At 48.0% G+C, this 46854-nt stretch carries 45 protein-coding genes, 1 tRNA gene and 2 other annotated features; of the genes, 29 read left to right on the top strand and 17 right to left on the bottom strand.

What is annotated here, in order from left to right; all coding sequences use genetic code 11:
- Nucleotides 1-43 precede the first annotated feature (43 nt).
- Nucleotides 44-116 (top strand) — tRNA-Thr (locus HMPREF3093_RS09265).
- 112 nt (nucleotides 117-228) lie between these two features.
- Here HMPREF3093_RS09265 and mscL read toward each other — a convergent pair.
- The 4 genes from mscL to HMPREF3093_RS09245 form a co-directional block, all read right to left on the bottom strand.
- On the bottom strand, nucleotides 229-615 hold the full coding sequence (mscL, locus tag HMPREF3093_RS09260; RefSeq protein WP_257244590.1) for a large conductance mechanosensitive channel protein MscL: 387 nt from the start codon (nucleotides 613-615) through the stop codon (nucleotides 229-231).
- A gap of 74 nt (nucleotides 616-689) precedes the next feature.
- A complete protein-coding gene (locus tag HMPREF3093_RS09255) occupies nucleotides 690-1820 on the bottom strand; it encodes an NAD(P)/FAD-dependent oxidoreductase (protein WP_070756778.1) in 1131 nt (376 codons plus the stop codon).
- A gap of 64 nt (nucleotides 1821-1884) precedes the next feature.
- A complete protein-coding gene (locus HMPREF3093_RS09250; protein WP_070756776.1) occupies nucleotides 1885-2055 on the bottom strand; it encodes a 2-hydroxymuconate tautomerase in 171 nt (56 codons plus the stop codon).
- Nucleotides 2056-2073: 18 nt separating this feature from the next.
- Entirely contained in the window at nucleotides 2074-3240 is a 1167-nt protein-coding gene (locus HMPREF3093_RS09245; protein ID WP_070756774.1) for an aminotransferase class I/II-fold pyridoxal phosphate-dependent enzyme, read from the bottom strand.
- Between the two features lie 183 nt (nucleotides 3241-3423).
- Nucleotides 3424-3660, top strand: a binding site (T-box leader).
- Nucleotides 3661-3701: 41 nt separating this feature from the next.
- Nucleotides 3702-3941 (top strand) — a binding site (T-box leader).
- Nucleotides 3942-4011: 70 nt separating this feature from the next.
- Between HMPREF3093_RS09245 and HMPREF3093_RS09240 the strand changes: the two genes are divergently transcribed.
- The 5 genes from HMPREF3093_RS09240 to HMPREF3093_RS09220 all read left to right on the top strand — a co-directional run bounded on the left by HMPREF3093_RS09240 (nucleotide 4012) and on the right by HMPREF3093_RS09220 (nucleotide 8876).
- Nucleotides 4012-5187 (top strand): methionine ABC transporter ATP-binding protein, encoded by a 1176-nt coding sequence (locus tag HMPREF3093_RS09240; RefSeq protein WP_070756772.1) that lies wholly within the window; start codon nucleotides 4012-4014, stop codon nucleotides 5185-5187.
- A 77-nt stretch (nucleotides 5188-5264) separates the two neighbouring features.
- Nucleotides 5265-5921, top strand: a complete 657-nt coding sequence (locus HMPREF3093_RS09235) for a methionine ABC transporter permease (protein WP_070756789.1) — start codon at nucleotides 5265-5267, stop codon at nucleotides 5919-5921.
- A gap of 29 nt (nucleotides 5922-5950) precedes the next feature.
- Nucleotides 5951-6787: a MetQ/NlpA family ABC transporter substrate-binding protein gene (locus HMPREF3093_RS09230; protein WP_023391572.1), complete on the top strand. Its 837-nt coding sequence runs from the start codon at nucleotides 5951-5953 to the stop codon at nucleotides 6785-6787.
- A gap of 26 nt (nucleotides 6788-6813) precedes the next feature.
- Nucleotides 6814-8019, top strand: a complete 1206-nt coding sequence (locus tag HMPREF3093_RS09225) for a M20 family metallopeptidase (RefSeq protein WP_070756770.1) — start codon at nucleotides 6814-6816, stop codon at nucleotides 8017-8019.
- Between the two features lie 17 nt (nucleotides 8020-8036).
- Nucleotides 8037-8876, top strand: coding sequence for a MetQ/NlpA family ABC transporter substrate-binding protein (locus HMPREF3093_RS09220; protein WP_070756768.1), 840 nt, complete (start codon nucleotides 8037-8039; stop codon nucleotides 8874-8876).
- Nucleotides 8877-8922: 46 nt separating this feature from the next.
- Here HMPREF3093_RS09220 and HMPREF3093_RS09215 read toward each other — a convergent pair whose 3' ends face one another.
- Nucleotides 8923-9927, bottom strand: coding sequence for a biotin--[acetyl-CoA-carboxylase] ligase (locus tag HMPREF3093_RS09215; protein ID WP_070756766.1), 1005 nt, complete (start codon nucleotides 9925-9927; stop codon nucleotides 8923-8925).
- A 172-nt stretch (nucleotides 9928-10099) separates the two neighbouring features.
- On the opposite strand from HMPREF3093_RS09215, the gene HMPREF3093_RS09210 reads away from it, so the two are divergent.
- Nucleotides 10100-11146: an alpha/beta hydrolase gene (locus HMPREF3093_RS09210; protein ID WP_180363307.1), complete on the top strand. Its 1047-nt coding sequence runs from the start codon at nucleotides 10100-10102 to the stop codon at nucleotides 11144-11146.
- Between the two features lie 47 nt (nucleotides 11147-11193).
- Here the strand turns inward: HMPREF3093_RS09210 and HMPREF3093_RS09205 are convergent, their stop codons facing one another.
- From HMPREF3093_RS09205 to HMPREF3093_RS09170, 8 genes are all read right to left on the bottom strand, one after another.
- The gene (locus tag HMPREF3093_RS09205) at nucleotides 11194-12486 is read right to left on the bottom strand and encodes an adenylosuccinate synthase (RefSeq protein WP_070756764.1); all 1293 of its coding nucleotides are present in this window, start codon (nucleotides 12484-12486) and stop codon (nucleotides 11194-11196) included.
- 12 nt (nucleotides 12487-12498) lie between these two features.
- A complete protein-coding gene (locus tag HMPREF3093_RS09200) occupies nucleotides 12499-13395 on the bottom strand; it encodes a cation diffusion facilitator family transporter (protein WP_070756762.1) in 897 nt (298 codons plus the stop codon).
- Between the two features lie 60 nt (nucleotides 13396-13455).
- On the bottom strand, nucleotides 13456-14412 hold the full coding sequence (locus tag HMPREF3093_RS09195) for a C39 family peptidase (protein ID WP_070756760.1): 957 nt from the start codon (nucleotides 14410-14412) through the stop codon (nucleotides 13456-13458).
- A 218-nt stretch (nucleotides 14413-14630) separates the two neighbouring features.
- The gene (glnA, locus tag HMPREF3093_RS09190; RefSeq protein ID WP_070756758.1) at nucleotides 14631-15977 is read right to left on the bottom strand and encodes a type I glutamate--ammonia ligase; all 1347 of its coding nucleotides are present in this window, start codon (nucleotides 15975-15977) and stop codon (nucleotides 14631-14633) included.
- A gap of 43 nt (nucleotides 15978-16020) precedes the next feature.
- Nucleotides 16021-16371 carry a MerR family transcriptional regulator gene (locus tag HMPREF3093_RS09185; RefSeq protein WP_070756756.1) on the bottom strand — a complete coding sequence of 117 codons (351 nt, stop codon included), beginning with the start codon at nucleotides 16369-16371 and terminating at the stop codon, nucleotides 16021-16023.
- A 179-nt stretch (nucleotides 16372-16550) separates the two neighbouring features.
- Nucleotides 16551-17393 (bottom strand): triphosphoribosyl-dephospho-CoA synthase CitG, encoded by an 843-nt coding sequence (citG, locus tag HMPREF3093_RS09180; RefSeq protein ID WP_070756754.1) that lies wholly within the window; start codon nucleotides 17391-17393, stop codon nucleotides 16551-16553.
- Nucleotides 17386-18081, bottom strand: a complete 696-nt coding sequence (locus tag HMPREF3093_RS09175; RefSeq protein WP_035364081.1) for a GntR family transcriptional regulator — start codon at nucleotides 18079-18081, stop codon at nucleotides 17386-17388. The genes citG and HMPREF3093_RS09175 overlap by 8 nt, the downstream gene beginning before the upstream one ends.
- 87 nt (nucleotides 18082-18168) lie before the next feature.
- On the bottom strand, nucleotides 18169-18912 hold the full coding sequence (locus HMPREF3093_RS09170) for a MerR family transcriptional regulator (protein WP_023391560.1): 744 nt from the start codon (nucleotides 18910-18912) through the stop codon (nucleotides 18169-18171).
- A 104-nt stretch (nucleotides 18913-19016) separates the two neighbouring features.
- Here HMPREF3093_RS09170 and HMPREF3093_RS09165 point away from each other — a divergent pair, with 104 nt between their 5' ends.
- Nucleotides 19017-19928, top strand: a complete 912-nt coding sequence (locus tag HMPREF3093_RS09165; RefSeq protein ID WP_070756752.1) for a DUF2268 domain-containing putative Zn-dependent protease — start codon at nucleotides 19017-19019, stop codon at nucleotides 19926-19928.
- 148 nt (nucleotides 19929-20076) lie between these two features.
- Here HMPREF3093_RS09165 and HMPREF3093_RS09160 read toward each other — a convergent pair whose 3' ends face one another.
- A complete protein-coding gene (locus HMPREF3093_RS09160) occupies nucleotides 20077-21459 on the bottom strand; it encodes a CitMHS family transporter (RefSeq protein WP_035364078.1) in 1383 nt (460 codons plus the stop codon).
- 349 nt (nucleotides 21460-21808) lie between these two features.
- Here HMPREF3093_RS09160 and HMPREF3093_RS09155 point away from each other — a divergent pair, with 349 nt between their 5' ends.
- Genes HMPREF3093_RS09155 through HMPREF3093_RS09115 form a run of 10 tightly spaced genes read left to right on the top strand, consistent with a single transcriptional unit; the run spans nucleotide 21809 to nucleotide 29603 of the window.
- Nucleotides 21809-22141, top strand: a complete 333-nt coding sequence (locus HMPREF3093_RS09155) for a hypothetical protein (RefSeq protein WP_070756750.1) — start codon at nucleotides 21809-21811, stop codon at nucleotides 22139-22141.
- A gap of 34 nt (nucleotides 22142-22175) precedes the next feature.
- Nucleotides 22176-22586 (top strand): acetyl-CoA carboxylase biotin carboxyl carrier protein subunit, encoded by a 411-nt coding sequence (locus HMPREF3093_RS09150; RefSeq protein WP_023391556.1) that lies wholly within the window; start codon nucleotides 22176-22178, stop codon nucleotides 22584-22586.
- Between the two features lie 24 nt (nucleotides 22587-22610).
- Nucleotides 22611-23735 (top strand): sodium ion-translocating decarboxylase subunit beta, encoded by a 1125-nt coding sequence (locus HMPREF3093_RS09145; RefSeq protein ID WP_070756748.1) that lies wholly within the window; start codon nucleotides 22611-22613, stop codon nucleotides 23733-23735.
- 18 nt (nucleotides 23736-23753) lie between these two features.
- Entirely contained in the window at nucleotides 23754-23885 is a 132-nt protein-coding gene (locus HMPREF3093_RS09640) for an OadG-related small transporter subunit (protein ID WP_023391554.1), read from the top strand.
- A 6-nt stretch (nucleotides 23886-23891) separates the two neighbouring features.
- Nucleotides 23892-24926: a [citrate (pro-3S)-lyase] ligase gene (gene citC / locus HMPREF3093_RS09140; protein WP_070756746.1), complete on the top strand. Its 1035-nt coding sequence runs from the start codon at nucleotides 23892-23894 to the stop codon at nucleotides 24924-24926.
- A gap of 2 nt (nucleotides 24927-24928) precedes the next feature.
- The gene (gene citD, locus HMPREF3093_RS09135; RefSeq protein WP_070756744.1) at nucleotides 24929-25237 is read left to right on the top strand and encodes a citrate lyase acyl carrier protein; all 309 of its coding nucleotides are present in this window, start codon (nucleotides 24929-24931) and stop codon (nucleotides 25235-25237) included.
- On the top strand, nucleotides 25225-26112 hold the full coding sequence (citE, locus tag HMPREF3093_RS09130; RefSeq protein WP_070756742.1) for a citrate (pro-3S)-lyase subunit beta: 888 nt from the start codon (nucleotides 25225-25227) through the stop codon (nucleotides 26110-26112). Before citD ends, citE begins: the two co-directional genes overlap by 13 nt.
- Before the next feature lies 1 nt (nucleotide 26113).
- Nucleotides 26114-27646, top strand: a complete 1533-nt coding sequence (gene citF, locus HMPREF3093_RS09125) for a citrate lyase subunit alpha (protein WP_070756740.1) — start codon at nucleotides 26114-26116, stop codon at nucleotides 27644-27646.
- Complete coding sequence (gene citX, locus HMPREF3093_RS09120; protein WP_070756738.1) at nucleotides 27639-28193, top strand: citrate lyase holo-[acyl-carrier protein] synthase; 555 nt, start codon at nucleotides 27639-27641, stop codon at nucleotides 28191-28193. Before citF ends, citX begins: the two co-directional genes overlap by 8 nt.
- 15 nt (nucleotides 28194-28208) lie before the next feature.
- Nucleotides 28209-29603 (top strand): oxaloacetate decarboxylase subunit alpha, encoded by a 1395-nt coding sequence (locus tag HMPREF3093_RS09115; RefSeq protein WP_070756735.1) that lies wholly within the window; start codon nucleotides 28209-28211, stop codon nucleotides 29601-29603.
- Between the two features lie 238 nt (nucleotides 29604-29841).
- Here the strand turns inward: HMPREF3093_RS09115 and HMPREF3093_RS09110 are convergent, their stop codons facing one another.
- The gene (locus HMPREF3093_RS09110) at nucleotides 29842-30600 is read right to left on the bottom strand and encodes an HAD-IIB family hydrolase (protein WP_070756733.1); all 759 of its coding nucleotides are present in this window, start codon (nucleotides 30598-30600) and stop codon (nucleotides 29842-29844) included.
- Between the two features lie 3 nt (nucleotides 30601-30603).
- A complete protein-coding gene (locus HMPREF3093_RS09105; RefSeq protein ID WP_070756731.1) occupies nucleotides 30604-32319 on the bottom strand; it encodes a PTS transporter subunit EIIC in 1716 nt (571 codons plus the stop codon).
- Between the two features lie 190 nt (nucleotides 32320-32509).
- Here HMPREF3093_RS09105 and HMPREF3093_RS09100 point away from each other — a divergent pair, with 190 nt between their 5' ends.
- From HMPREF3093_RS09100 to HMPREF3093_RS09070, 7 genes are all read left to right on the top strand, one after another.
- Nucleotides 32510-33277, top strand: a complete 768-nt coding sequence (locus tag HMPREF3093_RS09100; RefSeq protein ID WP_070756729.1) for a MurR/RpiR family transcriptional regulator — start codon at nucleotides 32510-32512, stop codon at nucleotides 33275-33277.
- A gap of 21 nt (nucleotides 33278-33298) precedes the next feature.
- Nucleotides 33299-34636, top strand: coding sequence for a bifunctional metallophosphatase/5'-nucleotidase (locus tag HMPREF3093_RS09095; RefSeq protein WP_070756727.1), 1338 nt, complete (start codon nucleotides 33299-33301; stop codon nucleotides 34634-34636).
- Between the two features lie 295 nt (nucleotides 34637-34931).
- The gene (locus tag HMPREF3093_RS09090) at nucleotides 34932-35396 is read left to right on the top strand and encodes a CtsR family transcriptional regulator (protein ID WP_035364070.1); all 465 of its coding nucleotides are present in this window, start codon (nucleotides 34932-34934) and stop codon (nucleotides 35394-35396) included.
- Between the two features lie 19 nt (nucleotides 35397-35415).
- Entirely contained in the window at nucleotides 35416-37926 is a 2511-nt protein-coding gene (locus tag HMPREF3093_RS09085; RefSeq protein ID WP_070756725.1) for an ATP-dependent Clp protease ATP-binding subunit, read from the top strand.
- A 24-nt stretch (nucleotides 37927-37950) separates the two neighbouring features.
- Nucleotides 37951-38829, top strand: coding sequence for a PucR family transcriptional regulator (locus HMPREF3093_RS09080; RefSeq protein ID WP_023391540.1), 879 nt, complete (start codon nucleotides 37951-37953; stop codon nucleotides 38827-38829).
- Nucleotides 38830-38833: 4 nt separating this feature from the next.
- Complete coding sequence (gene tadA, locus HMPREF3093_RS09075; RefSeq protein ID WP_180363306.1) at nucleotides 38834-39370, top strand: tRNA adenosine(34) deaminase TadA; 537 nt, start codon at nucleotides 38834-38836, stop codon at nucleotides 39368-39370.
- A 207-nt stretch (nucleotides 39371-39577) separates the two neighbouring features.
- On the top strand, nucleotides 39578-40570 hold the full coding sequence (locus HMPREF3093_RS09070; protein ID WP_070756723.1) for a 2-hydroxyacid dehydrogenase: 993 nt from the start codon (nucleotides 39578-39580) through the stop codon (nucleotides 40568-40570).
- Between the two features lie 170 nt (nucleotides 40571-40740).
- On the opposite strand, the gene HMPREF3093_RS09065 is transcribed toward HMPREF3093_RS09070, so the two are convergent.
- A complete protein-coding gene (locus HMPREF3093_RS09065; RefSeq protein WP_070756721.1) occupies nucleotides 40741-41592 on the bottom strand; it encodes a Cof-type HAD-IIB family hydrolase in 852 nt (283 codons plus the stop codon).
- Between the two features lie 109 nt (nucleotides 41593-41701).
- On the opposite strand from HMPREF3093_RS09065, the gene HMPREF3093_RS09060 reads away from it, so the two are divergent.
- From HMPREF3093_RS09060 to HMPREF3093_RS09045, 4 genes are all read left to right on the top strand, one after another.
- On the top strand, nucleotides 41702-42652 hold the full coding sequence (locus HMPREF3093_RS09060; protein WP_070756719.1) for a type I phosphomannose isomerase catalytic subunit: 951 nt from the start codon (nucleotides 41702-41704) through the stop codon (nucleotides 42650-42652).
- 23 nt (nucleotides 42653-42675) lie between these two features.
- The gene (locus tag HMPREF3093_RS09055) at nucleotides 42676-43287 is read left to right on the top strand and encodes a class I SAM-dependent methyltransferase (RefSeq protein WP_070756717.1); all 612 of its coding nucleotides are present in this window, start codon (nucleotides 42676-42678) and stop codon (nucleotides 43285-43287) included.
- 311 nt (nucleotides 43288-43598) lie between these two features.
- Nucleotides 43599-45605, top strand: a complete 2007-nt coding sequence (locus HMPREF3093_RS09050; RefSeq protein ID WP_070756715.1) for a YSIRK-type signal peptide-containing protein — start codon at nucleotides 43599-43601, stop codon at nucleotides 45603-45605.
- A 329-nt stretch (nucleotides 45606-45934) separates the two neighbouring features.
- A partial coding sequence (locus HMPREF3093_RS09045; RefSeq protein ID WP_143227702.1) for a YSIRK-type signal peptide-containing protein occupies nucleotides 45935-46854 on the top strand: 920 nt, incomplete at its 3' end.

Below are 46854 nucleotides of genomic sequence, written 5' to 3'. Positions count from 1 at the left end.
TGTCGTAGGTTCGAGCCCTACTTGCGGAGTAAAATTTTATATTGCCGCTTTAGCTCAGCAGGTAGAGCGCATCCATGGTAAGGATGAGGTCGCCGGTTCAAGCCCGGCAAGTGGCTTATCAAGAAGTATCTGACGATACTTCTTTTTTATTTGCCCGATATATCATATATGATATATTCGGCAATAGAAAAAGAGCCATCTCTTGCGAGACAGCTCTAAGCGAAAGTCTTATTTTTCTTTCTTCAATTCGTTTAAGATGTCTTGTAATAAGTCTTTCTCGCTTGGACCTGCAGGTGGCGCAGGCGGGTTGATCAAGTCTTTGCCTTGAGCCTTCCCTAAAGCCTTTAAAGTCATGAATAACAAGAAACCAATGATAACGAAGTTAATAACAGCTTGTAAGAAGTTACCTACACCTAGGTAAGTATTCCCAATGCGTAATGAGATGCCAGAAACGGTAGCTTGACCAGTTACAGCAACAATAATTGGCATGAAGATATCATTTACTAAGCTAGTTACGATGCTTGAGAAGGCACCCCCCAAGATCACAGCAACTGCTAAAGTTACGATATTGTCTTTGGCAATAAAGCCACGGAATTCTTCAAAGATTTTTTTCATTCGAAATTCCCCTCCTTTCATCTACTAATCATAACATGTTTAGACTAATTTGTGTAGTGATAAAGGGATAATTTTTAGACTTTTTTAATGTAAGAGTCAATGGGATAAAGGCTTTGATCCAAGTCACTATGGCCTTGGCTGACATGCTTGACCCACTGATAACCAAGAAAAGGGCCGCTCGTTAAGCCAGAGGAGCCTAGGCCACTGACAGCCCAAACAGATTCAAGTTCTGGGACTGGGCCTACTAAAACAGCATAATCTGGCGTATAGGCACGTATGCCTACTTTAACCCTATGATAAGCCACTTGGTCCGATAAGAAAGGCAGGAGACTGCTAGCACGTTCTTGAAGTTCAGCCAATCGCTGGTCTTCAACGGTCAAATCATAGCCCCGATCATTCTCATGCGTCGCGCCAATGACGAGCTCGCCATTTTGGAAAGGAATGATATCAAATTTACCGGGAGGCATGACAACTGGCCAAGCATTTCCCTCCCATTCAGGTTGGTAGATGCTAAAGAGTTGTCCTTTTTGCGGGCTAATGGCAACATCGTAGCCAAGAGGCTCTAAAATGTGTGGTAACCAAGCACCGCAGGCCAACAGAATAGCATCATAGGGCTTTGTTTCCTTCTCTGGTCCTATGACGCTAACATGCTGATCACAATCAGCCATAAGCTTGGCTTGTCCATGAATCAACTTACCACCTAGTTTTGGAATCAAACTATGAAGTTCTTGAATCAAGGCCGCACCATCCAGTCGCGCCCCACCAGAGACAAAACTTGCTGGATAAGGGGTCTCTAGGAGTGGAAATTTATCCATGGCCTCTTGAGCGGACAAACTGGTAACCTCTCCAATAGAAGGTGAAGCGGGTCGGCGTTCTTGTGCTCGTTCCTGGTCACGTCTTAGAGAGCTTTCATCTTTACGTACTAGTAAAGCGCCAACCTCTTGGAAGATTGGATCGGTATTTAAGCCATCTTCAGTCAAATCCGCCATGAATCGCCGATAAAACTCAGCCCCTTGAGAAACCAGATAATACCAAGGTTTGTTACGGCGTAAAGTGAACCAGGGGCAGATAATGCCTGCGGCCGCCTTGGTTGCTTGGCCGGTGCCATCTTCATAAAGGGTGACAGTGTGACCTTCTTTGAGGGCATAATAGGCCGCTGTCGCGCCGACTATCCCGCCCCCAATAATTGCAAGATTCTTCTTCATCTTAGTGCCTCCTTCAATTGGCTAATGGTAAAGGCTGAGGAATTACCTCAGCCAGTCTACCTGTCTATTTAGGATTGTGGAAATAGTTTTCTTTCTTCATGTCTTGAAAGACAACGTGAATGCGTTCGGTAGGCGCCCCACTATGTTTGGACACGACCTCAATAATTTCTTTGGCCATGGCTTCTTTGGCTTGAGGGCTACGACCTTCTAATAGTTCAACGTGGATAAATGGCATAAAAGCTCCTCCTTAAGATTATTTAGTCTTTTCTTGGGTAAAGGCTTGAATTCGATTCATGGCTTCTGCCAATTTTTCTAGGCTGGCAGCATAGCTGAGACGGAAGTAACCTGATCCGCCAGGTCCAAAAGACTGGCCAGGGACTGCCCCCACCTTAGCTTCTTGAGCCAAAGCCAGACAGAAGGCGAAGTCATCACCTTGGAACCAGTCAGGTACTTTGACGAAGAGGTAAAAGGCGCCTTCAGGAAGTAAGGTTTGGTAGCCAATCTCGCGGAAACGGCCAATCAGGAATTGGCGGCGTTGGTCATAGGCTTGACGCATCTCATGAATACTATCATCACCTGAGTGATAGGCAGCAATAGACCCATATTGTGAGACGGAAGGTGGTGTATTGACAGTTGCTTGATGGACCTTGAAGATTTGGCTCAGATAGTCCTTAGGTCCAGCGATAAAGCAAGAACGCCAACCAGTCATGGCATAGAATTTAGAGGTCCCGTTAATTAGGATGGTACGCTCAGGAGCCAGTTCCGCCATGGAAACATGTTTATCAGAATAGGTAAGTTCGCTATAAATTTCATCAGAAACAATCATGAGGTCATATTGGCGGGCTACATTGGCTAGAGCCCCCAACTCCTCTCGACTATAGGTAACGCCGGTAGGGTTGCAAGGATGGTTCAAGAGCAGAATCTTAATCTCAGGATGGCTTTCTAACTGAGCCTTGAGTTCTTCTGCTTCTAACTTAAAGTTACTATGGCTGACATCGTGACGCACGAGTTCTGCCCCAGCAAGACGAACTTGCGTTTCGTAGATAACATAGTTAGGTGCAGGTACAATGACTTTTTGGCCAGGGTTAAGCAAGCCAACCAGACTGGCAAATAAAGCTTCAGTCGCGCCCACGGTTACGATGATTTCTTCTTCAGGACTATAGTGGAGTTCATAGTGACGCTCTAGAAACTCGCTGATAGCTTGGCGCAAGTCTAAGAGGCCACGCGAATGAGTATAGCCGTTCAGGTCTTTGCGGATAGCCTCAATGGCGGCTTCCTTAATGAAATCGGGTGTTGGAAAGTCTGGCTCCCCGATGGTGAGGGGGATTAAGCCTTCGATTTTGCTGATTTGATCGTTAAAACTACGGATAGGGCTCGGCTTAATGGCGAGCAGGCCTTGGTTGACTTGTGGCGTTGACATCTGATGAGCACTTCCCTTTCTTCCTTAACTTCTATCTATTAGTTTATCATACATAGACCGACATAATCTAGAGCATGGTGGAAAAAGTCCATGTAAAAATGAGAAGAACTCACCTCTTCATCAGAATTTTATCATAAAAGGCTTGACTTTTAGCGGGAATCTGGGTATAGTAGAGGCATATCTGAAATATCGTTGAACAGAAGAGTAGTAAAACTAGCGATTCAAGAGAGGTACCGGCAGGTGAAAGGTACTATCGAATAGGTTATGAAGATGGTCTGGGAGATAAATACGCCGATAGGTAGGTGTGTTCGGGTCATTCCCCCGTTACCAGGAATACCAGTTACGCTGTAAGGCCAGCTGGGTAGAGGGAAGCTTAGGCTTCTGAATAAAAGGTGGTAACACGATCACATCGTCCTTTTACTAACACGAGTTAGTAGAGAGGGCTATTTTTTTTAAGATAAGATAATGCGATGAAATAGTAAGTAAGGTCGCCTCGCCTTCACAGAGAGCTTCGGGTGGTGGAACGAAGCAAGGCAACGACATGAAAATGGCTATGGAGCGAAGATTTTGAATGGCTTAAGCTGATTCAAGTCTCGGTGCGACCGTTAAAAGCAAAGAGTATCAAATCTGGATACTCGCTAAGGGGCAATATGTGAGTATTGCCTGAACAAGAGGTGGTAACGCGTCATGACGCCCTCAAGGTAGGCTCTAGGCCGCCTTGGGGGCTTTTTCTAACCCACCCACGAGCCTTGAAATAAGGAGGAATTATAGGTGATAGAATTAAAGAATATCTCTGTCACATTTAGACAGAAGGACCGCCAGGTCCAAGCAGTCAAAGACGTTGATTTGACAATCGAAGAAGGCGATATTTACGGAATCGTCGGCTACTCTGGTGCCGGGAAATCCACCCTGGTCCGGGTCATCAACCTCTTGCAACGCCCAACAGGCGGGCAAGTGACCGTTGGTAAGGTAGCACTTCAGGGTTTGTCCGGTCGACGTTTGCGTGAGGAACGTAAGAAAATCGGCATGATTTTCCAACACTTCAACCTCATGCACAGTCGGACAGTCTTCAATAACGTGGCTTTCCCACTCCAGTATGATGGTGACAATTTCCGCCAGTTTGGCCAGCATGTCGGTCATGCCTTGGCCTTTTGGAAATGGTCTGGAAAGGCCGGCGAGAAGTTGACCGCACCGTTCAAGTTCTGGTCTCAAGTTCGCAAGGAACGTCGGCAAAAAGTTCTAGACTTACTTGAACTAGTAGGGATTGCTGACAAGGCAGAAGCTTATCCAAGCCAATTATCTGGCGGGCAAAAGCAGCGGGTGGCGATTGCGCGGGCCTTAGCTAGCAACCCTAAGATTCTACTCTGTGATGAAGCAACCAGTGCTCTCGACCCCAAAACAACCTTGCAGATTTTAGACTTGCTCAAGGAATTGAACCAAAAGCTAGGTTTGACCATCGTCTTGATTACTCACGAGATGCAAGTAGTCAAGGAAATCTGTAATAAGGTAGCCGTAATGGAAAATGGGGAAGTCATTGAAGCTGGCTCAGTTGTGCCAATCTTCAGCCAACCAGCCCAAGCTCTAACCCGCGACTTCATTCGGACCGCAACCCATGTAGACCAGGCCTTAGCTACCATTCTCAGCCAGCCTAAGTTCTCTCAACTTAAGGATGATGAATGGTTAGTAGAATTGTCCTACTTAGGCGATGAAACCGATGAGCCATTGATTGTGACACTCTATAGTCTCTTCAATGTCACCGCCAACATCTTGCATGGTAATGTCGAGATTATTGATAATACGCCAATCGGGAATTTGATTGTCACCTTGGCAGGGGCAGAAGCCGATAAGGAAGCTGCCGTCGCCTACATCAAAGAACAAGGTGTCAACCTTAAGTTCCTCAAGCGTCCACACAGCGCCAAAGACTATAAGGGAGGTGCAAAAGACTAATGGCAACATGGTTAGCAGAGTTTTTAGATAAGCTTGGCACTTGGAGTAACCAAGCTTGGGCTAGTTTGGAGCCCATCATGCCAAACGTGGCTAAAATTCCTAAGGACTTTTTAGAAGCCACGCAACAAACCCTTTATATGACCTTCTGGACGGCTCTCTGGTCTGGTATCTTCGGGATTTTACTTGGCGTGGTTCTGGTTGTCACCCACGACGGAGGCATTCTGGAAAACCGTTGGTTCTACCGAATTCTAGATCAACTGGTCAATATTTTCCGGTCCATTCCCTTTATTATCTTAGTCGCCCTCTTAGCAACAACTACGCGCTTCTTAGCGGGTACGACAATTGGTTCCAAGGCGGCCTTGGTGCCACTGATTGCAGGGGTTATTCCCTTCTTCGCTCGTCAGGTCGAAAACGCCCTCTTAGAAGTCAATCCTGGGGTTGTGGAAGCCGCTCAAGCCATGGGGACCAGCCCATGGGGCATTATCTTCCGCGTTTATCTCAAAGAAGGTTTGCCAGGTATCGTCCGCGCGTCAGCCCTTACCTTAATCAGCGTGATTGGTTTAACCGCCATGGCAGGTGCTGTCGGTGGTGGTGGTCTAGGGAACCTAGCTATCTCTCGTGGTTATAACCGATTCCAGACAGATGTCACCTTGATGTCGACCATCTTGATTTTAATCTTGGTCTTCATCACTCAATTTATTGCTCGACGCATTGAAAAGCGCGTCACCCACTAATCAACTTACAATTTTAGGAGGAACACTCAATGAAAAAATGGATTAAAACACTTGCTGCAATTATCACCCCAGTTAGCTTAGGGATTAGCGCCCTAGCACCGGTCACTTCTGCACAAGCAGCAGAAAAAGTTAAACTTGGTTTAGTCGGTGACGACACCCGAGTTTGGGACAACGTTAAAGAACGCTTGGCCAAAGACGGCATCGAGCTTGAATATGTTAAGTTCACAGAATACAGCCAACCAAACGCGGCTTTGGCTGACGGCTCAATTGACCTCAACGCTTTCCAACACCAAATTTTCTTGGATAGCTACCTACAAGAGCATAAGGATCAAGAATTAGTTTCTATTGGGAATACCGTTAACGCACCATTAGGGGTTTACTCTAAGAAAATAAAGGATATTAAAGACTTGAAAGAAGGCGACACTGTGGCAATCCCTTCTGACCCAACGAACGGCGGTCGTGCCTTACGCCTCTTGCAAACAGCAGGCTTAATCAAAGTAGACGAAGCAAAAGGTTACAAACCAACGGTTTCTGACATCAAAGAAAACAAGCTTAACCTTAAGATTCAAGAGTTAGATGCTTCCCAAACTGCTCGTGCTTTAGATGACGTGACGGCTTCCATCATTAACTCAGGGGTAGCAGTCGATGCAGGTTACACTCCATCCAAAGATGCCATCTACTTAGAGCCAGTTGATAAAAGCTCAAAACCTTACGTGAACATTATCGTGGCACGTAAGAAAGACGCAGAAAATGCAACGTACAAGAAAATTGTAGAAGCTTACCAAACAGAAGATACTAAGAAGGTTATCGAAGAAGTTTCTAAAGGTTCACTCTTACCAGCTTGGGAAACTTTCGGTACTAAATAAGCCTTGAAATAAAAGGAGGTGGGCCAATGACCCAGGCCTACAAAGATAGAATTCGCGCAGTTGTGGCGGAAAAATTAGCCACTTACCAAGACCATGCCAAGGCCATTTATGAGCGGCCTGAGGTCTGCAACACAGAATACTTTGCTTCTGATTTACTGGCTAAGCAATTACGACAAGAAGGTTTCGAAGTCACCCAGAACATTGCAGGTCATGAGACTGGCTTTGTCGGGGTCTACCGGGCAAGTAAGCCTGGTCCTGTCTTGGCCTTCCTAGCTGAATATGATGCCTTGCCAGGTATTGGCCATGCTTGTGGGCATAACCTCTTCGGTAATTACTCACTTTTAGCAGCCGTAGCACTCAAAGCCGTCATCGATGACCTAGGTGGTGAGATCCGAGTATACGGAACACCTGGAGAAGAAGGTGGAGAGAACGGCTCTGCCAAAGGTTCCTATGTCAAGGCAGGTTTCTTCCAAGATGTCGATGCCGCCCTTTGTGCCCATCCAGCCCACAAATTTGCGCCAACCTTACGGCTCTTGGCTAATGCGCCAGTGGACATTGAATTTTTTGGTCGGGCTTCGCATGCAGCGGGGGCACCGGAAGCGGGCATTAACGCCTTGGAGGCTTTGATTCAAGTTTTCAATTCCATTAATGCTTTACGCTTAAATCTGACCAAGGATGTCAATATTCACGGTATTATCACCAATGGCGGGCAGGCTGCCAATGTCATTCCGGAATATGCGTCAGGTCGCTTCTACCTCAGAGCTGCTGAGCGCAAGACCTTGGAAAGTGTCTACCAAAAGGTAGAAAACATTGTTAAAGGAGCGGCGCTAGCAACGGGATGCGACTACAAGTTTGGTCTCTTCCAGAACTGGGTGGACGATGTGGTACCAACGCCACTCTTCGACCAACTCTTCTTCCAAGAAGTCGCTGACTATGGCATTGATGAGTCCGAAATCGAAAGAAGCGAGCGTAATTCGCTAGGTTCTTCTGATGTCGGCAATGTCTCTCAAGTCGTGCCTACCATTCAACCTACGGTTTCCATTAGTGACAGCCCAATTCCAGGCCATTCCGAGGAGTTTAAAGCCGCAGCAGGTAGCCCTAAGGGTTATGCTTCCATAGCGGTGGCAGCCAACTTGTTGGCTAATACGGCCTTAGCGCTACTATTGGATCCGGAAAAACTAGCGGCCATTAAGGCCCAGCATCAATCATTGACACAAACAAATAATAATTAATAAAGGAGTCATGTAATATGAAAAAGTTTGTTAAAAAATTAGGGGCTTTAGCCCTCGCAGCAGGTTTAGTGTTTGGGGCTAGCTTCCCAACTGCACAAGCGGCCAAAGAATTTGAAGGCCAAAAAGTAAAGGTTGGGGTTGTCGGTGAAGCTGACAAGGAACTCTGGCAAGCTGTAGCAGAAAAAGCGAAAAAAGATGAAGGTATCGAAATCGAAATTACCAACTTCTCAGATTACAACTTACCAAACGCAGCAGTAGAAGACGGTTCATTAGACCTCAACGCTTTCCAACACATTATCTTCTTGGAAGAATGGAACAAGGCTAACAAGGGGAAAGTTGTAAATATTGGCTTCACTTACGTAGAACCTCAAGGTATTTACTCTGAAAAAGTAAAATCTTTGGATGAGTTAAAAGCTAAAGATGGGGCAAAAATCGCTATTCCTAACGATGTGACCAACCAAGGTCGTGCCCTCTTGACCTTAGAATTAGCAGGTTTGATTGAAGTAGATGATGCTAAAGGTATTTTAGCTAGCGTTAGCGACGTAACCAAGAACGAAAAGAACATCAAGTTCGAAGAAGTGGACGCTTCTCAAACAGCACGCAGCTTGAAAGACGTGGATGCAGCGGTTATCAACGGGAACTACGCAGCAGATGCTAATTTAACCGTCAAAGACGCTCTCTTCGTTGATGCGACTGACAAAGCAAAACTGAAAGATGAGTACAAGAACATCATCGCCGTTAAAGAGTCTGAAAAAGACAACAAACTCTACAAGAAAGTCGTAGAAATCTTCCAATCAGACGAAATTGCTAAGAAGATTGAAGAATTAAGCAAGAATTCTAAGATCCCAATGTGGTAATCTAAATGATTAAAAAATCCCGCATCTTATGATGCGGGATTTTACTTTAGTCGAGGTCATCAGCAAATTGTTGACTAGAAAAATGAACCTCTTGGCTGAAGAGGGTACGGATTTGACCGTGAGGGTCTTGAACCAAGAGGTGGCCCTGGTCGGTGATTCCTTGAATGATACCTGTATATTCTTGTCCTGCTTGCTGGTAGCTGACTTGTCGCCCGACGCCCAGTAGGTGTTCTTCGTAGTGTGCTAGGTAGGTTTTGTCAGAGAGGGTACGGATATAATAAGCCAACTGCTTAAGGAAGTCGTGGATGACTTGGTTGGGATTGAAGTCGGCCGGCATTTCTTGTCCAAAGAGGGTTCCTGCAACAGACTGAGTTGAGGCTTCCGCTTGACTGAAGTCGCCACTTAAGTTGAGGCCGATACCAATAATGATCGAGGATAGGCTACGACTTTCAATATCGGTCGTCGCTTCTGTCAGGATTCCGCCAATTTTACGACCACGACAGAAGAGGTCATTAACCCATTTGATACGCAGCCTTTGTCCACTGGCTGCTTCCAGAGCGGCAACCATGGCACTGGCAGCTAGCAGGGTGTATTGGGGTACTTCTTCTAAATCTGTTACTTGGGGTTGGAAGACGACAGATAGATAGAGACCTGAGGCAATATCGGAATGGAAATGGCGACCTGAGCGGCCTCGTCCTTGGGTTTGTTTACGGGCGATGAAGAGGCCAGCTTGGCCAGGTGATTGTATGGCGAATTGTTTGGCTAGGTCATTGGTTGAGGTGACACTATCATAGAGGGCCACATGTAGCGATTCAAAAGGGGCATCCAAGTCGCGCTTGATTTGTTGGGCATCTAGGGTATGACTGACTTTCTCTAGCAGATAGCCCTTCTTGCTTAGACTAGCAATTTGATAGCCTTGTTGGCGTAAGCTCTCCACAGCTTTCCAGACAGCTGTCCGAGACAAGCCTAATTGATCCGCCAAGGCTTGGCCAGAAATGGGCTGACCATCTTGTTCTAGTAAAACTGCCAAAATTTCATCTTGTGTCGACATCATGTGACCTCCTCATCTTCGATAATCTAAGTCTAGCAAATGTCTGGTCCGGGGTCAATTCCTGCCTAGCTAGTTGAAAATAGAGCTAGCTAGACCTATAATGAATTTGAGAGGGGAAGGCGAGCAAGTCATGCTTCCCATTATGAAGGATAAAATAAGGAGAGTCTTTTCCATGAATCTTATGAAGAAGCTAGTGCCCCTGTTAGGTGGGCGACATCAACTGGGATTGCCAGGAATTCGCCACTATCTAGCTTGGCGCTACCCTCAGGTCAATTCGGATTTACGCTTTCGAGGGTGGATGACGGATATCTTAGTTGACTTCAAAAAGCCAGAGGACTTAAAGGCTTATAATCAGACAGGCCTTACGACCTTCCGAGTGCCCTTGCCTCAGGATCCGGACCTCGTCATCGAAGAAGTGAAGATTCCCAGTAGTCAGAATCCTAATTTAAGTGCCCTTATCTATCGCTCTAAGAAGAAACAAGCTCAAGCCACGGGATTATTGTGGCTTCATGGAGGTGGCTACGCCCTGGGGCACCCACGCTTGGAATTACCCTTCATCCGGCAATTTGTGCTAGAGACCAATACGGTGGTCGTAGCTCCTGATTATAGGCTGTCCGCTCAGGAGCCCTATCCGGCAGCCTTAGAAGATGCCTACGCTAGCCTAGTTTGGCTCAAGGAAGAAGCGGCCGACTTAGGCGTCAATCCTGACCAACTCTTTGTGGGAGGACCTAGTGCTGGTGGTGGTCTTACCATTGCTACGGTTCTCTATGCTAGAGACCAAAATCAGGTGCAGGTGGCTTTTCATATGCCTATTTATCCAATGATTGATGACTGTCTATCGACAGAATCGATGAAGGGCAATCGGGAAATGATTTGGAACGAAATCAAAAATAGAGCGGGCTGGCAGCTCTATCTAGGAGACCTCTATGGATCTGAGGAGGTGCCCATCTACGCGGCACCCTATCGGGCATTAGACTTAAGGGGTATGCCACCTGCCTATACACATGTGGGAGATTTAGATCCCTTCTTGGATGAAACCCTCGACTATATGAAGCGACTGCAAGCTGCGGGTGTAGCGGCCAAGTACCGCGTCTATCCGGGTGCCTATCATGGCTATGAGGCTTTCGATTGCGCCTTGACGCGTCAGACTATGGCAGATTGGTTAGCAGCTTACAAGGAAGCTGTCACTCAGTATTTTGCCCCACAAAAAGAGTCATAAGCACAAAAATCCCCGTCTGTCATCAGATAGACGGGGATTTTTATCGTTTAGCTGCGCCATACGCTTTCTAAGATCATGGTTTGTTCGCGGTCTGGACCTACAGACAAGGTGGCGATTTTAGCCCCCACTAATTCGCTAATACGACGGACATAGTTTTGGGCATTCAAAGGTAGGTCTTCCAAACGACGACAAGAAGTAATGTCTTCAGTCCAACCTGGTAATTCTTCATAGACAGGTGTGCAAGATTTGAGCAACTTGAGGCTAGCTGGATAGTACTCAATCACTTGACCATCTGGTGTCTTATAAGCAGTACAAATCTTAATGGTCTCTAAGCCAGTCAGAACGTCGATGGAGTTAAGGGAGAGATTGGTAATGCCTGATACTCGGCGAGAATGACGCATGACAACAGAGTCAAACCAACCCACCCGGCGAGGGCGACCAGTAGTTGTCCCGTATTCACGGCCAACTTCGCGAATTTGGTGACCAATTTCATCGAAGAGTTCAGTAGGGAATGGGCCATCGCCGACACGAGAGGTATAGGCCTTGCAGACGCCGACAACACGATTGATGCGAGTTGGGCCAACCCCACTTCCGATGGTGACCCCACCAGAGACGGGGTTAGAGGAAGTAACGAAAGGATAGGTCCCTTGGTCGATGTCCAACATGACCCCTTGAGCTCCTTCGAAGAGGACGCGCTTGCCTTGATCCAAGGCATCGTTCAAGATAACGGAGGTATCAGTCACGTATTGTTTAATTTCTTGACCGTATTGATAGTACTCTTCAAAAATATCTTCAAAACGTAGGGGATCTGCGCCATAGACGCGTTCAATAAAGAGGTTCTTCTCTGCCAAGTTAGTCCGTAGGCGTTCTTCAAATATTTCACGGTCTAATAAGTCGGCAATCCGAATCCCAACCCGAGCAGATTTATCCATATAGGCTGGGCCAATCCCTTTGTTAGTAGTCCCAATCTTGTTATCGCCTTTAGAGGCTTCTTGGAGCTTGTCCAAGACAATATGGTAAGGCAAGATAACATGGGCACGTGAGGAGATACGAAGATTATCGGTTGAGACACCTTCGCCATGTAGGTAGGCAAGTTCTTCTACGATAGACTTAGGGTTAACGACGACGCCATTGCCAATGACGCTGATTTTGTCAGGGGAGAAAATCCCGGAAGGAATGAGGTGTAACTTGAAGGTCTTGCCGCCAAACTGAATGGTGTGACCGGCATTGTCGCCACCTTGGTAGCGTGCGATGACTTCGGCATTCTCGCTTAGGAAGTCGGTAATTTTCCCTTTACCTTCATCGCCCCATTGAGTGCCTACAACAACAACTGATGACATAAACATACCCCTTTACTGATTGAGATTGGTTTGGAAATATGGTTCGACATGGACATCGACATCATACACATTATAATTATACGCTAAAATCTGTTCGATTTCCTCTGTTATGTGATGAGATTGAATAACTGAAAGATGACCATCAATTAAAACGGTGATATCCACGTGGACATACTGGCCACAGAGACGAGCGCGAATCTGCGGCACAGCACGGATTTGAGGGTGTTTGAGGACGATTGCGCGATAGGCTTCTAGTTCCTCTTGGTCAAAACCATCTGATAATTCAAAGGTCGAATCTTTGAAAATAGTATAGGCGGTGTGGAGGATAATGCCACCAATTACAAGAGCCGTCAGGATATCCAGCCAGGCTAGTCCTAGGCTAGAAGCGGCAATGGCCACCATGGTGGCAAGTGTCGTTAAGAAGTCACTGAAGAGGTCCTTGGCACTGGCCTTGAGCCCCATGCTCTGAGTTTGCTGGGCTAAATGATGGATGTAGCGCTGGGTGACGAGCAAAATGACGCTGGCAGCAAGCCCCACCCAAAGAGCTTGGAGGTCGGGTGTCGGATAATCCTGGGCTATAAAGCGTTCTGCTGAAGATTTGATGACTTCTAGGCCGACCGTAAACATGATGAGGGAGGTGGCGAAGCTGGCCAAGGGTTCAAATTTGGAGTGACCAAAATAATGATCTTCATCTGCTGGTTTGCGGGCAATTCGAAGGCCAATAAAAATCAAAATCGATGAGATGATGTCCGTTAAGTTGTTAAGACCATCGGCTCTGAGGGAGGCCGAATGGAAGAAATAAGCAGCGCCTAACTTGAGGCTCGAAATAATCAGGTAGACTATTATACCGACTAGGGCCCCGCGGGCCGCCGTCTTGAGTTGCTGGTTTTGTCTGTCGCTAGTTTGCATAGAATTTTCCTCCGCGAGATAATGCCAAAAAATCAGGAGCCTTAGCTCCTGAAATGATGCTTATTTGGATAAGGCCCAATAGTTGACCCCTTCTTCCATCATGGTTTGTGCTGGAATAGCCTTGATGCTGAACATTTTGCTTGGATCATCATTAGGGTCGTTGACATAGACTTGGCCATCTTGGTAGCCACGAATGACAAGGATGTGGCCAGTTTCGGTGAAGAGGCCTGGTTTAACCGTTGCGACAATGGCTTGCCCTTGGTTGACAGCCTGCATTGCTTCTTCAAAGTTATTACCAAAATTGGTGAACTGATAATTGAAGGATTGAGCGAAGTCATAGAAAATATTCCAAGAAGTTCCTTGGTTGTGGACATAGTAATGGTCCTTGCTCCAATCCAGAATGGTCTGCGGTGTCACCGTAGCTTGCGGATTATAGTAGGCATGAATCATAGCCAAGGATAGGATAGCACAGCCATTCTCACCTAATTGGCGAGTAGTATCTGTCCCGTATTGGAGGGTCCGCCATTTAGGGTCTTTCTGCAGATAGAGCGGAATGTCCAGTTGTTTGACGTTCTGCAACTGGCTAACTTCGGCTGGTTTTTGCGGCAGGAAGAGATAGCCTAGCTCGCTGATATTTTGGCGGTGCTTGTTGATGGCAGCCACGATGTCAGACTGGGCATTAAGTAAGTCGTTCTGATAGTCTTGGTTTTGGATATCTTGCAAGACTTCAGAGAGCTCGTCCTTGGATAGGCTGTGAACTAGGGAATCATCCGATAGTTGCAGTGGAACCGTGTTGAAAGGCGCCGATTCTGACTCACTAGATGACTCAGGTGTGCTAGAGGTAGAGGTCACTTCACTACTTGGGACCTGAGCAATATGTTCTTGGCCAGCCACTTGGTTATTCAATTTTGATGCCTGATGCGTATTTTCCTTAAGGAAAACGACAATCGCCGTCCCGCAAATCAAGAGCAAGAAGAAGGTAACAACGGCAATCGTATTTTTACGACGTTTGCGCATAGGGCCAGCTCCTTTGGTTTAGTAAATCAATCATAAGAGAAGTATAACAGAGAAATATATGATAAATATGAATTTTCTGGCAAGAAATCAAAGAATTTCTCTGATACAATCCTTAGTTATTGTATCAAAACCTGGAACATAAAGCACCTAATCTGGTTGCCTGTTACAGAGACTTAATAAAGAGAGGCTGGGTGTTACACCAGCCTCTAACTTGTTGATTAATAGTTTTTGAAGTATTGTTCTAGTTCCCATTGGGTGACTTGCTTTTGATAAGCGAAGTATTCGGCAGTCTTCTCAGCGATAAAGTTCTGTGCGATGTGGTCACCCAAGGCTTCCAAAATGACAGGTTCTTTCTTGAGCTCTTTGAGGGCTGCACGCAAGGAACCTGGTAGGTCTTCTACCCCTTCAGTGAGACGCTCTTCGCGGGTCATGGTGTAGATATTACGGTCAACAGCAGAAGGTGGCATAATCTTATCTTCGATCCCCTTGAGGCCGGCTGCCAAGAGGACAGACAGAGCCAAGTAAGGGTTAGCCGCTGGGTCTACACTCCGCGCTTCAATCCGAGTAGAGTTACCTCGAGCTGCCGGAATCCGGATAAGCGGTGAACGGTTTTGACCAGACCAAGCTACGTAGACAGGGGCCTCGTAGCCAGGTACCAGCCGCTTGTAGGAGTTAACGAGTGGGTTACAGATAGCCGTGTAGGCACGAGCATACTTGAGCAAGCCACCGATAAAGTAGAGGGCGGTTTGGGAGAGTTGGTCTTCTGTGTCAGGATCGTAGAAGGCATTACCTGATTCGTTAAAGAGGGACATGTTACAGTGCATCCCGCTCCCGGCAATGCCGAAGATTGGCTTAGGCATGAAGGTCGCGTGCAAGTTGTGGCGACGGGCCACGGATTTAACAATGAGTTTGAAGGTTTGGATATTGTCAGCTGACCGAAGGGCATCTGCATATTTCCAGTCGATTTCGTGCTGGCCAGGGCCTACCTCATGGTGGCTGGCCTCAATTTCAAAGCCAAGAGCTTCTAGTTCCAAGACAATATCACGACGGCAGTTTTCGGCCAAGTCGTTAGGCGCCAAGTCAAAGTAGCCACCGTTGTCGTTGAGTTGCATGGTTGGTTGGCCTTTTTCATCTAACTTGAAGAGGAAGAATTCTGGCTCTGGCCCAATGTTGAAGGATGTGAAGCCAAGGTTTTCCATGCGTTTGAGAATGCGCTTGAGGTTGCTACGAGGGTCACCTTGGAAAGGCAGACCATCCACGCTGTTGACGTCACAGATTAAGCGGGCAATCTTGGTGTCGCCAGCGCCTTCCTTCCAGTTGAAGACTAGCCAAGTGTTGTAGTCAGGTACTAAGTACATGTCGCTCTCTTCAATCCGGACGAAGCCTTCAATTGAAGAACCGTCGAACATCATTTTGTTGTCTAAGGCTTTCTCTAGTTGGGAGACAGGGACTTCGACGTTTTTGATGGTCCCGGTAATATCGGTGAACATGAGCCGAACATAGCGGACATTGCGTTCCTTGGCGTCTAGTAAGATACTTTCTTTGGTCCATTGAGTGGTTGGCATGGAAATCCTCCTTTTGATAGTAGGCTAGTCAGTCTAGCCAGACTTAGCGAAATCGACCTTGGATGTCTAACTCATCCCATAAAATCCGACGGACATCTTGGTCAGTCAGGGGCTGACTGGTAGTAGGTTGCCCCATATGAGGGCGCTCGGCTTCTGACTCGAAGCGGCGTTTGATGCCCTTCAGGGTCATGCCTTCCTCGAGCAGATCACTAATTTCCAAGAGCCGATCTACATCGTTGAGGGAGTAGAGACGGCGGTTGGTCGAGCTTCTGCCGGGCACTACCAGACCGAAATCTTCGTAATGCCGAATTTGCCGGGCAGTCAAGCCTGTTAGGGTCATGACGGTCCCGATGGGAAATACGGCGAGAGATTTGCGGAATTCTTTGGCTGCCATAGTTGTCACCTTCTTTTATTGTTTATGATTATAGGGAAAGTCAAATAAGGGGTCAACTGCTTCCTGACCTCTTATGTTAGATAATATGACAAACGTTCGGATTCTGCAAGCCAAAGCCCTAATAAGCTTTTAGACCAAAGAAAAAAACTCGCCAAGTTGGACTACTTAGCGAGCGAAGATTAAGCGGATGGTAGCAAGGTGCAGAAATAGCCTAGAGCCAAGAAATCGGCACTACCGCCGGGGCTGAGGTTGCCTTCTATGAGGACCTGGTCATAGGCCATGAGCCGCTCTTCGAGTTGGGTCAAGGATAAGTCAGGTAGCTGGTCTAAGAGTCGATTCATTTCGTCTTGGATTTGGGCCAAGGCTGACAAACCACCCCGGTGGAGGAGGTTGCCATCTTGGACCGTGGCCATTAAATAGACCAGAGCCTGTAACCAAAGCTGGCGCTGATCCAGGTCTTGACGCTGATAGACAAAGGGTAGCAAGCCTTGGCGTAAGACCGGATAGCCTGCTGCTGCTTCGCCCCGGACCCCGGTGATGCCATGTTCCAAGTAAAGTCGTTCACCATAAGAGAGGGAGGTTTTTTGGGCCAAATGGGCAAAATCTTGAGTCACGAGATGCTGGGTCATGGCCTTAATCAAAGACCAGCTAGCTTCCAGGTCGCCCCGGCAGGCGCCCAAGGCACCTAATAAGAGGGCGAAGGAAAAATTGGCCCCCTTGTGGGTGTTGACACCAGCGGTCGCAGCTAACATGGCGGCTTCGGCGTCTTGCCCTAGCTGGCGTAGGGCTTGGAAGAGCTGATCAGGCGCCCCCGCATGTGTTTGGCCTAACTGGACATAGCCCTTAAAATAAGGCCGTAAGGCTTCGATACTAGCAGCGAAGGTTTGGGGCGTCATATCCTGGTGGGCGCCATTGGACCAGGGATCCACCAGGCCAGGTTTAGGCGCCAGTTGAACTTCAAAAGTCAGGGCCTGGCAGGCTAGGTCTGCCAGATAATCAGAAGAGAGCGTCTTATTAGTCAATGTGGAGTTTCTCCATTTGCTTGAGGATGAAGCGCAAGGACCGATCCAGATGTTCGTGGGTAATGAGGGTAATCTGATCAATGTCGTGGTTGCACATGCCGCGGTATATCAGCCAGTGTTCCTCTAGGGCTGCGCTTCGGCGTTGGGAGGAGCGAATGGACAAGTCGCGGAAATAAATGACATAGGTCCGCAGCTCAGAGACGATATCCCGCAAACGGGTCATCTGGCTCTTGGCATAGATGAAGTCATTGAATTTGGTGAAGTTAGCCAGGACCTCATCCACGCGGTTGGCTTGGTTGAGTTGCTCGCACTCTTCTAGGATAGCTTGAAGTTCTTGGAAGTCTTCGGGTGTCATCAAGGTCATAGCCTTAATGGTAGCTAAGGTGTCTAGGGCCTTGCGGATATCGTAGATTTCTAGGGCGTCCTTGATGCTAATGCCTTTGACAATAATGCCAATCTTAGGAATATGCTCCACTAAGAGTTCCTTGGTCAATTCTGTTAGGGCATAGCGGATGGGTGTCCGACTAATGTTAAGGGCTGTAGAGAATTCCTTCTCATTGATCCGCGTACCAGCCGGGATTTGCCCCAGGATAATCGTCTTACGAAAGGCTTCGTAGAGCGAGATTTTGAGGGGTTTATTCTGAGTAATATCTAAGTTGCGTTTGACCGCCTCGATAATCGCAGACATAGGGATTCTCCTTTTCTTTTTGATGTCATTAGGTCCATTATACCTAAAAATAGGGACTTTAGCCAAGCCAAGGCCTTGTTAGGACCCTCAGGATTTAGCGTGGCGGACAAAATATTGGATAGCTTGACTGACGAATGCTGCTAAATCGGGAGCAAAGCGATTGAGATTGTGGCGAAAATCAGGATTGTTTTGATAGTTTTGCCCAATGTAGCCAAAGACGGTCAGGGAGCAGTCAAAGGCATAGGTATTGAGGAGATGGTAGAGTTCTTGACATAAGCTTTGGACAGGCTCCGACTCGATTGAAAGTCCGGCCTCAAAATGCTGAGCCCATTGGCGAAAGACTGCATTGAATTTCTCGGCGACCTCTATTTTCTGCCCCTCTTGGCGTTTTTCAGCCTCAATCATGACGTCTAGGCCGTAATCTTGTCGCGCTTGGCTGACATAGGGCAGCATATCTGGATAGCTAAAACCGCGAAATTGCGCTTGTGGTGATAGGGACTGGCCTGCTTTTTTAGCTTGGATGCTAGCCGTTAAGGTTTCAATTAAGGTGTCTAAACGTTGGCGCTCTGATTGCAGTTGAGTCAGCTGTTGCTCCAGAAGTTGGAGGAAATTAGTGCTATTGGCCTCTAGCAACTTGCCAATGTCCTCTAGTGAAAGACCTAAGTATTTATAGTAGAGGATGAGCTGGAGACGCTCCAAATCTTCTTCTTGGTAATAGCGGTAGCCATTGGCCTCTTTCTTAGCTGGTAAGAGGCCAATAGCATCATAGTGGTGGAGTGTACGAGGGGAAACTCCAGCTAGTTGGGCAGCTTCTTTGACCCGATAAATCATGCCTGCTCCTCCTTTTTAGTAAAATCTAGTATTTAGTATAACATAGGGCTTGACCCTAACGTAAGGTTAAGGTGTAGACTAATAGAGAAAAAGGAGGAATTAGGATGAACTTAAACATCATTCGTACAGATCAAGTCTATCGACAAGTCTTGACCTTATCCCCAGAGCAGGGCGAAGCCTTATTCAGGAAGGAAGTTTTAGCGCCTTTCCGGGGGAAATTTGCCCGCCAGGGTTTAAGTATAGAAGCTGGACAGGGGGCGGATGCCCTGCAGATTTTGAGCTTGGCCAATTTAACACCCTTTAACTTAAGGCCTGAGCATAGCGCTGATATTGAAGCACTAGACGATTCAGTTTATCAGGGGCTCGAAAAAGCTTTCCATCTGGCCATTGACAGTTTCGAGCAGGCAGGAATCCATCCGCCATGTAAAGAATATGTCTTAGCGATCTTGCTAGGCAAGGCGGAGAGTCCTGTTATGCGCCTCAATGATAATTATCTGGGTGAAGGTGGGATTCCGGGCTACATCTTCTTGTCCTTGGTACCAAGCCAAGAGACCTTGCGACGTTTGCCAGCGGCCTTGGCCCATGAATGTAACCATAATGTGCGCTACCAATTTGTGGATTGGCAACAAGGAGCTCTGAAGGAGCTTATGGTGGCAGAAGGCTTGGCTGAGAATTTCGTGTTAAAACTCTATGGTCCCGACTATCTAGGTCCTTGGGTGACCAAGACCGATTTGACGACCTTAGACAGTCTTATCAAGCCCAAAATCAAGGCTAATCTTGATATCTCTAACCTCTATGGGGCCGCTCCTTATCTCTACGGGGATGAATTGACCCAAGTGCAAGGGGGGCGCCCTGTCGGTCTGCCCTATGCAGCAGGCTATAGCTGCGGCTATCACTTGGTGCGCTACTACCTTAAGAAGACGGGTGTGAGCATTGAAGAAGCTAGCTTGAAGACAGCTGATGAGATCTTAGCTCAGGTACCAGAATTCTGGGAGCAGCCAACTTCCCAACTCTAGCCAAGTAATCTTGCTAGCCTATCTATCAATCTATCTATTGATAGATAGGGTCTGAGTTAGAGAATTTACGTGCATAAGTTAGCACAAGTTGAATAGGGACACAAAAAAGAGAGCTAGGACTTAGTCCTAGCTCTTTTTGTCTTAAGTATTATTGTGCTAAGTAGAGTGGCATGTGGCCCATTAAGACGATGGTAACCACGAAGATAACGAAGACCACTGCAGCGTACTTAGCAGATTCACGTTGCCATTCGCCCATGTCCAAGCCAGTTAAGCGGAGCAAGAGGTAGATGAAGGCAACCAGTGGGCTCAAGAGGTGGAAGGCTTGCCCCATGAGAGAAGCCAAGGCCATTTGCATATCGGTGAAGCCATATTGACGACCGATTTCTGCGAATGGAATCAGCACCCCGTAGTAGAAACCATCGTTGGTTAAGAAGAAGGTCCCTGGTACGGAGATGAGGGCAATAATCAAGCTCCAGAAGCCTGCTAATTGTTGTGGAATAATATGGACGATGCTGTCGGTCAAGGCCTTGGCCATACCTGTCCCTTGGAAGAGACCCATGAAGACCCCTGCCCCGAAGACGAGGAGGACCACTTGTACCGCATCCCCAGCGTTTTCACCAATACGTTTGGATTGAGTCTTGAGGTCTGGGTAGTTAATCATCATGGCTAAGCCAGTCCCGATTAAGAAGAGGACAACAGGCTTAACTTCGATAGCGTCGATGAAGGAGCCAGCTACTAACCAACCAACTAGGACGAGGGTCATAACGGCGTTAATCCAGAAGTTTTGAGGACGGCGGATAGCCAAGACTTCAGGATCAGAAATAGTAGTCAATTCATCCAGTTCAGCGTCGGTTAATTCCTTGATACCTAAACGAGCGCGTTCTTTTTTACCCATACCACGGGCAACGAAGAAGATAACGTAGAGAATAGAGAGAACCATCCCTGGTGCTAAGTAACCCAAGATGTCGGCTTCAACGCCCAAGACGGACATGGCACGAGCGGTTGGACCACCCCATGGTAAGAGGTTCATGATGGTGTTTTGCAAGATAACTAAGACACCCAAGTTCATGAGTTTCATGTCGAGTTTCTTGTAGATTGGCACGAAGGCCGAGCAGCAAATCAAAGTAGTGGTTGTTCCGTCACCGTTCATGGAAACAGCGGCCGCAACAATAGCAGTAGCCACGAGGACTTTCATTGGATCGCCTTTAGCGTAGCGAATCATTTTGTTAGTGATTGGGTCGAAGAGACCGGAATCTAACATGAGGGAGAAGTAGAGGATAGCGAAGAGGAGCATAACCCCGGTTTCAGCCGTCCCTTTCATTGCAGTAAGTTTATCCTTGGAGTTGTTGCCAAAGAGACCTTGGCGAACGAGTGTCCCGATGTTGACATCTTGGACCACGCCGGTTAAGACTGCTACCAGCGCAAAAGCAAGCGGAATGAGTACTAGGGCAGTGAATGGTGACATTTTCTTCTTCATGATGACATACATGAAGACAACCATCATTGCATAAGCAAAGACTGTGAGTAACATCATATCTTCCTTTCTGAAATTAAAATAATAATAGCGTGGGCAGGGGCCAAAAGTCGCTAAAACCTTCTGACCCAGACCCGACACGTCCATTCCATGAAATGAACGCGTTTACTTTATGCCTGTATCATAGCGAATGTTTAGACAAAAAGAAAGGGCTTTAGCTAAAAAGAACACTTAAAAAACAAGGGCTCAGGAAATTTGTATAGCCAAAAAAGACGCCTTGCTTAAATAGGAAGACTAAATCAAAATCTTGGCCTAATAGAACACAAAAAGAACAGTATTTGACTAGTGTAAGCGCTAGTTTAGGGTATAATACAAGTAGTAGATTAATCTGGAAGGGAGTGAAGAAATGGAACTACTCAGACGATTATTTGGCGGCCGACGCCGCGCTGAAGAAGCAGAGAGTCAAGCACAAGCGCAAGCTCAGCAAGCTGCTTTTGAGGCAGAATGGGAGCCAGTGGCAGCCTATGTGGCGGCCGACTCAGAAGAGGCGCTAGAAGTCAGCGTGATTGCTTCTGCTCTAGCAGCGGCCAATTATCCCGACAGTCAATTTGTGGTCAAGCGCGTCTTAAAACGCAACCCCGAAGCGACCACTGTATCGGTGATTGCGTCAGCCATTGCGGCTGGGGACGCCCCTGACAGCCAATGGGCGGTCAAGCACATTTATCAAAAACGCACATAAGGTTTATGGATTTATTTAGGAGGAATTATACAATATGTTACGCAAATTCAAAATCAAAGTTGACGGCAAAGAGTACTTGGTAGAAATGGAAGAAATTGGGGCCGTAGCGCCAGCTGCTCCAGTTGCACCAGCACCAGTGGCTCCTGCTCCAGCCCCAGCTGCACCAGCTAGCGAACCTGCAGCAGAAGCAAGCCCAGCGCCAGCCGCACCAGTTTCTGTAGCACCAGCCGGAGCAGATGCCATGCCATCCCCAATGCCAGGAACTATTCTCCGCATCTTAGTTAACGTTGGGGACACAGTGGCTGAGAACCAACCATTAATGATCTTAGAAGCCATGAAGATGGAAAATGAAATTGTAGCATCTAAAGCAGGGGTGGTATCAGGGATTCATGTGGCTAACGGCCAAGTAGTTAATCCAGGTGATGCTCTTATCACCATCAACTAATATAGTCAGTAAAGGAGACAGACAGTGGAAACATTAATTCAAGGTATTACGACCATTAACATTGGTCAAGTTTTCATGATGGTCATTGGTGGCCTGCTCATGTATCTAGGGATTAAGAAGGAATACGAACCAACCTTGCTGGTACCAATGGGCTTAGGGACGATTCTGGTTAACTTCCCAGGTTCAGGGGTCCTAGACCAAACCGTCGGTAACGTAACTCAACACGGGGTCTTAGACATTCTCTTCCGTGCCGGGATTGAAACTGAACTTTTCCCTCTACTTATCTTCATTGGGATTGGTGCTATGATTGACTTCGGTCCATTACTTCAAAATCCTTTCATGTTGCTCTTCGGTGCGGCAGCCCAATTTGGGATCTTCTTCGTCGTCGTAGTCGCAGTGTTAGCAGGCTTTGACATTCGTGAAGCAGCTTCTATCGGGATTATCGGTGCGGCAGACGGTCCTACTTCTATCTTCGTAGCCAACCAATTGGCACCTCATCTCTTAGGGGCCATCACGGTTGCAGCCTACTCCTACATGGCTTTAGTTCCAATCATTCAACCAGTTGCTATTAAGTTAGTAACAACCAAGGAAGAACGCAAGATCCGCATGACTTACCATGCTGAAGGCGTATCTAAGATGACTAAAATCCTCTTCCCAATCGTTATCACCATCGTGGCTGGTTTTATCGCGCCAATCGCCTTACCATTGGTAGGTTTCCTCATGTTCGGGAACTTATTACGTGAGTGTGGCGTCTTAGATAGCTTATCTGCAACCGCTCAAAACGAGTTGGTTAACATTGTGTCAATCCTCTTAGGGATTACCATTTCGGTTAAAATGCAAGCTAGCCTCTTCTTGAATGTCCAAACCTTGATGATTATCTTGTTCGGTTTGGTAGCCTTCATCATGGACTCTATTGGGGGCGTTATCTTTGCCAAAATCTTGAACCTCTTCCGCAAGGACAAGATCAACCCAATGATTGGGGCGGCTGGTATTTCTGCCTTCCCAATGTCAAGCCGTGTGATTCAAAAGATGGCAACAGAAGAAGACCCTCAAAACTTCATCTTGATGTATGCTGTAGGGGCTAACGTTTCTGGGCAAATTGCCTCCGTTATTGCCGGCGGGCTCTTGTTGTCTTACTTCATCCACTAAGATTGCGAGGTAAAACTTATGAATTTAGATAACTTACGACAAGCTCTTGAACTCATGCTGATTGGGATGGGTGGGGTCTTCTTAGTTCTCGGTATCTTATACGGGGCATCTGAACTCCTCATCAAGTACTTCCCAGTAGAAAAGGACTAAGACAAAATGGACGGCTATGTGACCAGACGCCTCTGGTTGGACCGTGACCCGCAAGCCTTGAAAGATTGGCAGGCTTTAATGCAGGCCGCCAAGCTGAGTGACCAGGAAAGGGTCGATTATACAATCGGCATTTATGATGGGGCACGCTTGGCAGCGACTGGGTCCTTGGACGGCAAGATTCTCAAGTGTTTGGTGGTTTGCGCCGCCTATCAGTCAGAAAACTTGCTGACGCAAGTGGTTATGGCCCTCTTGGAACGTTTGGACCAGGAAGGCTTGACCAATCGCTTCGTCTATACTAAACCAAAGAATCTTCCTTACTTTAAGGCCTTGGGCTTTCGGCTTCTGGCGCAAACCGAAGCCTTGCTCTTTATGGAGCAGGGCTTTCCGTCCTTTCAGGACTATCTGAGCTACTTAGCTCAGCATAAGGTGGACCGTTCCCAAAATGGGGCCATCGTCATGAATGCCAATCCCTTTACCCTAGGTCATCGCTATTTGGTAGAACAGGCTTTGTCTGCCTGTGACCACCTCTATATCTTCGTGGTATCCGAAGATCGGTCCTATTTTAGCGCGCAAGATCGCTTCAAAATGGTCCAAGCCGGGGTGGCAGATTTGGCCAATGTTACCGTCCTGCCTAGCCGAGATTATATGGTCTCGCAGGCTACCTTTCCCTCCTACTTCCTTAAGGAAAGGGCGGATTTGGCAGTGGCTCAGGTCCAGGCAGAACTTGATGCGCAAGTCTTCAAGCAGTTCATTGCGCCTAGTCTAGAGATTGCCATTCGCTTTGTAGGGGAAGAACCCCTATCGCCGGTCACCCAAGTCTACAATCAGGCCTTGGCCCATGCCTTCGGCCAGGACCTAGACCTAAAGATTATCCCCCGTCTAGAAAAGGACGGCCAGGTTATTAGTGCGACCCGCGTACGGGCAGCGATTCAAGCAGGGAAGCTAGCTGACTGGGTTAACCTAGTCCCACAGTCAACCTATCATTACATACAGTCACAAGACTTACTGGGCCAAGATGCCCAGAGAGAAAAGGTGGAATAAAGATGGAAATTAAAAAAAGTGCAGTTGTTGGCACCTTGGAATCAAGCGACATTATGATTACCTTGAATCCGAGTGATGCTGGACGCATTGACATTCAATTAGAAAGTTCAGTCGAAAAACAATTTGGGGCGCAAATTCGTCGTGTCATTGAAGACACCTTGACCCGCCTAGGCATTCAATCAGCCCAAGTAGTAGCGGTTGACAAGGGTGCCTTAGATTGTACCATCCAAGCCCGGACCATTACGGTGGCCCACCGTGCTGCTGACTTATCAGAATACAACTGGAAGGAGATTGACTCATGGAACGCTTAAGAAGAACAATGATGTTTGTCCCTGGTGCTAATGCGGCCATGTTACGTGATGCGCCACTATACGGGGCTGACTCTATTATGTTTGACCTAGAAGATGCAGTCTCCCTCAAGGAAAAAGACTCTGCCCGCACCTTGGTGCACTTCGCCCTCAAAACCTTTGACTACAGCAATGTCGAAACCGTTGTGCGGATTAATGGTCTGGACACTACCGGTGCTTTAGATATCGAAGCGGTAGTCTTAGCTGGGGTTGACGTGGTACGTTTGCCTAAGACCGAAAACGCCCAAGATATCGTGGATGTCGATGCTATTATTACCCGTGTCGAGCAGGAAAATAATATTCCAGTCGGTCGCACTAAGATGATGGCGGCCATCGAATCCGCTGAAGGGGTACTAAATGCTCGTGAGATTGCTAAGGCATCTGACCGTCTGATTGGGATTGCCTTAGGGGCGGAAGACTATGTGACCAACATGAAGACTCGCCGTTACCCTGATGGTCAAGAACTCTTCTTCGCACGTAGCATGATTTTACATGCAGCGCGTGCCGCAGGGATCGCCGCAATCGACACTGTCTACTCTAACGTAGACAACATGGACGGCTTCCGTGAGGAAGTAGCCCGCATCAAACAATTAGGTTTCGATGGTAAATCGGTCATCAACCCACGCCAAATTCCAGTGGTTAATGAAGTATATGCCCCAACTGAGAAGGAAATCCAACAATCTAAGGAAATTATCTGGGCCATTCGTGAAGCTGAAGCTAAAGGCTCTGGCGTCATCTCAGTCAAAGGGAAAATGGTCGACAAGCCAATCGTGGAACGCGCTGAGCGGGTCATTGCCCTAGCCAAAGCAGCGGGACTCATTAGCGAGGAGGAAATTTAAGATGGTAGTCAACAAAGCAGGACGTGAAATTCCACAAGCAATCGCCGATCAATACGGCGTCTATGAAGGAGAGCTGGCACGGATTAAGCCTTATGAAGCTTCAAGTCGTAAGGTAAAGCCCGTTGAACCACGCCAAGAAAAACTCTTGGGCAGCCTTCGCGAAGCCATTGAAAAGACCGGCCTCAAAGACGGCATGACCATTTCCTTCCACCACCATTTCCGTGAAGGGGACTATGTCATTAACATGGTCATGGAAGAAATTGCCAAAATGGGGATCAAAAATCTCTCCATCGCACCTTCTTCAATTGCCAACGTACATGAACCCCTCATCGAACACATCAAAAACGGGGTTATCACCAACATTACCTCTAGTGGTCTGCGTGACAAGTTAGGGGCTGCGATTTCTTCCGGTATTATGGAGAATCCAGTGGTGATTCGTTCCCACGGGGGACGTGCCCGCGCCATCACGGCAGGCGACATCCACATTGATGTAGCCTTCTTAGGTGCCCCAAGTTCTGACGAATATGGGAACGTCAACGGGACCAAAGGGAAAGCGACTTGTGGCTCCCTAGGTTATGCCATGATTGATGCTAAATATGCCGACCAAGTAGTGGTCATCACTGACTCCTTGGTACCATATCCAAACACCCCAATTTCCATTCCACAAACAGACGTGGACTATGTGGTCGTAGTAGATGCCATTGGGGATCCTCAAGGGATTGCTAAGGGGGCAACTCGCTTCACCAAGAACCCTAAAGAGCTCTTGATTGCAGAATATGCTTCGAAGGTGATTACAGGTTCTCCTTACTATAAGGAAGGCTTCTCCTTCCAAACAGGTACGGGTGGTGCTTCGCTAGCTGCAACCCGCTTTATCCGCGAACAAATGATTAAAGACGGCATTAAGGCCAGCTTCGTGCTAGGTGGGATTACCAATGCCATGGTTGAACTCTTAGAAGAAGGCCTCGTTGAGAAGGTCATCGACGTACAAGACTTTGACCACCCATCTGCAGTGTCCCTTGGTCGCAACGCAGGCCACTACGAAATCGACGCTAGCATGTACGCTAACCCACTGTCCAAAGGGGCCATGGTTAACCGTTTGGATGTCGCCATCTTGTCTGCCTTGGAAGTCGATACTGACTTCAACGTCAATGTCATGACGGGTTCTGACGGGGTTATCCGTGGTGCTTCTGGTGGTCACTGTGATACCGCCTTTGCTTCTAAGATGTCCATGGTGATTTCGCCATTAGTACGTGGCCGCATTCCAACATTCGTAGACTCTGTTAATACGGTCGTAACACCAGGGACTAGCGTGGACGTGGTCGTCACTGAGATTGGGATTGCGGTTAACCCTAACCGTCCAGACTTAGTCGAACACTTCAAGTCTCTCAAGGTGCCTCAATACACTATCCAAGAACTCAAAGAAAAAGCCTACAGCATTGTGGGCAACCCAGAACCGATTCAATACGGGGACAAGGTCGTAGCGGTCATCGAATATCGTGACGGTAGCGTCATCGACGTGGTGCGCAATGTCTAAGGGACTCTTTGATGGACCTGAGGTCCAGTTGGGCCAGGTTCTATCAGCCCGCGAGGCGCGGAGCCAGCGCCAGAGCCACTTACTCGAGACCTATGCGCCGGCCGTCTTGGTCTCCATGACCCTCAATACGCCGGGACCTGTCAAAAACTCTGAAGGACTGTCCAAAATCGGTCACCAGCTAGCCCAGCTCGTCGGTGACCATTTGGCCCAAGAGGCGATCCTCTACCGGGATCTGGTGGAGGCCGTGACAGGGTTAGAGGCCTATTGGGTGGTTAGCCAGGAGGCAGAGCTAGTCAAGCGGCATTTAGTGGCCTTTGAAGGGAAGCATCCCTTAGGTCGTCTACTGGACTTGGATGTGCTGGAACTGGTGGAAGGCATACCCTGCCCGATCAGTCGCCGGCAGTTAGGATTGGCCCCACGCCAGTGCTTCCTCTGCCAAGCAGACGCCAAGCAGTGTGCCCGCTCACGCCAACACTTAGTAGCGGATATGCAGGCCTATATCAGTCAGGCTGTTGCTAACTATGAGGCCCAGACTGAATCCCCTTAAGGAAAGGAATAAACTATGAGCAAATTAATTCGTATCACTGAAACAGTCTTACGGGATGGCCAACAAAGCCAAATTGCCACTCGTATGACGACGGAAGATATGTTGCCAATTCTGAAAACCCTGGATCAAGCGGGCTTCCATGCCCTGGAAGTATGGGGCGGTGCGACCTTCGACTCTTGCATCCGCTTCTTAAACGAAGATCCATGGGAACGTCTGCGTCAAATTCGCGCAGCGGTCAAAAACACTAAGTTACAAATGCTCTTGCGGGGTCAAAACCTGCTCGGTTACCGTAACTATGCGGACGATGTGGTTAAGCTTTTCGTGCAAAAATCAGTCGAAAATGGGATTGATATTATCCGTATCTTCGATGCCTTGAACGATGTACGCAACCTACAAACTTCGATTGAAGCAACCAAGGAAGCAGGGGGCTTAGCCCAAACAGCTATTTCCTACACCACTAGCCCAGTCCACACCATCGACTACTATGTAGACTTGGTAGGACGCATGGCCAAATTCGGGGCAGATTCTATCTGTATCAAGGATATGGCAGGGGTTCTAACACCACAAGCTGGTTATGAATTGGTTAGCCGTATCAAGGATAAGGTAGATTTACCTTTGGAAGTCCACACTCATGCAACTAGCGGGATTTCTGAGATGACCTACCTCAAGGTAGCGGAAGCAGGGGCCGACATTATCGACACGGCCTTGTCATCCTTCTCTGGCGGGACTAGCCAGCCAGCTACCGAATCTATGGTCTTGGCCTTAGAAGACTTAGGCTTCAAGACAGGTGTGGATATGAAAGAAGTAGAAGCGGCAGCAGCTTACTTCAACGGCATCCGCGATAAGTTCCGAGCTGAAGGTGTGCTCAATCCTAAGGTTAAGGATACTGAGCCTAAGACCTTGATTTATCAAGTGCCTGGCGGTATGTTATCCAACTTACTCAGCCAATTAACCGAACAAGGTTTGGCTGATAAGTATGATCAAGTACTTGCTGAAGTACCAAAAGTACGGGCTGACTTAGGCTATCCGCCACTGGTAACCCCATTATCACAAATGGTAGGGACCCAGGCGGTAATGAACGTTATCTCTGGCCAACGTTACAAGATGGTACCTAAGGAAATCAAGGACTATGTGCTAGGCCACTATGGTCAAGCGCCTGCCAAGATTGATCCAGAAGTCAAGCAAACCATCATTGGGGACGCAGAAGTTGTAACAGTAAGACCTGCTGACTTGATTGAGCCGCAATTACCAGAATTGCGGGAAGAAATTAAGGACTACGCTAAGTCTGACGAGGATTTACTCATGTATGCCCTCTTCCCACAACAAGCCAAGGATTACCTAGGCCGCCGGGAAGATCCCTACTATGATGTGCCTGTGCAGACCGTGGAAGTTTCCCTGGATTTACAATAAGCTAGAGAGGATGGGAGGAATTCCCGTCCTCTTTTTTTGTTGGGTCGGGCCAGGAAATAGAGGACTAGTTGAAAAGTTGTGAGTAAATCAGCACGTAAAAAAGGGGACTTCAGACCCTATCTATCAATAGATAGATTGATAGATAGGGAGAACAAAAAAGGCAGCTAGCCTAGTAAGGGCTAGCTGCCTTTTGTCCTATACCCGCGGAAGTGAAGGAAGTGAGGCGGGCCTTGAGGCTTTATAGATAGTGTGCTTGGAAATGGGTCATGGCGTCAGCGAAGCTAGCTACCACGTGAGTGGCTTGGGCTTGAACCTCGACTGGGGCATGATTCATACAGTAGGAAATGTCAGCCACTGCGAACATGTCGCTGTCATTGCCTGAGTCGCCAAAGACTACCAGGCGGTCATAGTCAGGCCGGATGATGGCTAAGCCGGAGGCCTTGGAGACCCCTTGGGCCGTTACTTCCAGCCGTGTAGAGCCTGACTTATAGGTAGCCAGTTGAGGAAACTTGGCCTGCAGGTCAGCAAGGTAGAAGTCGGCGGTCTCAGCACTTGGGCGGACATTGACCTTGTAGAGGCGATGACCTTCCAAGGCTGGATAAGGGTCTGGCAAGCAAATCAAAGGCATATTCCAGAGCCGTTGCTTATGCTCGTGGTCGAAGTTACCGATACGACGTTGACCGTCTAGGGCATCAAAGATTAATTTGTGCTCCTTGAAATAAGCCAGCAGCTTGGGTGTAACGTCTTCAGGTAAGTGATGCTCGGCCAGGAGTTGGGCATAGCGGGTAACCACCGCGCCGTTAAAGCCAATCATATGCGTGACATCGAGGTCATTGCCTTGGACAATGTACTGGATCTCTGCCAGGGAGCGGCCAGTGGCGATGGAGAAGTCGCCCAGCTCTTTGGCGGTATGGTAGGCCGCCAAATCAGCTGCATTGACCGTGACAGAATCCTTGACGAAGGTACCATCTAAGTCTGTCACAAAGAGGTTACGCATGACTTATTCCTCCATGCCGAGGATGTCTTGGATCTCCATTTTCAAGACATTGGCGTGGGCCCCATAGATGGATTGCATTTGCATGTCGTTTTCGGCGAAGCCTAGGGCACCTAGTTGGTGAACGATGGTGTCTTTATCTACTTGGGTTTTGTCTTTGACATTAATCCGCAGGCGGGTGATGCAGGCGTTGACTTCTTCAATGTTGTCAGGGCCACCGTGAGCGGCAATCAAGCCCAGGGCTTGTTGATGGATGCCTTCGGGACTGTCAGGAATGGTCTTCATGGCAGTGCCTGAGTTTAGTAGGGCTTGATCTTCAGGGTGTAAGTCATTGTTACTGTTGTTTTGACCTACTTGGTTAATGGTAACACCCAGTTTTTCACGCGCTTCTTTCTTGCTTGAAAGTTTGACTTCATCGCTATCTTCACGACCTGGTGTCTTCAAATCGAATTTGAGGATGAGCAAGCGGAAGACATAGTAGTAGAGGATGAAGCAAGGTACGCCGACGATGAAGACTAACCACCAGTGGGTCTTAGGCCCTTGCAGGACGCCATAGATGATTAAGTTGATAAAACCGTGACCGGTTGGGGTTGCCACCCCAGCACCCAAGAGGTGCATTACTAATAAGGCAGCACCCGCCATGAAGGCATGAGCGATATAGAGGATTGGGGCAACGAAGAGGAAGGTAAATTCAATTGGTTCGGTAATCCCGGTTAAGAAGGCAGTACCAGCAGCTGCGAAGAGCAGAGAGCCTACGACTTTACGTTTCTTAGGATCGGCTGTCTTGTACATAGCGTAGGCAGCCCCAGATAAACCAAACATGAAGTAAACGAATTTCCCGCCGTTGAAACGGGTAATGGATGGGTCGATTGAAGTAATGTTAGGATCCGCAAGGGAGGCTAGGTAGGCATTGATGGTACCTACAACGCGTTCGCCATTGATGGTCCAGGTCCCACCTAATTCAGTGGTACGTACTGGCCAGTTCAGCCCATGGTGGAGACCAAATGGTAGGAGTGCCCGTTCAACTAGCCCGTAGAGGAAGGTACCTAGCGGACCAGACTTCAGGATGAAGACGGACAAAATCGAAATCCCTTGTTGGATTGGTGGCCAGATAAAGAAGAGGATAACCGAGACAAAGGCCATGGCAACAATGGTCACAATCGGTACGAAACGTGGACCACTGAAGAAGCCGATTAGGGCAGGTAATTGTTTCTTAACCGCCCAACGGTGAACGAAGAAGACCACAATCCCGACGATAATCCCACCGAAGACGCTGAGGTCCAGGGTTTGAATCCCCATGACCTTAGTCTGCATGGCATTGGCCATGGCTAGCTTAGCTTCAGCGCTGGATAACTTGCTGGTATCCACCAAGCGATGGCTTTGGACTAAGAGGAAGTTGAGGACAGAGTGTAGGACGATGAAACCTAACACCCCGGATAGGGCAGCAGAACCTTTTTCGCGTTTGGCTAAACCAACGGCGACGCCGACAGCGAAGATGATAGGTAGGTTGTTGAAGGCTGTGTCCCCTAAAGTAATAAAGAATTTCATAATGAATTGGAAGATTTGGTTCTGAAGAACGGGGAACATCTTCAAGGTATCTGAGTTAGAGAAGGCAGTCCCAATCCCCTTAATAATCCCGGCCCCTGGCAAGACCGAAACAGGTAAGAGGAAGGATCGGCCAAACTGCTCAAAGGCATAAACAAATTTGTTTTTTTGACTCATTGCTAGTCGCTCCTTCATAATTTGATAAGTCTATTCTAGCAAAAAAGCAAACGCTTTAGTAAAATATGCTAAAAAGTTCCCAAGGAAGATAAAATTGACTCCAAGAGGTAAAATTACCTCTAAATTTTGTGGTGGCTCCCCGCTGTGGTACAATAGAAATGTAAACCCTTAGGGGATCAGGAGGGATGACATGTTTTTCGTCAATCTAAAGGCTCACTATGAAGAATTATCGGTCTATGAACAGGAAGTCATCGACTATCTCATGAAGCAGGACAATATCGAGGCCCAGACCCTTAAGTCTATTGGGGCGGCCCTGCATTTATCAGCTTCGACTATTGTGCGGGCAGGTAAGAAGTTAGGCTATGCTACCTTCAATGAACTCAAGTATGACCTGCGCCGTAGTAAGGAGTCCAATCAGGAGTCCTATCATCTGGAGGCCAGTCACTTTGACTTGATGAAGGCCCAATTGACGGACGAGTTCCAACGGACCATGGCCCTATTAGACCAGGCGGATTTCGAGTCGGTGGCCGATCGGGTCTTGGCGGCGCGTCGGGTCTTCTGCGTGGGGATTGGGTCTAGCTATATGCCCATGTCCGACTTTAACCGTAAGCTCAAGCTCATTGATGTCTGGGCCAATGACTTCTTCGAACAGTATAGTATTGAACGCATTCCTGATATTGCGACCAAAGAAGATGTCATCGTGGTCTTCTCCCTAGGCGGGGCCAACAAGACGGTTAATGAGACCCTACTCAAGGCTCGCCAAAAGGGGACCCATATTGTGGCCATTACCAGCCTGATCCATCATCCTTTGGCCAAACTCAGTGATCAACTGATTCAGATTTATGATGCGCCCAAGGCGCGTAAGAAGATTCGGTCCCGGCTCATGCTCAACCTGGCCGGAACCCTCCTCTTCGAGACCTTACTCAAACGCCAGGCCGCCCAACAAGAGCAGGCCTAGGTAGAAAGAAGCGATTGATACATGCATGCTGTAAAACTTGGCATACTTCATACCAATGACACCCATTCCTATCTGGATTTATTTGGCCAGCGCGCCCATCTGATTAAAGGCCTGCGAGCACAGTATCAAGCCAGCTTGTTGCTGGGGGCTGGGGACCTCTTTGTGGGTGGCCCTTACTTCCAGCTCTTTGCCGGCCAGGCGGAAATTGCCCTCTTGAACCAGTTGGGTTATGATGCGGTCACTTTTGGCAACCATGAATTTGATTTGGGACCTAGCTTTTTGGCCTCCTATCTGGCCCAAGCCCGAGTGCCCTTTGTGTCCAGTAACCTGGACTTTAGCCGGGAGCCGGCTTTGGCTGATTTGGCGGCGCAACAAGTGGCGCCTTACCGCCTCTATGACCTGGCGGACGGTGTCCGGCTGGCTGTCCTAGCAGCCACAACCCTGGAAACTCTGGATAATTCTTCGCCAGGGGAACTGATTGGCTTTGAAGAGCCTCGTCTGGCCTTAGAACGGAATCTGGCCTTGGCCCGTCAGGCTGGGGCAAGCCACTTTGTTCTCTTAAGCCATCTGGGTTATGAGACGGACCTGGCGCTGGCCCAAGAAGTGCCGGACTTTGCCGCCATCATCGGAGGCCATACCCATACGGTGACAGAGCAACCCGCCCTAGTCGGCCAGACCTTGGTGGTGCAGGCTGGCTACTATGGTCGTCTGCTAGGCGAACTTAGTCTCTGGCTCCATCCGGATGGCAGCCACCAGCTCGGCCACTACCAACTACATGATTTAAGTCATTATGCCAAGGTTGCCCGTCCGGTAGCCAAGGAACTCAAAATCTGGCAAAGTCAGGCCCAGGCGCGCATTAGCCAAGTCATTGGCCAAAGTCGCCAGGCCCTGGATGGCAGTCGGGAGGCCCTGAGTCAGGGCCATACCAATCTCAGCCAATTGGTCTGCCGGGCCTATGCGGCAGCTGCTCGGGCTAAGGGCTGGCAAGTGGACTTTAGCCTCATTAATGGGCGAGGCGTCCGCGCCAGTCTGGATCAGGGGCCGGTGACCTATGAGGAGGCTCTGGCTATTCTGCCCTTTGGCTGCCAGCTCTGGGTCCTGGAAGTGACGGGGGCCGACCTCAAGGAGGCGCTGGAATCCGGCCACTATCCTCGTATGATTGACAGTCAAGGCCAGCCCTTAGAGCTTGAAGAGGCAGTCAAGGGACTGGACCCTGAGGCCACTTATCAGCTGGTGACCAACGACTTCTTAGGACGAGGCCGGGATGGTTATGAGGGCTTGGCCCGTCACCAGCTGCTGGATCAGCAGCTGGGTAGCGACCTGGATGCCTTGGTGGCCTACCTGGCCCAAGAGGCTTAAGCCTATTTAATAGTTACACTATTAAATAGGGTTTGAGAGGGCAAAAATTCTGGCTTTTTGGGAGTCTCAGACCGGAAAAGTCAGAAATTAGCCGGAAACGTTCGTCTTTTGGCGGCAAAAGCCTGTCAGACCGGGATTTGGCCCCGGCCACTCATGAAAAGTCAAATATATAATCATTTATATAAAAAGGGGCCTCAGGCTCCTTTTTCTTTAGCCCTAGGCCAAGCAATTAGGTTGGCAAAAGGTCTGATTTGGTGTACAATAGTCAAAGAAAGTCAATGTAAGGAGGGGTAACATGTCAAGCCGCAATATGACCGACATCATTGAGGCCTACCTGAAGGAATTCCTCAAGCACCAAGAGCATGTCGAAATCAAACGTAGTGACATCGCGGAGCACTTCGACTGTGTCCCGTCACAAATTAACTATGTCATCAAGACCCGCTTTACCCAGGAGCACGGCTACCTGGTCGAAAGTAAGCGGGGGGGTGGCGGCTATATCCGCATTCTCAAGATTGAATTGGCCGACGAGGCAGCCCTGATTGATCAGCTGATAGAATTAGTGGGCGATAAGATTAGCCAACGCAACGGCATTCATATGATTGAGAATTTGATTGGCAAGGGCCTGATTACTAACCGCGAGGGGACCTTAATCCTGTCCGTGATTGAAAAATCCGTCCTCCATCAAATCAGTGAGCAGGAACAGGCGGCTCGCGCCCAATTGCTCAAGACCTTTTTGCAACAACTCAAATACAGCTATTAAGAAAAGGAGTGAAGACGCGATGTTTGAAGAACTATTTACCGAGAGCGCCCATCAAGTCATGATCATGGCGGCTGAGGCCACCTACCAATTGCGCCATTCAGCCATTGGGACCGAGCATATCTTGATTGGTCTAGCCCGCGAAGAACGTGGGATTGCTGGCGTCATTCTCCGTGAATTTGGCGTGACCCCGGAACTAATTCTGAACGAGTTGCGGGCCATCCACGGCGATGTAGAGGCGCCTATGCCGCGGGGGGAAGTAACCTTACCTTATTCGCCGCGCGCCAAGAAAAATATCATGGATGCCTCCAATACAGCTAAGCGCTTGGGCGCACGCCAAATTGGGACTGAGCACCTCCTATTAGCCATGCTGCCACAAGAAATCCTGGCGACCTTAATCTTACGCAATCTAGACGTCGACTTGGATGCCCTTAAGAAGGCCGTCTACCAAGCCATCGGCATTGATAAGATGCCAATGGGCCAAAGCAAGCCTCAAGCGCGGACCCAAAAGGCTAGCGAGACTGCGCCAAGTAAGACGCCGACCTTGGACTCCTTTGCTCGCAACCTGACTCAAATGGCCAAGCAAGGTCAGATGGACCCAGTAGTGGGCCGCGAGAAGGAAGTCCAACGCATGCTGCAAATCATCAGCCGTCGTAAGAAGAATAACCCTGTCCTTGTTGGGGACCCTGGGGTAGGTAAGACTGCCCTGGCAGAAGGCCTAGCCCAACACATCGTGTCAGGCGACGTGCCGGCCGATATTGCCAAGAAACGCCTCATGATGCTGGATATGGGGAGCCTGGTGGCTGGGACCAAGTACCGGGGTGAGTTCGAAGAGCGCATGAAGCGCATTGTGGAAGAAGTCATGGCTGACGGCCAAGTCATTCTCTTCATTGATGAGCTCCATACCCTGATTGGGGCCGGTGGCTCTGAAGGGGCTATTGATGCAGCCAACATCCTCAAGCCAGCCCTGGCGCGGGGTGAAATCCAAGTCATCGGGGCAACAACCCTGAGTGAATACCAGAAATACATTGAAAAAGACGCGGCCTTGGAACGTCGTTTCTCTAAGGTGCAAGTAGACGAGCCAACCCCTGAAGAAACCATCCAGATTCTGCAAGGGCTCAAGACCCAGTATGAAGTTCACCACGCCGTTACCATTACTGACCAAGCCATTGAGGCGGCGGTCAAACTTAGTGTCCGCTACATTACGTCACGCTCCTTGCCTGATAAGGCCATCGATTTAATCGATGAAGCGGCCGCTAAGGTTCGGATTGAAGAAGCCGTCTCTCATGATCCCCTTTTCGCCCTCGAGAAGGAAATGGCCAAGTTGCAGGCAGATAAGGAAGAAGCTGTGCTAGCCCGCAACTTCCCAGAGGCAGCTAGCCTTCGCGAAGCCGAACAAAAACTGGAAAAACGCCTAGCCCGGGCCCGCAAGAAAGCCCAGGCTCAGGCCGGCCAGCCAGCACATTTAGTCGTAGATGAAGAACAAGTGGCTCAAGTCGTGGCCCTGTCAACTGGCATCCCAGTGACCCAAATGGCCATGAAAGAAAGCCAACGCCTGGTTAACCTAGAGCGGGAGCTTCATCAACGAGTTATTGGCCAAGAGGAAGCCGTGTCTGCTGTATCACGTGCTATTCGCCGGGCTCGTTCAGGCCTCAAGGCGCCAGGCCGTCCAATTGGTTCCTTCCTTTTCTTAGGGCCAACCGGGGTTGGTAAGACCGAATTGGCCAAGGCCTTGGCCCAAGCCATGTTTGGTTCCCAAGACAATATGATTCGGGTCGACATGTCCGAGTACATGGAGAAACACACCGTGTCTCGCCTGATTGGTTCGCCTCCAGGCTATGTAGGCCATGAAGAAAGTGGCCAGTTGACCGAGAAGGTTCGCCAAAAACCTTACTCTGTCATTCTCCTAGACGAAATCGAGAAGGCCCACCCGGATGTCTTCAACATCCTGCTCCAAGTCTTTGACGACGGGCATTTGACCGACTCCAAGGGTCGCCAAGTCGATTTCCGCAACACCATCATTATCATGACTTCTAACCTAGGGGCAACCGCCCTGCGGGATGAGAAATCCGTCGGTTTTGGGGCTAAGCAGTTTACCGCTGACCACCTGGCCATGGAAAAACGTATTCGTGAAGAGCTCAAGCGTTCTTTCCGTCCAGAATTACTCAACCGGATTGACGAAACGGTGGTCTTCCACTCCTTAACTAAGGAAGAAATTCGCCAAATCGTGAAGCTCCATACTAAGGATATTATCAAGCGCCTAGGCGAACTGGCCATCAAGGCTCGGGTGACCGACACAGCGGTAGACATTATCGCCGAAGCCGGCTTCGACCCAGAATACGGGGCGCGTCCAATTCGCCGTGCCATTCAAAAACAAATTGAGGACCAACTCAGTGAATTGCTGCTTAGCGGCAGCATTGTCACCGGGGACTCGGTGACCATTGGTGGCCGGTCCGGTAAGATCAACATTGCCGCTAAGGACCATGAGGCTGGCTCAAGCAAGGCTAAAGCTAAGCCCAAAGCCAAAGCCTAAATAATCTAAGACAGGAGCTAGCCCATGTTTGAACAACTGCAAAGACTCTATCCCCAGGCCCAAGCAGTCGCACCGGATGCGGTGCTGCCCGGCTATCTGATTGTCCAATTGGGGGATCAAGGCCTAGCCATTCCTCAGGCTGACCTGACTAGCAAGGAAGAAGAACTCTTGCTTATGATGAGCTTGGCCAAGGCCACACCCCAGGTGCCGGTCGTGGATTTAGCGCCACATCAACAGGCCTGGCGGGCCTTTCTCCTAGAAGGTCAGCCACTGGAAGGCCAAATGCGGGGCAGTCTGGTCTGTATCTATTTGATTATGCAGGCCAAGTCAGAGACCTTCGACCCTGTCTTGTGGCAGCAAACCCTGGAAGATTCTCTGGAAGCCATTGAAGTGGTCATTCCGGATGAAGCCAATCGCTGGCTAGTCTGCCTTCGAGGCATGGAACACGTTGGCGCCTTGGTGGACATTATTAAGACCTTGGACATTGACTTTGAGACGGTGACCCGAGGTTGTGTCGGCCTAGTAGCCAAGTTGGACCAGGATTATGTGGCCCATTTCCAAGATGAGCGGCGTCTGGTTCACAGTATTCTGTCTCAGATTATGGAGCCTGAAATTGTGCCCCTAACCTCAGTCCTCTTGCGCCTGGTAGGGCGCGAAGTGACCAAGCAGTATGCCTTTATGGATCGACTGCACGATGTCCTCAAGCACAATCCCGACTATGCGGCGACGGTGCGAGCCCTCTTTGAACACCAGGGCAACCTGAGTCAGGCAGCCGATGAACTCTATATTCATCGCAATACCTTGACCTATCGCCTCAGCAAATACACCAAGGAGACAGGGCTCAACCTGCAACACCTGACAGATCTGATTGTCAGCTACCTGGCTCTGGAACATAAGGGGTGAGGCCATGATGGATGCAAGCCAACTGGCGCCCACCGACTTGGCCCAGCACGAATATTGGATGCAGCAGGCCCTAGCACTGGCTGACCAGGCCCAAGCCCTAGGCGAAGTGCCCATCGGCGCCCTCTTAGTTAAGGATGGCGTCCTCCTGGCTTCAGCCTACAATCTGCGGGAGGTCAACCACCAGGCTACGGCCCACGCCGAACTCCTGGCCATTGAAGCCGCCAACCAAGCCCTAGGCGCCTGGCGCTTAGAGGGCTGTACCCTCTATGTGACCTTGGAACCTTGCCCTATGTGTGCGGGTGCCCTGGTCTTATCGCGGGTGGATCAGGTGGTTTACGGCGCCAGTGACCCCAAGGGCGGTTGTGCCGGCAGTCTCATGAATCTCTTGGAAGACAGCCGCTTCAACCATCAGCCTCAAGTCATTAAGGGAGTGCTGGAAGCCCAGTGTAGTGACAAGCTCAAGACCTTCTTCCAAGGCCTCCGCAAGCGCAATAAGTGGCGTAAAGCGCAAGCCAAGCTAGCGGATGGACAAGCCGACTAATTAATACAAAAAATGAACGCTCAAGCCAGCCTTCTAAAGGGCAGGTCTTGAGCGTTTTTTGCTTGGCTAGGAGTATTACGAATATTTGAGATACAAACTTATCCATTTTCATGAAAATTAATCAACATCGGCTTTGGATTGTGCTAAAATAGAAACATTAAATCCCCTACTTCGTTCAAGAAGTAAGTGCAAGGAGCAAAAGCAATAATGAAAGTATTAGCATATGGTGTTCGCGATATCGAAAGACCCGTTTTTGACCTAGCCAATCAGAAGTTTGGTTATGAATTAGTTTGTGTCCCCAACTACCTAACGGGTCCGGAAGAGGCTTGGTTAGCTGAGGGTTGTCAGGCCGTTATTTTACGTGGTAATTGCTGGGCTACTAAGGAGGTCTTAGATATCTACAAAAAATTAGGGGTAGAATATGTCCTGACGCGGACAGTAGGGGTCGACCATATCGATCTTGCCTATGCTAGGCAATTGGGCTTCAAGTTAGCACACGTCCCTTTTTACTCACCTAATGCGATTGCTGAATTGGCTTTGACCTTGGCCATGACCCTCTTGCGGAATGTCGCCTATACAACGCACTTAACTAGCCAGCATGATTTTCGTATCCACGAGCAAATGTTTTCTAAGGAAATCCGTAACTGTACCGTTGGTGTGGTTGGGATTGGCCGGATTGGCTTGACGACCGCAACGCTCTTCAAGGGCTTGGGCGCGAATGTCTTAGCTTACGACGCCTTTCCAAAAGAAGGAGTAGATCATATCTGCACCCAAGTAGAACTGGATGAGCTCTTAGCTAAGTCAGACGTGATTTCCATTCACGCACCTTACATTCCAGCTAATGGCAAGGTCATCACCAAGGAATTCATCAGCAAGATGAAGCCAGGGGCCATTCTGGTCAACACTGCGCGCGGTGAGTTGCAGGATGTGGATGCCATTATTGAAGCCATCGAATCTGGCCATTTGGCTGGGGCGGGCTTAGATGTCTTAGAGAACGAGAGCCAAGTCTTCTTCAAGGACCTGCGTGGTCAAGACATTAGCGACCCTGCAGTTAAGAAATTGGTTGACCTCTATCCTAAGGTCTTATTAACTCCTCACATGGGTAGCTACACCGATGAGGCAGTAGAGAACATGGTGGAAACCAGCTTTAATAACCTCAAGGACTATCTGGAAACAGGAGAATGCAGCAATGATTTCTAGGTAAATAAAGAATTTGCCTCGAAAATAGACAAAAGCGAAAGAACTGAGTGCCGCTTAAGCAGCGCCTTAGTCCTTTCGCTTTATTTATTATAGTAGGATAATATGAAAATATAGGCTTCACTTGCTAGTCCATCTTAGCTAGCTAAATTTTTAGGACACTTAGTTATAAGTTATCCTAACTTAGATAAAAGTTGATAAATAGTATGGGCTACCCCGTCTTCTGCATTGCTAGGGGCCTCATAGCTTGCTAAGTCTTTAATGGCTTGACTAGCGTTAGCCATGGCATAACTATTAGGGAACATGGCTAGCATAGAGCGGTCGTTGGCCGAGTCTCCGATGGTTAGGACTTGATGCTTAGTGAACCCATGGTGCTGGCAGTAGGCTTCAATAGCTAAGCCTTTTTGGGCCTTGAGACTGGTAATTTCTAAATTATCTGGGCCAGAAGAAGTTAAATCAATAGCAAAGTCCTTGAGGAAATGGCGGGCAGACTCTAAGACTTCAGGGCGCCGGTCAATCAGCATAAGCTTAAGTGGTGGATCCAAGTCAGGTCGATAATCCTCAAGGGGTTGAAGCTCCTTGAAGTGGAGTTCAATCTGGGCCAGACTATCATTGCTAGCAGCTTCCTTGGCGCGATTTAGGAAAGCTTCCATGCGTCGCCGATAGAGAGACAGGTCATTGACATAATAACCGTTCAGAGACTTGAGCGACACCAAAATCTGAGTTTCAGGCACAGCAAATCGTTCGATAAGGGTCTGGGTATCGGCCAAATCAAGGGCGAAGACATCCTCCAAATTTCCTTTAACGTCATAAGTTGCAGCGCCATTGACGGCAATGATGCGAGCGGTCAGTTGATGCTGATCTAGGAGCCACTTAGCAGACCGATAATCTCGTCCGGTAGCAATCAGAAACTCAATATCCGATTGAGCTTGAAGGTCTCGAATGGCTTGGGCGGTAGTGTCGCTAATGACATGGTTTGGGTTCAGTAAGGTCCCATCCATATCGGATGCAAAGAGTTTAATCATCGGCAACCTCCATAATTCGTCATAATTCTCGTATAAATAGTGTACCACGAAATCGTCAAAAAATGGTATGATAGAAGCGAGAAAATTTAGCTTAGAAAGGATGATAGAGATGACACAACCGATTTTCTTAAAGCCTGTGTTACAAGATAAGATATGGGGTGGCCGTAAACTTGAACTAGAATTTGGCCTCAAAGGTCCTAGCGACACGGTAGGGGAAGCTTGGTGTATTAGTGCCCACCCTAATGGGGTGTCGACCGTCATTAGTCCTGCCGAATATGCAGGACTGGGCCTAGATCAGCTCTATCGAGAGCATCCAGAATTATTTGGGAATCCTAGTCAAACTGTCTTTCCTCTCTTAATTAAAATCCTAGATGCAGCAGCCGAGCTTTCTGTGCAGGTCCATCCTGATGATGCCTATGGACTTGAACATGAAGGGGAGCTTGGTAAGACGGAATGTTGGTATGTCATTTCTGCGGAGCCAGGAGCTAAGATTGTTTATGGGCATAAGGCTCAATCGCGACAAGAATTCGAAGAATTAGTAGCGGCAGGGCGTTGGTCAGACCTCTTAGTGGAGGTGCCAGTTAAGGCGGGCGACTTCTTTGATGTGCCGGCAGGGACCATTCATGCGATTGGTGCAGGGGTGGTCATTCTGGAAACACAACAGAGCTCTGATACCACTTATCGTGTCTACGACTATGATCGTCGTGATACCCAAGGCAATCCCCGTGATTTGCATCTTAAGCAGGCGGCGGATGTCACTTTCTATCCAGATCCAGAGCGTCACTTGCAAGTCAAGACTCAGCAAGTTGGTGACAGCCAAGTTATCCAATACCTAGAAAATGAATTTTTCACTGTGACCAAGTGGGAAGTCGTGGATAGCCTTACTTTAAGCCTGGATAATGCCTATACCTTAGCAACCGTCATTGCAGGGCAAGGCCGACTATGGTTGGACGGTGTCGCTTATGACTTAGATTTGGCAAGTTCCTTTATTTTGCCGCACGGTGTTACAGAAATTTGTTTGGAAGGGAAGCTGACCTTAATTAGTTCCCATCCAGCTTAAATAGAGGAGTGTATCAGCAGATAATGAGTGAACAATACTTTAAATCTAGTCCCACCAGTCAGCATTCTTTACACCAGATTCAAGATGGTGTGGCAGGCTTAACTTTGAGTTTTCAGACCGATAATGGCGTCTTTTCTAAACAGCGCATGGACTATGGTTCCAAGGTGTTAGTGGAAGCTTTCGCAGATTCAGTTCCTGCAGGGACTTATCAAATAGTAGAACTGGGGAGTGGCTACGGGCCGGTCACAATTGCTTTAGCAAAATTATATCCTCAAGCTCAAGTTACAGGAGTCGAGATTAATGAACGTGCCTACCAGTTGGCGCAGGCCAATAGCCAGCTCAATCGAGTAGAGAATACAGCCTACCAACTGGCTGACGCAGGCCAATGGCAAGCTAGTCAAGCACCGGATTTTGTGGTGACCAACCCACCTATTCGGGCCGGCATGCAGGTTATCCAACAATTCGTACGCTCAGCTCAGGCTAATTTAAGACCTGGCGGTGAATTATGGCTCGTAATTCAGAAAAAACAAGGCGCTCCTTCTATGGAAACTTTTATGGAAGAAGTCTTTGGGAATGTTGAGTTAGTGACTCGAGATAAGGGTTATTGGATTTTGAAAAGCCAAAAGACAAAATAGTAAATTTTACAGAAGCCATTTTGATTGATTCATCAAAATGGCTTTTTTGTGATTTGTATATATGAATAAAAATCGAGCATCAAAACCACTATTATTACAAGATGATGACATAGGTATAGTGTTAATTCTTAATGGAGCATGACACTATAGTTAGAGCCTTAAAGATTAGTCGAACGCTCTTTATAACTAGTCTTTTACTTTCTGATTTGAGAATAATAGGGAAAAACAAATTTTAGTATATCTTTCTGCTAAATAGTGTGGTAAAATAAACAAATGACCGACAAATTATAATCAAAGAGAGGGAATACACAATGAAAAAACTTAAGGATTCCAGCAGCCTTAAACAAATTCAACGCTTTTCCATCCGAAAATTTTCGGCTGGTATTGCATCTGTTGTAGTGGGGAGTTTCTTTGCATCAGCATTGATTAGTCCCGCTGTGAATGCACAGGCCACTACACCAGCATCTAACACTCATTCAGTGGCAAAACAAGTAACGACACAATATCAATACCTTGCGATTGAAGAGTTAACTTGGGCGCAACGTCAAGCAATCAAATCAGGCACTCCTAGTCAAATTGCCCAAGCGGATCAAGTTTATTATTTTGTCTATCAAGCAAAACGAGGTGCTCGTCAATTACCAGTTACTGGTGAAGGATCCACCTTGTTGGGGCTTGCAGCAGGCGCGACCTTGATTGTATTTGCAGTTGGCTTGGTTCGTGATAAGAAGAAAGCACTGACCAGCTTAATGCTTGTGACCTTAGCAGGACAGGTAGCATTGGTGCCGAATTCACAAGCAGCTCAAGCGCGATTGCTAGAACAATTCAATCAAAGTTTCCAAACGCCAGTGGGACAAGCCTTGCCAAATCCTCAAGTTCAGATAGAAGGATATGAATATGTAGGGTATTTTGCCGCTCAGGAGCTGGCGCAAGTAGCACCTAATGCTTCTGTAGATGGTGCGATTAGTGAATCAACTGAATCTAAGGCTTCTTCAGCGGAATCAAGCGCAAGTCAATCCTCTGAATCGAAAGCCTCTTCAGCGGAATCAAGCGCAAGCGAAACATCTGAATCAAAAGCTTCTTCAGCGGAATCAAGCGCAAGCGAAACATCTGAATCAAAAGCTTCTTCAGCGGAATCAAGCACAAGTGAAACATCTGAATCAAAAGTGTCTTCAGCGGAATCAAGTGCAAGTGAAACTTCTGAATCAAAGGCATCTGCTGAAGAATCCAATTCAAGTGTAACACCAGCACCAGAGCCACCTAAAACGCTAGATTTCAAAGACTTAGACGCTGCTTTACAGGCAGTGAATAAGCAAGTGGCTAATCTAGAGGCTGTTAAACTTAGCGATAAGACTCCGAAGTCCGTGAAAGCTTTTGAGGAAGAATTAGCAAATGCTAAGAAGGATTTAGACACACTGGTTAGCAGAGCGCAAGAGCTCAAAGGTAATCCTAAAAATACTGAGCAAGTGGCGATTAACGATTTAACTAAGCAAGTTCAGAACTTAGCTGATAAGGCATCTAAATTATCCGATAACCTAATTGTTCAAGCAGACAAGACGCCATTACAAACGGTGATGACGGCTTTAGCAGAATTGGTTAAAGAAGCTAAAAACGTAGGGTTAATTGATGAAGTAATCAAGTCCCAAGCGGCTTTGCAAAATGCGCGTTCAGTGGTTAAAGATCAAGATGCTACCGAGAAAGATGTAGCGGCAATGGTGAAATCAGTTGAAGCCCTAATAGAAGATTTAACGTATAAGTTAAAGGCTCAGCAACCTGCCCCAGCTCCATCAAAAACGCTAGATTATAAAGCTTTAGATGCCTCATTGCAGGCTGCTCAGGCTAAGGTTGCTAACATAGAAGCAACACCTAAGAATGGTAAGACCCCTAGTTCTATTGCAACTTTTGAGAGTGAACTTGCTAAAACTAAGGAAAGTTTGACAGCACTCACTAATCAAGCTCAAGTCCTCAAGGGGAAAGCTGATGCGGCAGAGCAAGCAGATATTGATGCTCTCACCCAACAAGTTCAGGAATTGGTCAACAATTCTGAGAATCTAGCCAGTCTTTTAGTAGCTCAAGTGGACAAATCGGCTTTACAAGCAGCGATGTCGTCCTTAACCGCAAAACTTAACATAGCGAGAAATTTGGGCTTAATAGATGAAGTGATTAAGACTCAAGCAACTTTACAAAATGCGCAATCAGTGATTCAGGACTCGGAAGCAACCGAGAAAGATGTTGAAGCAATGACTCAGTCAGTTGAAACTCGGTCTCAAGGCTTACAGTATATTTTGGATAACTTAGAGTCTAAAGAAGCGCAACCGTAATCTCGATAGATAAGCTAATTGTTTGAGATAGTAGCATAAAAAAGAGTGTTGATAGTTCTGGCTATCAACACTCTTTTTGCGCAATCAGGTTGTTTGATGAAGCTATGAATCGAGATATTAAGAAATTATAAAATGATGAAACCTCGATGTTATTAGTTGGTTACGCCATGTGTTGCTTTAATTAGACTGTTCGGTTATTTTTGGCAACAATGAAAACCATTGATTTATCAATAAAATATGAGAAATTACAGTTTAAGCATATATTTATTATTTTTTTTGTGGTAAAATACACTAGCGAATAATAATTTACTAAGAAAGGGAAAAACTCAATGAAGAAATCTAAGAGCTCTAGCAGCCTTAATACAGTCCAACGTTTTTCCATCCGGAAATTTTCTGTTGGGATTGCTTCCGTTGTAGTAGGAAGTTTTTTTGTGCCAGCGGTAGCGGCACCTGTCGTTCAGGCACAGACTGCCACGACAGTTACAAGTTCTCAACAGGTAACCAAACAAGTGTCCACTCAGTATCGGTATGTATCTATTGAGGAATTATCTTTGGAACAGCGCCAAGCCATTAAAGCAGGAACCCCTAGCCAAATTGCTGAGGCAGATCAAGTCTACTATTTTGTTTATCAGGCAAATACAGGGAAAAATCATTTGCCAGTCACAGGCGAATCATCAACCCTATTAGGTCTAGCAGCCGGTGCGGCGTTGCTTGTGTTCGCCGTCGGCTTAGTTCGTGATAAGAAGAAGGCTTTGACTAGTCTGATGGTTATAACCATGGCGGGACAGGTTTTGCTGGCCCCAAGTTTACAGGCGGTTGAGACACGCCTACTGGAACAGTTTAATCAAAGCTTTCAAACAACTGTAGGGCAAGCATTACCCAATCCAAAGTTAAGTATTGAAGGTTATGACTATGTAGGGTATTTTCCTGCCAGTGAGCTAGAGCAAGTGGGACCTAATGTTTCTAGTAATAGTGCAATTAGTGCGACGAGCAAGCTCGAGTCAGTAGTTTCTTCAGAATCCTCCAGTGAAAGATCCACGCGAGTAAGTAGTGAAAGCCCTGTGGCGTCAGTGCAGTCTGAGAAACCAAGTGCAGATGTTTTGCCGACACTGCAACCAGAGGAATCGAGCGCCAATGTGACACCGGTGTCAGCGACCAAACCTGAAAAGCAAAACACTAGCACGGCTCCAGCGGAGAAACCGAGCACCAACGCGACACCAGCGCCAACGCCACCAGCAGAGAAACCGAG

The sequence above is a fragment of the Abiotrophia sp. HMSC24B09 genome, from assembly GCF_001815865.1.
Lineage (GTDB): Bacteria > Bacillota > Bacilli > Lactobacillales > Aerococcaceae > Abiotrophia.
The sequence above is the reverse complement of the archived record's forward strand: the minus strand, read 5'-3'. Positions and strand labels throughout refer to the sequence as shown.

Bases quoted from the DNA above. Each gene is read 5' to 3' on its own strand.
- HMPREF3093_RS09200 (WP_070756762.1), bottom strand. From the start codon at position 13,395: ATGCAAACTAGCGACAGACAAAACCAGCAACTCAAGACGGCGGCCCGC.
- citD (WP_070756744.1), top strand. From the start codon at position 24,929: ATGGAAATTAAAAAAAGTGCAGTTGTTGGCACCTTGGAATCAAGCGAC.
- HMPREF3093_RS09245 (WP_070756774.1), bottom strand. From the start codon at position 3,240: ATGTCAACGCCACAAGTCAACCAAGGCCTGCTCGCCATTAAGCCGAGC.
- HMPREF3093_RS09185 (WP_070756756.1), bottom strand. From the start codon at position 16,371: ATGGCAGCCAAAGAATTCCGCAAATCTCTCGCCGTATTTCCCATCGGG.
- HMPREF3093_RS09095 (WP_070756727.1), top strand. From the start codon at position 33,299: ATGCATGCTGTAAAACTTGGCATACTTCATACCAATGACACCCATTCC.
- HMPREF3093_RS09215 (WP_070756766.1), bottom strand. From the start codon at position 9,927: ATGTCGACACAAGATGAAATTTTGGCAGTTTTACTAGAACAAGATGGT.
- HMPREF3093_RS09055 (WP_070756717.1), top strand. From the start codon at position 42,676: ATGAGTGAACAATACTTTAAATCTAGTCCCACCAGTCAGCATTCTTTA.
- HMPREF3093_RS09170 (WP_023391560.1), bottom strand. From the start codon at position 18,912: ATGATTTATCGGGTCAAAGAAGCTGCCCAACTAGCTGGAGTTTCCCCT.
- glnA (WP_070756758.1), bottom strand. From the start codon at position 15,977: ATGCCAACCACTCAATGGACCAAAGAAAGTATCTTACTAGACGCCAAG.
- HMPREF3093_RS09175 (WP_035364081.1), bottom strand. From the start codon at position 18,081: ATGTCTGCGATTATCGAGGCGGTCAAACGCAACTTAGATATTACTCAG.
- HMPREF3093_RS09640 (WP_023391554.1), top strand. From the start codon at position 23,754: ATGAATTTAGATAACTTACGACAAGCTCTTGAACTCATGCTGATTGGG.
- HMPREF3093_RS09080 (WP_023391540.1), top strand. From the start codon at position 37,951: ATGTTTGAACAACTGCAAAGACTCTATCCCCAGGCCCAAGCAGTCGCA.
- HMPREF3093_RS09115 (WP_070756735.1), top strand. From the start codon at position 28,209: ATGAGCAAATTAATTCGTATCACTGAAACAGTCTTACGGGATGGCCAA.
- mscL (WP_257244590.1), bottom strand. From the start codon at position 615: ATGAAAAAAATCTTTGAAGAATTCCGTGGCTTTATTGCCAAAGACAAT.
- HMPREF3093_RS09225 (WP_070756770.1), top strand. From the start codon at position 6,814: ATGACCCAGGCCTACAAAGATAGAATTCGCGCAGTTGTGGCGGAAAAA.
- HMPREF3093_RS09235 (WP_070756789.1), top strand. From the start codon at position 5,265: ATGCCAAACGTGGCTAAAATTCCTAAGGACTTTTTAGAAGCCACGCAA.
- HMPREF3093_RS09205 (WP_070756764.1), bottom strand. From the start codon at position 12,486: ATGTCATCAGTTGTTGTTGTAGGCACTCAATGGGGCGATGAAGGTAAA.
- HMPREF3093_RS09090 (WP_035364070.1), top strand. From the start codon at position 34,932: ATGTCAAGCCGCAATATGACCGACATCATTGAGGCCTACCTGAAGGAA.
- HMPREF3093_RS09050 (WP_070756715.1), top strand. From the start codon at position 43,599: ATGAAAAAACTTAAGGATTCCAGCAGCCTTAAACAAATTCAACGCTTT.
- HMPREF3093_RS09100 (WP_070756729.1), top strand. From the start codon at position 32,510: ATGTTTTTCGTCAATCTAAAGGCTCACTATGAAGAATTATCGGTCTAT.
- HMPREF3093_RS09210 (WP_180363307.1), top strand. From the start codon at position 10,100: ATGAATCTTATGAAGAAGCTAGTGCCCCTGTTAGGTGGGCGACATCAA.
- HMPREF3093_RS09085 (WP_070756725.1), top strand. From the start codon at position 35,416: ATGTTTGAAGAACTATTTACCGAGAGCGCCCATCAAGTCATGATCATG.
- HMPREF3093_RS09105 (WP_070756731.1), bottom strand. From the start codon at position 32,319: ATGAGTCAAAAAAACAAATTTGTTTATGCCTTTGAGCAGTTTGGCCGA.
- HMPREF3093_RS09165 (WP_070756752.1), top strand. From the start codon at position 19,017: ATGAACTTAAACATCATTCGTACAGATCAAGTCTATCGACAAGTCTTG.
- HMPREF3093_RS09220 (WP_070756768.1), top strand. From the start codon at position 8,037: ATGAAAAAGTTTGTTAAAAAATTAGGGGCTTTAGCCCTCGCAGCAGGT.
- HMPREF3093_RS09065 (WP_070756721.1), bottom strand. From the start codon at position 41,592: ATGATTAAACTCTTTGCATCCGATATGGATGGGACCTTACTGAACCCA.
- HMPREF3093_RS09155 (WP_070756750.1), top strand. From the start codon at position 21,809: ATGGAACTACTCAGACGATTATTTGGCGGCCGACGCCGCGCTGAAGAA.
- citX (WP_070756738.1), top strand. From the start codon at position 27,639: ATGTCTAAGGGACTCTTTGATGGACCTGAGGTCCAGTTGGGCCAGGTT.
- HMPREF3093_RS09110 (WP_070756733.1), bottom strand. From the start codon at position 30,600: ATGCGTAACCTCTTTGTGACAGACTTAGATGGTACCTTCGTCAAGGAT.
- HMPREF3093_RS09255 (WP_070756778.1), bottom strand. From the start codon at position 1,820: ATGAAGAAGAATCTTGCAATTATTGGGGGCGGGATAGTCGGCGCGACA.
- HMPREF3093_RS09060 (WP_070756719.1), top strand. From the start codon at position 41,702: ATGACACAACCGATTTTCTTAAAGCCTGTGTTACAAGATAAGATATGG.
- HMPREF3093_RS09195 (WP_070756760.1), bottom strand. From the start codon at position 14,412: ATGCGCAAACGTCGTAAAAATACGATTGCCGTTGTTACCTTCTTCTTG.
- HMPREF3093_RS09160 (WP_035364078.1), bottom strand. From the start codon at position 21,459: ATGTTACTCACAGTCTTTGCTTATGCAATGATGGTTGTCTTCATGTAT.
- HMPREF3093_RS09150 (WP_023391556.1), top strand. From the start codon at position 22,176: ATGTTACGCAAATTCAAAATCAAAGTTGACGGCAAAGAGTACTTGGTA.
- HMPREF3093_RS09250 (WP_070756776.1), bottom strand. From the start codon at position 2,055: ATGCCATTTATCCACGTTGAACTATTAGAAGGTCGTAGCCCTCAAGCC.
- HMPREF3093_RS09070 (WP_070756723.1), top strand. From the start codon at position 39,578: ATGAAAGTATTAGCATATGGTGTTCGCGATATCGAAAGACCCGTTTTT.
- HMPREF3093_RS09230 (WP_023391572.1), top strand. From the start codon at position 5,951: ATGAAAAAATGGATTAAAACACTTGCTGCAATTATCACCCCAGTTAGC.
- citF (WP_070756740.1), top strand. From the start codon at position 26,114: ATGGTAGTCAACAAAGCAGGACGTGAAATTCCACAAGCAATCGCCGAT.
- citE (WP_070756742.1), top strand. From the start codon at position 25,225: ATGGAACGCTTAAGAAGAACAATGATGTTTGTCCCTGGTGCTAATGCG.
- tadA (WP_180363306.1), top strand. From the start codon at position 38,834: ATGATGGATGCAAGCCAACTGGCGCCCACCGACTTGGCCCAGCACGAA.
- citC (WP_070756746.1), top strand. From the start codon at position 23,892: ATGGACGGCTATGTGACCAGACGCCTCTGGTTGGACCGTGACCCGCAA.